The organism is Mucilaginibacter xinganensis (assembly GCF_002257585.1).
Taxonomy (GTDB): Bacteria; Bacteroidota; Bacteroidia; order Sphingobacteriales; family Sphingobacteriaceae; genus Mucilaginibacter; species Mucilaginibacter xinganensis.
In genome coordinates this window covers 2,537,547-2,595,217 of the sequence record NZ_CP022743.1, presented here as the reverse complement: position 1 = coordinate 2,595,217, position 57,671 = coordinate 2,537,547, and the positions used below count along the sequence as shown (strand labels likewise).

Below are 57,671 nucleotides of genomic sequence, written 5' to 3'. Positions count from 1 at the left end.
GGCGGTATAGTCCTTATAATTAGTACCTGATACGGTGACGGCCTTTATGTAAGGGTTAAATTTCAGCGAGGTTAGCAAGGTGCTGTAAGTACGGGTGATTACGATGCTGTAGGTTTTCGTCGTAACCCCATCCGCAGCTGTTACCACAGTATTGATGGTATTCGCGCCCATATTCAATGCTACAGGATCAGACGTAGCACCTGAAGCTACCGTAACGCCGTTAACTTTTATAGTTGAGGTCGGATCCTCTGCTATCGGCATTACCTGAACCGAACTTACCGAGCTGTTTAATGATCCTACGTAATTCTTAAAATAAGGACCTGACACCGGAGTAATAGTTAACGGCGGGCTAAACTTTAACGAACTTAACAGTGCATCACCCTGGCGCGTTACTGTAATACTATAGGTATTTTGGGTAACACCATCCTGTGCAGTTACCACTGTGGTGATAACGTTTGCCCCGATATTAAGTGCTATTGGGGTTGATGAAGTGCCTGAACTTACAGTAGTACCGTTAACTGTTACCGTAGCAGTTGGGTCCTGTGTTACCGGTTTTACGGTAATTGAGCTAACTGAATTGGCAACTGAACTAATGTAATCCCTGTAATCTGGGCCAGATACGGTGACAGCTTTTAGGTACGGATTAAATGTAAGCGAACTTAAAAGCGCATTGATCGAAGGGGCCCGGGTTACGGTAATTGTATAGGTTTTTGTCGTTGCACCGTCCTCTGCTGTTACCAGAACATCAATTGGGTTACTGCCGACGTTTAGTGCCAGTGCTCCGGAAGCGGCGCCGTTGCTTACTGCAGCATAGCTGCCACCGTTTACTCTTACCTGGATAGTTGCAGCTGCATCTGTTGAAGTTGGCGTTACCGTGGTAGTAGTTGTGTTGTTTGGTACAGCAGCTGTATAGCTGGTAGTAGCCGCATCAAATGCTGGTGTAAAGCCGCCGGGGGCTGTTGTACTCAGGTTTGCCAGTGTTGCATCTGCTGATACTACATTGAATGTTCCTGATGGTCCCGCCGCAACGGATATGTTGCCCGGAATGTCAGCAGCGGTACCAGCAGCTATCGATATGCCAAGGGTACCCAGGCCGGTAATATTTGAAACCGTTACCGTGTATGATTGGCCCGAGCCGCTTAAGCTGACCGTGCCTGTAGCCGTACCGGTTGCGTTCAACGTAATGTCGCCGGTTGACAGGGTGCTGTAATTAAAGTTGGCATCACTGTAAGTAACAGCGTAAGTTACCGGGTTTCCGGCGCCGTTACCTGCTATTGCCGGTGTTGGCGCACCTATGTTAATTGCAGGAGGTGTTTTATCAAATATCAGCACCGTGCCAAAATCTGTATTGGAATAATTCCGGATGTTGCCCGCCAGATCGGTAGCGCTAAGCGTCCATGGAACATTGCCTTCCGTATCTCCCGAAGTCTCCGTATACACACCTGTCCAGTTCTTGTTACCGTTCGATGGGGTAACGCTTACCGCGTGGCCGCCTATTGTCATGGTCAGGCTTTGCAAAACTTCATTGTATCCAATGCTCAAAGTAATATTATCGCCTACCTTAGCATACTGCGAGCTGTTGCCGTTATTGCTAAAATAAGAGCCTGAGGTAAGTGTCGCAGGGGTTTTATCAATCGTGTAAACCTCACCGGCGAAAGGCAAACTTGTAGTTATTCCCGGCGATACTCCGGTTGCATTCGCCAGGTTTAATTGAATTGTACCGTCGCCTGTACCTGTACTTACCGGTATGGTCCAGGTTGTTCCTGATCCGGTTACGGTACCTATGCTGGCACCGCTAACACCTGTAGTGGTCAATGAGAAATTGCTGGCAGTTAAACCTGTTATTGATCCTGCAAAAGTAGCCGTGTAAGAAACAGATGATGCATTAGTAGGTGTTGCTCCTGCGCGGGCCAAAGAAGTTATGGCCACCGGCGACTGTGCTGTGAAATTATTAGGATTGTTTGTTCCTGTAGTTTGCAGATAGTTTTCAGCGCCGGCCACCCCGTTATATTCTAACACCATCACCCTATAAGTTTGACCGGCAGTAAGACCAGTAAGATTTACATTGGCAGGAGAACCTGTACCATTATAAATACAATACCAACCAGTGCTAGCAATTTGGGTACCTGAACCAAAGTTTACATTAGCTGTATAAGTAGTACTGTTAACAGGTGCGGGACTACCGGTAGATGCGTTAGCTATGAATGCTACCCTTGAAGTTCCGTTACCGTTAGCTGACCATGTGGCAGTAGCCGTTGTAGCACCTATACTTGAAAAACTAACACCTGTTGCAGCAGTTGATGCAGGCCCAAATAATTGCACCAGGCTACCATCAATACCACCGCCTTCGCTGCCATCGGCAACAAAAATATTATTACTGCTTAATGCCGCAATGCCAAAAGGATAAAAATTACCATCGGTACCAAAATTGGTGTAAAGCGTGAGCGGAGATGCATTTGAGCCGCCCGCATATTCAACAAGTGAATAAGCGCTGCCTGCACTTGTTCCGTTTGTAGCATAAACGTTTCCTGCTGCATCAGTTGCCAAAGCCCTGGTTCTTTTTCCGGTTGTAAAAGTTGAGGGCGTGTAAGTATTTCCCGATTTTGTAAGTTTATAAACATGGCCCCCGTCTGTGGCCGGCGAAGTAATATCAAATGCATCTGCTACATATATGTTTCCGCTAGGGTCAATTGCAAGTCCGGTTATGTTGCTGTAACCGTCAGCTGACGATAAGGCGTTTAAGTATAACTGATTATAAATTACAGTTGCACCGCTGGTTGAAGGAACACCTCCGGAGGCCGGAAATTCAACAACCTCGTATGATCCGCTTGGCCCTGCTGAAGAACTGGCATGATAACGAAGGCAATAAAGATTATCGCTTGCATCTACCGCAAGTGAAGTAAAACCTGCAAGATCCGCAGTGCCGGTAAAGAATGTTGACGCAGCATACGTACCCGAATTATTTGTCAACTTGATGATATTACCATAAAACGCCGGTGTACCTGTATAATTTGTTGTGGTAGTTACATACACATCTCCATTACTGGTTACAGCCAATCCAAAAGCATAATCATCAGTTTGTCCATCAGCATTACTAAAAGGTATAGCATTGCCGGTATATATAGTGGCCGGGCTGCCTGTGCCATTAGTGTATTTTAAAACCTTTGCATAGTCGTTAAATCCATTCTTTGTAATGGCCTCTACAACATATACGTTACCACTTCCGTCTTTGGCGACCGCCGATGACCATACATTAGCAGCTAAAGTTTTAGCAGTGTACTGCGCGTTAACAGAGAGCGTTGCCCCCAAAAAAAGGATAATTACTGCAGCAGCGTAATAAACTTTTGTAAAAATTTTCTTCATAACCTTTTTCTTAGATACACAAATATGGATTTTGCCAGCCGCTTACACTTCCTTCGTGGATGTCTTTAAACGCCTCCGAATCAAATTTCAAACCTTTGCCCTGGCCTATTACTGTTTTATATATTTTATTTATTGATGTTTTAACACTTACAATATCTGTTACCGGAAGGGAAAAGCCCGATGCCGGATAAAAGTTACGTTCGCCCCTGGGTCCTATTATCGACTCCTTTTGCAGCAAATCACAAATTTTACTCCACTCCCTCTTTTGAATTAGCGGTTTAATTTCCCGTAATGCAAGGCCTATTTCGTATCCCAGCAACCCAAACACGTTTGCCATTTGCCCACCCGTTTTTTCGAACCGTTTCACAAATTCAGCATTGCGCACATTTTCGTCGTTCCGGTTCCAGGTACTTGCTGAAAAGAATTCAAGATCTAAACCAGCAGCATCTTCCAACAGGTCATCGTAAGCCATATTTTCCACAACTACCAGCGGGATTTTTTTATGAAACCCCGACTCTTTCCACTTCTGCAAAAAATCGTTCCCAATGCTTCCGGCAAAAATTGCGTGAACATATGGAGGTGGATTTTTTTTGATCTTTTCGAAAAAATCATCAAGATCCAAATTTTTCGGGTTGTTTTTATCATGCGGTATTACGTGCATATTCAACCTGTTTACACCAGCATCTATTGCCCCTTTGTGGAAAGCGTTGCTGATATGATAACCGGCCTCATATAATGTCATTACCATCAATCCGCCGTCACCGTATTCTTTAGCAGCCCAGTTACCTAAGGCATATTGTGTTTGCCAAATTTGCTGTGACGAGTAAAAAACCCTCGGGCTTAGGTAGTTGAACCAGGGAATATATTCACCCATATCAACAAAAAAACCCAGTTTATTGTGGCGTTCTATCACAGGAATGATTTCAGGGATTGACTGATAATTAATTAATCCCGAAATAATATCAACCTGTTCAAAAAATACCAACCGGTTTACGGCTTCAAGTACACTGGCAGGATCGCCCATTTTAGTGTACACCGGTATAAATTGTATTTCATTTTTTTTTGCAGCACCGGGGTATATTCCTAATAGCATGCCTGCCATCAGGTGTTGTCCGTAATAGGGATAAATGCCGGAAAACGGCGTCAATATTCCTATTTTTATAGGTCCTGTCATTGGCAGGATAGTTTATATATTAACATTTAGTTTCTTGGAGGGAAAATTCCGTTCATTGCTATTAAATGAGTTACTGCCAAAAAAGGCTGCATCACAGGTACAGGAATTGAGCCTCCACCGGGGTTGACCCCAACAGCCAGCGGGTTTAAAGTCACATTTGGCACTCCGGGAGTCAAATAGTAGTTCGGCGCTTTTCCGCTAATGCCACCGGCCTTAGGTCCTTCAGCAAAAAAAGCATTAGCCGGTGAATTAGAAGCTGTTGCTACTGTTGATCCGTTAAATGCATTTACCAGGTGAGTGTGCACAGGAATATTACCACTTAATAAAGTAACACTTTCCTCTCCTGCACTTTCACCGATCACATATTCAGTTAGGCCTGGCCCCGGTCCTTGTCCTATCGCGCCGCGTCCCCTAAGGTCTGGCAGGGCAAAGTTTGAAGTTCCGTTGCCACCGTAATAAGTGCCAAGTAGAGAAAACAAAGCTGTATTTTGTGATATAGGTAGTAATTGACCTGAGCAGAACCGAAATCCGCGAATTTCGAAGTTGCCCGCAAAAATGATTACACATCCTAAATATGGATCCATAAGGCTATTGGTTTAATAAAAATTTCTATTCTTTTAATTAATTCTAGTTCAATGCAAGTTATTTAGTTTCTCGACGGAAAAATTCCCTGTAATGCTACACTGTAGTTAAGGGCCAAATAAGGTTGCAGTATTGAAACAGGCTGACTTCCTCCCGCAACAGCAATTGACGTTGCATTCATCGTGGTATTGGCACTGGTTGTATATTCGTTTACGTTTACACCACCTATAACCGGCCCCTGAGCCAGCAGGTTACCTGAGGGTGCTCCGGAATTACCTGCACCTGTATTGGCATTCATCAAGTGATTATGTGACGGCAAATTGCCAGGCAGCAGCGTAGTGCTTTGCGTACCCGATACTTCGCCAAGGACGTAATTGGAAAGCCCGGGGCCCTGGCCAGTATGAAGAGCCACACGGCCGCGTAAATCAGGCAGTGCAAAAGTCTGGACGCCGTTTCCCCCGTAGGTAGTGCCCAAAATAGAGAATAGCGCCTGGTTTTGTTGTATCGACATTAATTGGCCAGCACAAAGCGCCCACCCTTTTGGATTGAAATCGAACCCGAGCAGAATAATTTGACCTAAATATGGTTCCATGATATGAGATTAAGGTTGCTTTTTATTTTTCAGATCAGTTGTCGGGATAATCGCCGAACTCACTGATTATATTTAATTGTTTATTTATTAGCGCCTAATTACGTGACGGGTATATACCGTATAAGGAAATTACATAATTCATTGCTAACACCGGTTGAACTATAGAGAAAGGAATATTGCTTCCGGCCGATGATAAGGTAGAGGCAGCCAATGTAGCGTTAGGAGTAGCGGTGTTGTAAAAATTTTCGGGAGTGGTACCGGAAACTACTGCAGCCATGTATGAACTTGTACTTGCTGTCGACGTTGTACCTGCGCCAGAGTTGGCATTGATAAGATGCGTATGCGAAGGCATCGTATTGGTGGTGAGCGTAACATTTTCAACACCTGACCTTTGGCCGATAACGTACTGGCTTAAACCCGGCCCCTGGCCCTGGCCGACGATCATCCTTCCACGCAAATCAGGCAGCCCGAAGGTCTGTACCCCATCGCCGCCGAAAGTAGTACCTAACAAAGTGTATAAAGTATCATTTTCTGATATTGCGACCAGCTGGCCCTGGCAAAACGAAAAACCGGCAATAGGAAAATTCCCTCCGAAAATGTAAATGGCTCCAATAAAACTTGGGTTCATAAGGTTTAAGTTTAAATTGTATTAAGTTTAGCAGTTCAATATTAAATAGTTTTTTTTACAATACAAAAAAAATAATCAAATAAATTTTGCCGTTAATAATTTATTTGATTTATGAACGTTTATCAATGTATTTTAGGTTCAACACTATTCCTTATATAATTTTTATTAAAAAACTCTTTTACAGAACTTTAATAAAAAAAATCTCAGAAAAAAAGCGAAACACCCAACTACAAACTTCGGTCAGGTTATTTTCTCTAAATTATTTTTTTATTATTATTTGAAAAATACTATATATTTATCGTCTCTAATTAACTTATTAACTACATCACGATGAATAAAACCCGCAGAGTGTTTTTAAACCAAATATCTCTTATGGCCGCAACAGCCGCATTTTGTAAACCGATGGCTTCTGCAGCAGCTGTTAGCAAACAGATTAACACAATCCACTCGTCAAAAAATGCGGTAACTATATATCACACCAATGATCTGTTGGGGAATATCGAAGCTGCTTATAAAAACACAGGCGGACTAAGCCGGATCAAGGCTGAATTGGAGAAACAGGAAATAAGCGGATTACTTTTAGATGCGGGCAGCTTTATAAATAGCGCGACCCCGCTCTCGCAACAAAAACAGGTAATAGCGATGATGAACAGCATGAACTATCATGCTGCAGCAGTTGGAAAACAAGAGCTTTCCCTTGGACAAGACCATTTAGCTTCCCTTGCACCTTTCGTAAAGTTCACCTTATTAAATTGCAATTACGAGTTTGATGATAATTTAAAGAAAATAGTAAAGCCCTATATTATAATAAATAGCGGCGGTTTCAAAGTAGGCGTCACTGCAGTTGGTTCTCGTATAAATAATATAAAATGCAGTGATGCTATTGAAAGCGCAAACACGGTAGCTCATTTATTAAAAAACGATGAAAAATGTGACCTTGTTATTTGTTTGTCGCACCTGCCGTTAATGCTTGAGGGCACAGCGCCTGATAATCATAAACTCGCCGCACAATCTAAAAATATCGATATGATCATCGGCGGTAATAATGACAAACTCCTTATAAACACTAAGATACTTAGTAATAAATCCAAACACGAAGTAATTTTGGCTCAAACAGCGTGGAATGGCATGATAATGGGCCGCACAATAATAAACTTTGACAGCGATAAACAGAAGAACGGAATTAGAGCAAAACATTTTATCCCCGGAACACCTGTTAAATCATTTGCTGGTTCTTTCTCGAGGCTGCAGCTGGCGAAAGACCTTCCATTGCCCGTTTAATTTAATTATTGATTGTGATCTCCCCTGTTATTAATACCATCACGCAGTTTTTACAATTCGCGGGAATAGGATTTGCATTCCGCGATATAGAAACAGAATCCTTTTTACCGGGACTGGAATTGGAGGACGGAAAAATAATCATTGACACGAAAAAATTGTTACACCCGGGTGACATACTCCATGAAGCAGGTCACCTGGCAACTTTACCTTCCGATATACGCTGCTCCGTAAGTGGCCGGCTTCCGGATACAGATATGCACCGTTCAGGTGAGTTGATGGCGCTGGCATGGTCATACGCAGCCTGTTTGTTTACCGGAATAGATCCGCAAATTGTTTTTCATGAGCATGGATACAAAGGTGAAAGTGAAAATATTTTGCAGAACTTTAAAGCCGGACGATATTTGGCTGTGCCTGGCCTTGAATTGCGGGGAATGACATACGGCAAAAAAAAAAGCCGAAGAACTTAACACTCTGCCCTACCCCTATATGTTAGCCTGGGTTCGAAAAACCTAAAAAATATTTTATGATACGCTATGCGAAATTAGGACTAACCTTTGACCTGCAGGCAATGCAAACAGAATTAGCAGTTACCGGCCAGGATTGGCAGCCGCATCTAAACAAGTATCATTACACCGGCTCATGGGACGTGCTTGCTTTGCGGTCTCCCGGAGGCGATCATAAAAACATCGTTCCCGAATTGATGGGAAAACATAGTGAATATAAAGACAATGTTTATATGGAACGGTTCTCTTCTGTAAGGAAACTACTGTCAGAACTGCATTGCCCCATCATGTCGGTAAGATTTTTAAATTTAAAGGCAGGTGCCGTAATTAAAGAACACAGAGATAATGAGCTGGCCTTTGAAAAAGGAGAAGCGCGGCTTCATTTTCCGGTAATTACCAATCGCGAAGTGGCATTTTATTGCGAACAGGATCGGGTATTTTTGCAGGAAGGCGAATGCTGGTATCTGAATGCTAATTTACCACATCGCGTGTCGAACAACAGCAAGGCCGACAGGGTTCACCTGGTGATTGATTGTACCGTTAATGATTGGTTAAAGAATATGATCACCTCATCCGATCAAATAGTTTATAAAAAAGAACAAGTTGATGATAATCTTTTAAACATGATTAAACATTTAAGATTCCAAAATACGGAGGATTCCAATAAACGTGCTGATGATCTGGAAAAAAAGGTAAGAATTTTACTAAGTAACAGTGGAAATATTTAAGCTTACAGCCGGATATGGATCATATTGAAATTGAGAATTGGATCCCTTATAAATTAGCTACATCAGCCGGGCAGTCGCAATGTCATTGGCTACATACCGTTGGCAAGCAATTTACCGAACCTTTTTTTGACGAAACCATTTTGAAATGCCGTTCGGCAAACAACCGTTATTATGAATTCTCTTCGGTTAGTGCACTTGAAATGACGGTTTCCTGGGCCGGCGGCTTAAAAGAGGTGGTACCTGCAGCTTTCATCTTTCATATCTCACGTTGCGGCTCAACCCTGGTTTCGCAACTGCTGTCAACAATGGAACAAAACACTGTATTATCAGAGGTTCCTTTTTTTGACGACATTTTGCGATTACCTTTTAAAGAACCAAATTTTACCGAAGCCGAAATAAATAATTTATTGGTAAGTGCTTTTAAATATTATGCAAGGGAAACCGCAGGCGCAGTAACCCTGCAAAAGAAAGACTTATTTATTAAGGCCGACAGCTGGCATATTTTTTTTTACAGGCAGCTGAGGCTGCTTTATCCCGGGGTTCCTTTTATTTTGCTGTATCGCAGGCCTGATGAAGTGTTTCGGTCACACAGCAAATTACCCGGAATGCAGGCTGTACCGGGCATGATTGAACCCCAGTTATTTGGCTTTAAACCTGAAGAGATCGGTCACGATTCTTCTATTTACCTGGCAAATGTATTAACAAGCTATCTACAAAAGTACCTCGAAATTGCAGCGAACGATGAGCGTTGCATGTTGATTAATTACAATGAAGGCCCTATGGAAATGATAAAAAGGGTAGCTTCTTTTTCAAATATAACCATTAGTGCTCAGGCGCTTGAGTTAATGGAGCAACGCAGCCATTATCATTCAAAAAAGCCTGGTGAGCATTTCAGGAAAGAAGCCATGGCCGATATCCCCGCACATCTTGAAAAAGCAATGGAGCTGTATTATATATTAGATAAAAAAAGAATGGCAATGCTTTAATTTTGCTATTATGCTATACATTTAAATATTACTTTTAAGTGTTTGTTTTTTTGTTTAGCTTAAAAATCAAAAAGTTTATACTAAATCTTACATAATTGAAAATAATTTTACTAACCGGCGGCCTGTATTCCATACCAGTTATTCATTACCTATCGGCGCAAAAACTGTTGCACAGTATTGTTTCGCCAGGAAAAGCCAATAAAAACAATATACCAATTGAACTTAATGCTCAACATTTAAATATTCCTTTTAAACGTTTTTTAAAAGAAGAGCTGAATATAGGCTTTAAGGATTGGCTTACTGAAGCGCAGGTGGATGCCGTATTTGTATTTGGTTGCCCTTATAAAATTTCGCCAACGTTGACAGCCCTGCCCAAATTTGGCTTTTTCAATATCCATTTCAGCTTATTGCCTGCTTACAGGGGTAAGTCGCCTGTTTTTTGGCAAATAAAAAATGGGGCGCAAACCGGTGGTATAACCATACACCAGGTTACAGAAAATTACGACGATGGCCCGATGTTAATGCAGCACGAAATATCCATTGCACAAGGTGAAAGTTTAGGCTTGTACACCAATCGCCTGGCGATGGAGAGCGTACAGGTTATTTCAAAAGGAATTGAAAAACTGAACACTACGGGGAATGACTTGCTTTTCCCTCAAAATGAAAACAACGCCAGTTATTTTGCCGCGCCCGTTATTGATGATCTTAAAATTGATTGGGAAACACAATCGGCAAACGAAATTGAGAACCTCGTGAATGCTACCAACCCTGATTACGGCGGAGCAGTAACGCAATTTAGGGGTTTGCCGTTCAGGATCCTGGAAGTTAATTTAGTCCAGGTAAATAACCCTTCAACATTCATCCCGGGTTCGATTGTACATTCAGATGTTAACTACGGTGTGATTGTTGCCTGTAAAGAAACACAGTTTCTTAGGCTTAACGTAGTTCAATTCACAGAAGGTATATTTTCCGGATTCAAACTCGCCGCACTTGGTATTGCAGCCGGCGAGCACTTCGAAAATGCAGCAAATCTTTCTGGCCTAACTATTAACTCATAAATTAGCTTTAATTTTATACCACTGCTATGTCAGATCTGTTATTAACGCCATTTGAAGAAGCCGGGCAATTGCAAATAATGCATTTGAAAAGATTTTGGCATAAATGCATGCTAAAAAGAAATGGCCAAATAAATTCAGGTGGCCTTGAAAACGAATTCCAGCTTGATAAGACCTTGCTTTTTACACTTGGCCTTGGACTTGAGCAAACTGTTAGATATTTATACGGCACAGCGCCTTCGTTTGAGGAGTTTGAGCAGTGGATACTTGAAACCAGCGGAACGCCATCACCAGAAAAAATTATACGTTTTAATAATGCTATTATAAATAAAAACAATCCCGGCGAGGTTGCAATTCAGAAAATCCTGGACGATGAACAGGTTGATTTTTGGGAACGGAACGGTTATATTGTTTTAAAAAATGCAGTACCAAAAGAGGATTGTGAAAAGACCATTGAAACAATTTGCAGTTTTATTCAAATTGACCGCAATAACCCCGATACCTGGTATAATCAGCACCACGCAAGGCAGGGCATTATGGTTCAGCTTTTTCAACACCCTGTTCTTGAAAAAAACAGAGATTCCCCATTTATACGTGCTGTTTTTGAGCAGCTATGGAACCGTAAAGATATTTGGGTTACCGCAGACAGAGTTGGCTTCAATCCACCGGAAACGGAGAACTGGAAATTTCCGGGGCCGCGACTGCATTGGGACACAAAACTAAATTTACCACTCCCTTTTGGACTACAGGGAATTCTCTACCTTGCCGATACCGAAGCAAACCAGGGAGCCTTTAGCCTGGTACCAGGTTTCCACCACCGGCTTGACAGCTGGGTAGGAAGCCTGGGCCCCGGCGCTGACCCATATAAAGAAAACCTTTACGAGCTGGGGTGTATTCCAATAGCAGCCAATGCGGGTGATTTTATTATCTGGCACCATGCATTACCACATGGCAGCAGCCCAAACACAGCTTCAAAACCGAGATTTGTGCAGTATTTTACTTACGACCCGGCCGGAATTGATTAAGAATATTTATTAGCCAATATGTTGTAATATAAAATCGCAAAGTAACCCGCCACATTGCGCAGTAGATTGCATATGGGTATTGATTAATAAAGCATAATTAACCGGCGTGTCATAGCTATCGTTTATCCCGGTTAAATTATGAAGCTTGTCAGGGTGGTCTTCGGGTAACAGGGCCCGCCGGTAAAGCCCTTTAGTATCCCTAGCTATCAAAACATCAACGTTGCAATTTATCCAAACAGTTTTGATACCATACTTAATTTCCAACTCCTTACGAATGTGCTCAAACGGATTTATTGCAGCAATAATCACAACATCACGGCTACCCGCAAATGAGTGAGCAGCATGGCCCAAACGCCTAATGTTTTCACAGCGGTCTTCCACAGAAAACCCCAGATCACGGCAAAGCGTTTTCCTGTAGGTATCACCATCAATTATTTCAACGGTAAGATGCCGATCTTCGAGCGCCTGCTTTACAAATTGTGAAAGGGTTGTTTTGCCTGAACCCGATAAACCGGTAAGCTGGATAATTAGCATATCCAAAAGTAATAAAACAGGCGAATTTTAAACCCCAATATTACGCTCATTATCTCACAAATAATCAAAGTAATATTGCTGTCACAATTACATTTAATTATTAATAAATGTAAATTAGCGTTATCAATGTCTATGAAAAAAACAATTATATTGCTGCTGAGTGCATTTTTTAGCATTACAGTTAAAGCGCAGTTACCTGATTATAAAACCCGTATTAAATACCTGTACGAGGGAATTAACAAACAACTTACCGACAAAAAGAACGGGCTTTATTATGAAACAACCGACAGCGCAAAAAATGAAAACCCCCACTCCTGGCTGTGGCCGTTATGCGCATTGATACAGGCTACCAATGAAATGGAAGTGTTACAACCAGGCCAAAAATACATGCAGCAAGTAGTAAATGCTATTGATCAATATTATAGTAATAAGCCGCCATTTCCGGGTTACCAGGATTACCCTTTAACAGAAAGAAAAAGTTCACGTTTTTACGACGATAACCAATGGATTGCTATAGCCTATCTTGATGCTTATCATCGTACAAACAATAAAAAATACCTGCATTCATCTGAAATGATCTATCGCTTTATGATGGGCGGGCTTGATACAGCATCCGGGGGCGGCTTGTATTGGAAAGAGGGTGATAAAAACACCAAAAATACCTGTTCAAACGGACCGGGTATCTTGGTGGCACTACAATTATACAAGATCACCAAACAACAACACTATCTTAATACTGCTTTAACCTTATACAAATGGGTTAACAAGTATTTGCAAGCGCCATCGGGCGTATATTATGATAATATTCAAATCCCGTCATTAAAAATCGGTATGGCAACCTACACCTATAATACCGGTACCATGTTGCAATCAAATGTACTGTTATATCGTTTAACACACGATCCGAAATACCTGGCAGAAGCGCAGCGAATTGCAAAAGCCGGAAAAGCTGAATTCTTTAAAAATGGACGGTTACCCGGCAACTATTGGTTCAATGCAGTAATGCTTAGGGGATATATTGATCTGTTTAAAATTGACAGCAATAAAGAATGGATGACGTTTTTTGAGGAGGATGCCGACAATATTTGGAAAACTGAACGTGACACCAGTAACCTATTGGGCCCTAAGCCAGCCAAAAGCCTGATTGACCAGGCAGCGATGATAGAGATATGCGGCAGATTGCAGGAATTGAATGAAATTAAATAACCATCCTTTTTTAATTTATAGATGAAAAAAAGTCTCATAATCGTAGCACTTGTACTTTTAAATAGTATTTTATTTGCCCAAAATAAAGAAATTAACCCTGGTGCTTTTTGGCCCGACAACAACGGCGATCATATCCAGGCACACGGCGGCGGTATTATAAAAATAAAAAACACCTATTACTGGTACGGTGAAGAACGCAGAAACGGCCTGGATACTAATTATAGGTATGTAAGCTGCTATTCTTCAGCCGACTTAATGAACTGGAAATTTATGGGTGATGTTGTTAAAATGCAAGACCCTGAAAATCTGGGTTACCGATGGATATTGGAGCGTCCAAAAGTTTATTACAATAAACCCACAAAAAAATATGTGATGTATTTTCACCTTGATACACGCAACTACAAATATGCCCGGGTAGGTATTGCAATTAGCGATAAACCCGATGGCGACTTTAAGTTTGTAAAAAGCTTCCGTCCGCTGGACCATGAAAGCAGGGATATTGGTCAGTTTGTTGATGATGATGGTACTGCTTACCTCGTTTTTGAAGATCGGGCCTTAGGTTTTCACATCGTAAAGCTTGCTGACGATTACTTGTCAGTGTCGGAAGAGATGAGTCTGGTAAAAGCCCCGCTTGAGGGCGGTGCAATAGTCCATTTTAAAGGGCTTTATTATGCAATAGGTTCGGCATTAACCGGATGGAACCCCAACCCCAACAAGTATGCAACTTCAAAATCATTAAAAGGGCCATGGACAGAATTTAAAGACATTGCACCTCCCCCAACAAATACTTATGGCTCGCAATCTACCATGCTGATTAAGGTAACCGGCACAAAATCAACTACGGTAATTTTCATGGGCGATCAGTGGCGGCCTAAAACACAATGGGACTCGCGTTATTTATGGATTCCTGTTGAAATTGGCGATGGCAAACTGTGGCTTCCTGAGCCGAAACCATTTACTATAAATATAAAAACCGGTGAGTATAAATATTCAAAATAATTAATGGCTTATGCATTAATAAGCTATTCCAAAAATCTTAGCGCCTGAATATTGTCAGGCAGGGTCATTAAGTACGTTTTTATACCAAGCTTTTTTGCTGTTTCCAAATGCTGGGGACTGTCGTCTATAAACAACGTTTCAGCCGGAACTAGGTCGTTTTCATTAAGCACCATCTCGAAAATTTCCGCTTCCGGTTTTCGCCTGCCTGTAAGGTGCGAGTAATACGTCTTTTCGAAAAGGTGATTATTACCATCGAACCCGAAATCGGTTTTAAGATAATCCATTATATAGTCGTAATGAATCGGGTTGATATTACTCAATAAAAAGGTGCGATATTGCGATTTGAGATTTGCCAAAAGTTCATGATTGCCCTTCGGGACCCCAACCAGCATACTGTTCCATGCGTTATTAATCTGCTGATCACTTAATCCGGGATTGCTCAATTTCCCGCGAATGTAAGCTCTGAATTCTTCAGCCCCTATGTCACCGCGTTCGAAACCGTCAAACACTTTATCCTGAGCGCGATGCCCGTAAAACTGACCGGGGTCAACTATCCCCAAATCTTTCCAAGCTTGCTGACCTTTTACAAAATCAAGAGAGAAAATTACATTTCCGTAATCAAATATAATGTTTTTAATACCAGGCATAAGTAATTCTGACTATTTAAGAAGCAAACATACAATAAGTAAAAATTAAATACCAGAGATAAACATTCACAAACTTTTAAATTTTGTGATATTTCATTTTCAAGTAAACAACTTTTTTTTACCTTTGCAACTCACAAAAATAACCGCGCCTATAGCTCAGTCGGTTAGAGTAGAAGACTCATAATCTTTTGGTCCCTGGTTCGAGCCCAGGTGGGCGCACTTTTAGGATATCAACCGATATCAAAAAGCCTGTAAATTAATTGATTTACAGGCTTTTACATTTTTAGCCATATCAAATTTTATCAAACTTTTCCGGGTTTCACGATACCTATTCCGTAACCTGTTTTCAATTTTTACCTTCGAGGTACGATTTAAGGGTTTAATTGATTGTATATCAATTAATTACGATCAATATTTTTTGGTGTTTTTTGCCATTTTTTGACCCTTTTTTAGTGCTAAAAACCGAAGGTTTCAATACCTATTTGAACTAAAATGTATCAAAATTGAAAAAGAAAAGAAGAAAATGAAGACGGTAAACACATTCGGAATCCAGTTTATTATCCGTGGGGATAAGCTAAAAAACGGCAAAGCGCCCATCTATGCACGAATTACAGTCAAAGGCGAGATCATCCATTTTGCTTTAAAACAATGGATTGACCCTGAACAATGGGACCCGCAGAGAGGTGCAGGGAAAAGAAATAAAGAAGCTAACCGTAAAATCAATGACGGGTTAGAACAAGTTAGGATGGCTTTGGGTAATTGCTACCAGCAGTTACAACTGAAAGGGCGTTTAATTACCCCTAATGCAATCAAGGATGCTTTTTTCGGTACCGATAACGAAGAACCTAACACATTAAGCCGCCTGGTAGAATACCATAACGAACAGGCCAAATATGAACTGGAACAGAGTACGCTTAAGCACTATTTCGTAACTCAGCGTTATTTAACCAAATTCATAGAAAATAAGTACCGTAAAAAGAATTTACTGCTACACGAGATCAATTATAAGTTTGTTGCCGACTTTGAAACATTCCTGCGGGCGCATAAAACCTGTAGACCATCAAAAGCCGCTGCAAAATAACGGTATCATGAAACACCTGATCCGTGTAAGGAAAATGACCAACCTGGCGATTAAATTGGAGTGGATGGCTAATGACCCTTTTAAAAATTATAAGATAAGGCACCAAAAAGTTGAAAAGGATTTTCTCACACAGTTTGAATTAGATAAGCTTGAAAAGAAAAGCTTTGATATTGAGCGCCTGACCATTGTTAAAGACCTGTTTGTTTTTTGCTATTACACCGGGCTTGCTTATGTAGATGTGATGAAACTAACCACTGATCATATCGTCAAGGGAATAGATGGCGAAGACTGGATCAAAACCGTTCGGCAAAAAACAAATATCCCCGTGAATACACCAGTACTTCCGCGGGCTAAAAGGATTATGGAAAAATACCTTAATCATTACAGGTCTGCAAAACTAGATACCATTTTCCCGGTTTTCTCCAACCAAAAGGTTAACAGCTACCTTAAAGAGATAGCCGACCAGTGCAGCATTAAAAAAACATTGACCTTTCATATCGCCCGGCATACTTTTGCGACTACAGTAACTTTGTCAAACGGTGTACCCATCGAAACAGTAAGCAAGATGCTCGGCCATACCAAGATTGCGACAACGCAGATTTATGCAAGGGTATTGGAAAAGAAGATCAGCGAGGATATGCTAAACCTTAAACTAAAGTTAACCTAATTGGGTAAAATGTATAATCTTAATTTGCAGATTGTAATTAACGGAATTTAAGACAAATTAATTCTTTTTTTTGATGCCTGGATTGTTCGATGCATTAAATACATATGAAGGCTTTATTTATTTCATTAAATAATAAAAAAATACCGTAAAAATACGGTAACTATTTGTTTTTCAGTATGTATATTTGAGTGTCACAATATTTTCTGCAATAGTTCTATTGTGATAGTCACCCTAAAACCTTTGCGATGTCACATTATCACTTTAAACAGGCTTGTTTCGTTTTTTGCACACTCTGGTTTTTACCTTTAGCGGGCGGGTACACTAAAGGTTTTGATTTTCAGCCCCCAGTTACCCATAAATATGCTTTGCTCGCCGGTATTAACCGCTATTCAAACTTGCTGGACGCTGATCAGCTCCAAGGATGTGTCAATGATATTACGCTGATGCGCGATTTTTTGGTACAGCAAAAGGGCTTTGATACGAAAAATATCATTTTTCTTCCGGATGACCAGGCAAATAAGAGGGGCATTGCCAGGGCATTTCAGAAACTCATCAGCCTGGTGAAACCTGGTGATATGGTAGTTATAGACTTTAGCTGTCACGGCTCCCAGGTGCCGGATGAGACGAACAAAGAATCGGATTATCTGGATGAAACACTGATCCCATCCGATTATGTGAATACCTACGACATGGCCAAGGAGACCTCCATACTCGACAGCGACATGGATGGGTGGCTGAATGCTATTACGAAGGTAACGTCAAACCTGACTGTTATCCTGGATGCCTGTCATTCGGCAGGAGCTACCCGCTTCCTGAGTGTCAAAACCAATAGGCTCAGACCCCGCTTTATTCCCGCGATCCTGTCGCATCAAGACAGCTTGCGAATGACTGGCACCAGACTGTTTGTTAATTCCAGGAGGTCTTTTCCCTATGTGCTGCTTTCCGGGTGCCAATCTGACGAATTATCGCATGAATATATTGATAACGGGACAGTATACGGGGCTTTTACCTTTTTCCTGATTAAAGAACTCAAGAAAGCTGATGGTGCTGTTTTATGGCCGGATGTCATAGAAAATGTCAAAAATGACGTACGGACTCATATCGATGACCAGACGCCCCAGTTATTGGGCGATCACCAAAATTCCCGGATATTCGGGGAAACGGCTCCTTCGGTCCCCTCGTTTGTTTACGTTACGCCACTAAGCGGTCAAATGGTGGAACTTTCTGAGGGACGCGCCACAGGAATGGAAATCGGATCGGTATTTAATGTCTATCCGCCTGGAACGCTGGACCCCGGTGCGGTTAAACCCGTTGCCCAGGTGGAAATTATGTCAACGGAGGCCTTCAAATCAAAGGCAAAGATCCTGAACGGTATGGTCAGCGTCAGAAACTCCAAGGCACGGGAGGTGGAACACGATTACCAAAGTGTAATGAACATTGCTTTCCAGGGAAACTGGAACAGTGCTGTTTTGGCAGGTTTGAAAAAATCCTTGCTGGCGGATAAATCCGTAGAGGAAGGGAGAGATAAGGCAGACCTCATCCTCCTTACGGTCAAAGATAGCGTTCAACTGTATTTACCCGGTAAAGCTGGCAGGGCGTTGTCCGGGTATATCATTACCGATCTTTCAATTCACGATATCCTAAATACCCAGCTGGCGCTTTGGAAAAAATGGGTTGCTGTGCTCAAGATAGAGAACCCGGCCAGCCAGGTCAGGTTTACGGTGGCGATGAGCAAAAGCCGTGATCTGGACCTAAGCAAACGTCTCGGCCATCCGGACTATGAATTTAAAAACGGGGAAAACATCAATTTACTGATCAACAATACTTCGGCAGATACCCTTTATTTTAACCTGTTAGACCTGAAAGACAATGGCGGCATTGACAACTTCAGCCTCGGTATGTTACTGGGGCAAGCGGCAAATGACCCGGTTATGCCGGGAACGTCGGTCAATGTGCCGTTAGCGATGACCGTCCGAGCAGGGCAGCCTTCATCCCTTGACGTGTTGAAAATATATGGGACCACCCGTGACCTCAAACTCAACCTGTTGAATCAGGCGGCACTTTCCGGACCAACGGGCAGCCTTGCTAAATTGATGGACAGAGATGTCGGCAAGGCAGCGAAGGTCCGGCTGGACGACTGGAATGTGTTGTCCCGTATTGTATTAATTACCCGCTGAAACTCCACATAAAAATCTGGAAGATGACGCCACATTTAAGATATCCGTTATTCCTTGTTATCCTGCTGATATTGACCATACAGGCAAAGGCACAGACATGGAATAAATTGAATGATGCGTTTGTCGATGCCTTTCAGTCAGGCCGGTACAAAGAAGCAGAACAGCTCGGCAAAAAGGCCTTGGCAAAATCGGGGCAGGTTTACGGGATGGATCATCTGAATTATGCGACTTCTGCCTATTATCTGGGGCGGGCTGAACGGCAATTGGGAAACAATGACGTCGCAGAGCCCTTATTGATAAAGGCATCGGCCATCCGGTTGAAAAAACTGGGCGTATTGTCAAAGGAATATATTGAGGTTTACAACAGCCTGGGTTTACTGTGCAGGGACGAAGGGCGTTTCCGCGAAGCCGGTGTCATCCTAGTCAAAGTGCTTGCCCTCAATGAAAAGACGCTGACCAGCAATAGTGTGATCACGGCCACTTCGATGGATAATTTGGCGGGCATGTACTTTTCAATAGGTGCGTATGAAAAAGCCGAGCCGCTTTTCGAGTCGGCTGTCAGGGTCAAGATCAACCTGTTGGGAGATAAGGATCCGCATTGTGCGGTTTCTATGAACAACCTAGGCATGTTGTTTTTAGAAAAGGGTGTTTTTGATAAAGCCGAACGTTTGTTCAGGCAGGCGCTGGCCATTTATGACCAGGCTTATGAACCTCCTTGCCCGCCCTGTGCCACCGAATGGAATAATCTTGGCTTATTATATAGCGACCGCGGCAATGATCTCGAAGCAGCCCGTTATTTCGTTAAGGCTTTGCGTATTAAAAAAGAAACCAGCGGGGATTCTACGGTGAGCTACGCCACGACCTTAAATAACCTCGCGGTTGTTTATCAGAAAGAGGGGCTGACCGCCCAGGCCGACAGCTTGTATCAGCGCGCCCTGGCCATCAAACTGGCTAAGCTGGGTCCGCAAAATCCGGAATACGCTACCGGTCTGGATAACCTGGGGGCATTTTACCTATCGATTAAGCAATACGACAAGGCTGCGCCGGATATTGAAAAGGGGCTGGAAATCCGGCAAACTTTATTCAGCGGGAACAATGCGGAGCTTGCGGAGTCACTGAACCACCTGGCCATGGTAGCACATCACCGGGGTGAATTCGAAAAGGCGCGAGCGGATTATCAGCGGGCGATGAGCATCCGGCTAGCTACGCTGGGAGAAAACCATCCTTCCTATATTGCATCTTTAAGTAATATGGCGGCTGTTTGCCTGGCCCTGAAAGATTCTGACCAGGCGGAAGGCTATTTTCGCAAGGCCAATAAAACCCTGATACGGCAGATCAAAACTTATTTCCCGGCCTTAAGTGAGAAGGAAAAGGGGCTCTATTTAGGCACGATAGACTTTCATTTCGATGCTTTTTATTCTTTCGCTGTTGCGCGCAGCCGTGCCCGGCCGGGGCTGCTGGCTGAAATGTATGACCTTCAATTATTACTTAAAGGTTTGCTGTTTAATACAACATCAAGGTTGAGGGTAGATATCTTAGGGAGCAAGAATGCCCTGTTGATCAATAACTTCAGGGAATGGGAATCGCTGCGGGAACAATTGGCTAAAGCCTATATTCTTGGCAAAACATCCCCGAATTATACGGACATGCAGGTCGACCGGCTGCAACAGCGTATCGGGCAACTTGAACAATACCTGCAAAAGAATGCGGCGGAATTTGGAGGCGAGTTCGGTGCCGCTCTTGACTGGTCTGCGATCCCGGCAAAACTATCCGGGAACTCCGCAGCGGTGGAATTGGTGCGTTATACCCGTTATGCCGGAGAGCGTACGGATAGCATTTGTTATGCGGCATTGATTGTTACTTCCGAAACCAAAGACCACCCCCAACTGGTGGCCCTGGACAATGGGGGACAACTGGATGGCCAGGTATTGCAGCGCTACACAAATTCTGTGGAGCGCCAGGGTACAGCTCGTGATATTATACCCGTAAAAGGTATGTTGGTCAGTCAAAAAGACCTGGATATGCTGTACGGGCAGTTCTGGGCCAAATTGCAGGCGGGGCTGAAAGGGATAACGAAGGTTTACTTTTCTCCAGATGGTGCTTATAACCTGATCAATCCTAATACGCTGCGCAACCCTCAAACCGGCAAATTTGTTTTTGACGAATTGGATATCCGTCTGCTGACCAGCAGCGCGGATCTGCTGAAAAGGCCGGGTTCGAGATTGCCCGGCACTCCGGGTAAGGCCATATTGTTCGGTAACCCTGCCTACGGGATGAATGCGTTTAAAGCCGGGGATACGCCACGGGTCGTTATTGAAGATCTGCCGGGGACTCAAACGGAAGTAAGCCATTTAAACGAGATTCTGGTTGCGGCTCACTGGCAGCCTGAAACATTTGTTGCTGAAAAAGCCAGTGAACAAGCGGTCAAGCGGATCCGCCATCCGGGAGTTTTACACCTGGCAACGCATGGTTTTTACCTCGGCGATACCACCCAGGACAAAAGAAGCCGTTATGCCGATAACCCGATGCTCTATACCGGTCTTTTATTCGCCGGAGCTGCCCGTACGCTCAACGCTGGTTCCGATATTGCGGACAGCACCCGGGAAGATGGCGTGCTAACCGGGTTTGAAGCGGAGAACCTGGATTTAAGGCAAACGGCGCTGGTTGTGCTTTCCGCCTGCGAGACGGGTCAGGGCGACCTGATCAGAAATGGCGAGGGAACTTACAGTCTGGAAAGAGCTTTTAAGACCGCGGGCGCGGGAGCTGTTTTATATAGTATGTGGCGGGTCAACGATGATGTCACCCAAAAGCTGATGGCTCATTTTTACACCTACTGGCTTGGCGGCGATGAAATGCATACCGCGTTGCGCCGGGCACAGGCTGACATCCGGTCAGCATTTCCCGACCCTTATTATTGGGGCGCATTTGTTTTGTCAGCCAGTCCGTAACCCTGCCGGGTGACCAGTTTCGCCCATTCACAGATTTACCATGATGATATTTATTTTTAATTAATCCCTTATCGTTATAAAATGAACTATTTAGCTAACAATTGGAACTCTTTCAGGTCGCTGTCAAAATACATTTTCCTGTTATTTGCCATGGTCTGTTACTTTCCCGCTTTTACTGTTGCGAAGCCTAAGCCGTCACAGAAAGTGAAACGGATCATTCGGATCGAGTTTAATGAAAAAGGCCAGATGGTATCCACCCCGCCGTCCTATCTGACCAAAGAAGATCAGATCGATTTTGTCGTTAATACCGGCAAAGACTTTAAGACGAAGCGGGTTATTGAGGTATACCAGCGTTTCGCCCAGACGATCAAGGCGCTGGAAGAGAAAAATGATAAGGGCGATTCCAAGATACTTGCGGCTATCAGTCTCGATCAAAGTGTCGAGGCCAAGCATTTGCTGGGCGTAACGGTTGCTAAACTGGCGGATCAGCTGAATAAATATGTCGTGGCTAATGAAACCTATCTGAAAAATCAGATCACATCCGGAACGATAGAAAAGGATCTGCAGGATAAATCAAAAGCACTGACCGATAAAACCTATACAGATGCGGAGTTGGCGTTGATCCAGGTGCCATCGCTGACCGCGCTGGAATTCCCTTCTTATACGGTAACCGGACGGATCGTTAATGTGAACGGTCTGGATATTATCAGTGAGTGTAAAGAGCCGTTAACGCTTGATCCGCAATCGCAGTGCTGTTGGTATGTATACTGCGGAAGTATGCCTCCTTTTCATTTCAAAGAGGGGCCGGTCCGCTTTGAATTTGAGTTGCGAATGAATAACAATATCCCGGCTCAGCTTATTGACCAGATTAGCAAAAGTGACGCGCTGACCAAAGTCCTTTGGGCCATCAATACCGATAAATTGAAAGCCGAGGTGACCAAGGTACTTTCGGTCGCGACCATGGATGTTCCTGATCCGAAGATCATTGTTAGCAAAAGTGATTTGAAATCGTTGAGCGATGAAATACTCAAAAAAGAACAGGACCCCAAAACGGATATGAAGGCCGATATCGGTGGCCTGTTTCCGGATGACAAAACCAAGTTAGTCTATGATAAGCTATTTAACCTGGCCAGCCAGTTTGACTTTTTGAGCGGCAAAGAACTGATCGCTTGGTATCTGCAGTTCGCCTGGGTATCCGGCGGGCAAAATATATCGGCCAATCCACTGGTCAATGGCAACCTGGTGGGCCTGGGACAGAAGATCAGCGAACAAAATGCCACACTAAAAAAGTTAAAAAAAGATTCGGTGAAGAATGCGGCGGAACTGATATTGGTCGAAAATACGTCCAAAACCAGCAATAGCGCCGGTAATATTACGGCGTTGAATAAAGCTTACGATGACCTGCTGACGGCCAAATCGACCAATGACGCTTTGATCGACGCGGCTAATGCTGCGCTGAAAAGCCTTAAAAAGCAGGGTTCTTCCGATGTGATCAATCAGCTGAACAAACCGGCATTACTCAGCGATTCTCTGCTGTATCAAGGCCTCGTGTATATCAACAATCCCGGGAATTATAATAAAACCTTTTATGCCTTTATGCGTAATCACGATGCGTTGGAGGATTTTCAACTGAAAGGTAAAGAGCCCGCAAAAGGGATCAATGAGACCCAGCGCATGTACATTCTTGTGGATAATTCACCACCAAAGGCTAAGTACATGCTCAAAACAACGATTACACCCATCAACCTGTCGGATGATGTACCGCCTTCCGGTGCCGAGATCGGACAACGCGCCATGAAAGCGGCTAAACCCCTATTTACCAGGGTACCCAAACCGGGTCTTGATGATGTGTTTTCCCTCTATGAAAGTCTGAAGAATCTCTATGCACCGGCGGCTAATGGTATCCTTGCCTTGCCCTTTCACCTGACCCCGGACAATTCACCGGATTACCTGACGAGAATGGTTTCACATGAAAGCCCGTTCAAGGCGCCGAGCACGGTCAGCTACCAGTTACTCGATAGCGCGACCAGCAAAAATTTGAATTCTGAAGGTACGGCTTATACTTACCGTTATAATAAACTATATCGTTTCCGGATCAAAGCAGGCATTGTTTATAGTTTTCTGCAGAATAAAAACTATACGATTAATGCGGCGACGAATACAGCAACCTATACGAATAATTACACCGGGCTGGCACCCTCTGTGGGCCTGCAGATATTTACAACGCGGCTGGATATTCAGAGCCAGCGGTTCTTTCCGCATGGCGCTGCGCCCTATGCCTACGTCGGGTATTTATACACGGGTGCGCCGGCGGCGAATATCCTGTTGGGTACAGGTTGGGAGATATTCAGCGGATTTGCCCTCACTGCAGGCGTCCATTACGGAAAGTCACAGGGGCTGACCGTCGTAAGCGGCTCGCTTCAGGAAAAGGACGATTACCAGCCGGCATTTTTCTTTTCGCTCAATATCGGTTTAGAAGCATTTAATGCCTTGTTCAACACGGCCAAACCAACAGCTAATCCATTTAAATGATGAAAAAGTTTACGAATTATACAATGATAATTGCCGGTTTGCTAACCGTGGTTGTTTTGGCCACCTGTAAAAAAACGGCTTCTGATAAAGTTTTCGGGGGAACAGCCCGGATAAGAGGCGTGGTATTTTATAAAAACATCACCACAAATAACCCTGACACGGCAACCACTGCCCAGCTTACCCTGGAAAAGGGTAATGACCAGTCAACAGACTTTACGCTTAGCCTGACGAATGGCGCATTTGATATTCCTTTGCTGGTCGATGGTGACTATACATTCAATATTACTTATTATCATACGATCCCTGGCTCGTCAAAAAGCATCCTGTACCAGTTAAAGACGCCTTTCTTTCATTTGAATGATGCCCAGTTCAAGGATCGGGACACCTTGTTATTGCTACCTACAGTAACTGCAAGTCCGACATTGCAACTTACAGTTACCGACAACACCAATGCGGTGGTCAATAATGCGCAGGTGTATTTGTTCAGCGATATCAGCACCCTGAACAAATACCGCCGTACGGGAGCCGGCAGTGTCAAAAGCGGGATAACGAATCAATATGGCATGGTGGTCTTTGATAATCTTCAGCCAACAATCAGTTATTATGCGGCGTCTTATATCATACGGGTCGCCGATACCCTATCCAACCACACGACCGATAATAAGGCGCCTGTGATTAGCGCGCTCAGCAGTACGGTGCTGAACACTGCAAGGATTACTATCATTCCGGATTTGCCTGCTGTTGCGTTTTCCCTGCAGGTGGTGCTCACCGACCAGTATGGCGCGTACATACCTGGTGCGAATGTTTGTATCTATTCCGACAAGGCGTTGCTCGCCAAAAACCGGAATACCTGTGCCGGAAGTATTTCAGGTTCGGTTACCGGAACGCAGGGTGCGGTCAACTTCACTGGTTTACAATCGTTGTTTTATTACATTTCAGCCTATAAGGTCGTGGGCAAGGACACGTTGACCAATAAAGCGACGGATCAGACGCCGACCATTGTTTTGCAACCCAATGCTGCTAATACAACGACGGTTATACTGAAATAAAAGGGCCGCGCTAAATTCGGTGTGCGACACTGTGAGCTGATAAGGATATTAATGTCGAGACCGTTAAACTTTTTGTCAACTGATTGAATTTATTGAAGATATCGCTGTTGCTTTGACAAAACATTTCATTATTAGTTAAGTCTTTTATTAATTTAGTACGAAAATCAAATTGTAAGCTTATGTGGCGCTACCTCACCAAAAATACTTTTAAGACGTTATATGTGATTGCCATAATATTCACGGTGTCGTCTTGTACACATACTCCGGAAAAAAAGCCGGCGTTTTCGATAGGAATCGCTACATGGCCCGGTTTCGCACCTGGTTATATAGGAATCAAGAAAGGTTTTTTTAAGGATTTAGACGTAAAGTTTTATATTATCGACGATTTCAACGCCAGGCAGGCGGCGTATGTGTCGGGTAAAACGCAAGCTACTATTGGAACAATAGATAGCTATGCCTTTGATATTGCGCACGGCATATCAGGAAAACTAGCTTTAATAACCGATCAATCAAACGGGGCCGATGGTATTATTGTTAAGCCGTCCATCCAGGCGGTAGCGCAACTTAAAAGCAAAAAAATAGCATTTACAAGAGGCTCGCCGTCCCACTTCTTTCTGCTGACTTTATTAAAGGAAAATGGATTAACCATGAACGATATCACTTCGGTCCAGGTTGATGATCCAGGAAAGGCGGGTGAAGCCTTTCTCTCAGGTAATGTAGACGGCGCAGTCACCTGGGAACCTAATATTACCCAAATTGTTCAATCAGGAAAAGGTAAGATTCTCGTGGATACAAAATCCAAACCTGGCATTCTTGTCGATGCTATAGAATTCAACGATGGTGTACTTGCGAATCGCAAAGGCGATATTCAAGTGTTCATTGCAGGATGGTTAAAGAGTGTGGAGTATATCAAAAGTCATCCCGATGAGTCTTATAAAATCATGGCGGACGCGATGAAAATCCCGAGTAAAGAATTTCCAAATATGGCATCAGAGATTGTTTACGCTGATAAAGCGTTAAACCAAAACTGGTTGTTGGCTGACAGTGGCCGGAAAGCAAAGCAACTTTTTGAAAGTGCTTCAGAAATTTGGTATCGCCAGGGATTGATCAATAAAAAGGTTAGCGGAAGCGGATTGATTATTGGAGACTTTATCAAATAGTAGATGTTGAATCCGGATCTGTTTATTTTAATACTGTCTTCTTTAGCTTTCCTGTGCGTATTCGTTATTCATCTGAGACGTTCGAAAACGCAAAAATTCTTTGTTTTTTTTGACACGCTAAATGCAAGAGACAGGTTATTGCTCGCTATAATGCCCTTTTCAATGCTTTTGATCGTTTGGGAGATTTTGTGTTTTTCCAACATGATTAGTCTAACCTATCTTCCCACACCGTTTGCGAGTTTTAAGCAAATCATTTTATTATGTTCCACTAAAGATTTTATAATCGCCTGCGGTATTTCGTTGCTTAGAATAGTCACTGCCTTCGCATTTGCAAGTATAGTCGGAGTGGCGATAGGTAGTGTTGCCGGTGTTTTTTTGAAATTTCGGGCTGCGATACTTCCACTTAATTCAGCATTCAGGTATATTCCGCCAACCGCATTTATTAGTTTAATTATTATCTGGTTTGGTATTGGCGAGATGGCTAAGATCATATTAATATTTCTGGCTATCCTTTTTTATATTGTTCAGATGGTTGCCGATGTGGTAAAATTGACCCCTACGGTTTATATACAGGCAGCTGAAATGATAGGTCTCAGTAAATTTAAGATTTTCAAAGAGGTTGTTTTGAAATACAGCTATCCCGACATCATATCTGTCTTGCGCGTTAATTTAGGAGCTGCATGGACATTCTTAATTGTTTCAGAGTTAGTAGCTTCACAAAATGGTTTGGGATTTTTAATCGCGACAAGCCAAAGGTTTTTGATGACTGCTAATTTATTTGGTCTGTTAATTATATTGGGATTTCTGGGATTTCTCAGTGATACATTGTTTGAGGTTTATATTAAAAAGGCAGGGCATTGGAGAAAATGACATTAGTAAGTATAAACCGATTAGCCAAGCGATATGGACACCGGGAAGTTATCAGCGATTTCTCCGTAGATATCGAACCAGGAAAAATATATTCTATTGTTGCACCTTCCGGTTGCGGAAAAACAACACTATTGAAAATCATCGCTGGTTTTGATCGGGACTATGCGGGTAGCATCATTTACAATTTTGATAGGAGAACCCATCCTATTGGTTTTATCTTCCAGGAGCAATCCATCTTCCCCTGGCTCACCGTCAGGGAAAACTTAGGTTTCGGAATAGAAAACACTTATAGGAAACATGATAGTTTGTCACATGGAAATATCGAACTGCTGTCAAACCAACTGGGGTTATCCGCATACCTTAATTTCTACCCGCATCAATTATCCGGAGGCTTAAAACAGCGGGTGGTTTTTGGAAGAACGTTAATATTAAATCCCAAAATAATCCTATGCGATGAACCGTTCAACTCGCTGGACGAGAATGCGGCATTTGAAATGCTGGACTTTTTAAAAAGCATTCAAAAGACCTTTCAGATTACAGTTCTCTACGTCACCCACAATGTTGAGGAGGCGGTATACATTGCAGATGAGTTACTCATTTCAAAAAGCGGCATCAATAAAAACACAAATCAAATAACCTTATCAAATTTAAAAAATGACAAATTCGGACCCAACCCAGACCAACTCCACCGGTTATCGGCTGAAATTCGAGACCTTTATCTCAAATAATGTTCGACTTCAACGGGCGCTAAGTTTTCTAGAAAGAGTTTTTGTGCTTAAAAAAATCACCCTGGCTATTCTTATCGCGTTTTGGCTGGGCGTTGTTTATTTTACCTGGAGAACTTCCAGTGGCGGTCATGAATCTGATTATTATGAGATCTGGGCATTCGGCAGTTTAATCTCTATAATTATATTCGGTGCGTTTTTCGTGCTGATCAACACTCCTTATCTGATCCTTAACCTGGCAAAATGCACGCGGACAAGAGGTATTTATTTGTTGATTTTAGTCACCATAGTTGTCGTTTTCATATTGACGATAGTGGCCGTTATCGCCGGGATTGAATTCTATAATATACTGTATACGGAAAACGCTGTTTCCATCGTTCAAAAAAATAAGCCATTCACTATTGGTGTACATTATCTACAATTGATCACTGTTATCATGTTTTTTTTAGCGGATATGACCTGTTTTCTTACCATACCATCTGCGTTGAAGAAAAAATTAGATGGGCAAGTCCTGAATGGCAACGGTAACGAGCAAATCGAGGATCAGATCGCACATGAAGAATTGGTGATAGAGAAAAGTTTGCTGTTCCAAACAATGATTTTTGTTGATTTACCTTCAGTTATTACAATTGTGTTGCTGGTTTGTTATTCGCATTATTTCAGCTCACTGCCGCATTTGGATGTCTTTCTCGGTGGATCGGAAGCATTTGCCCTAATATCGTTTAACATCGTTTACATTATGATACTTTTAAAATTCGGACATAAATTTCATTACTTAAATAAAGCTATAGCCTAAATGGAAACATTACAGATAACACCAGCAGAAGATTTTCTCGCGGAAACAAAGGCAATGATCGATGCCACCCCAGTTTCGTCACATCAATTTCTATCGGCTTTCTTAGAAATGGATCTCTCCAGAGAGCAGTTAAAACGTTTCGCCGTTCAATGGTACAAAACAGCAAGAGATCACAAAATGGCCTTTCCCGCGATTGTTTTGAATACCCCCATAGACGATATTAGGTTCGAACTGATTGAGATCCTGGATGATGAGTATGGCAAAGGGAACAGAGAGAAAATCCATGCCAAACTTTTATACCGGTTTGTAAAGGTTTTTTACGAAACCGATCAGGAGGTCGAGCTTGTACCAAAACTGCCTGCGGTGGGGCGGTTTGGAAAGGACGTCATGGAAATCTGGAAGAACGGGGAGCCTGTTTATGCTTTCGGTTTGCATTTTGCACTTGAATATTTAGCACAGGATTTACATGCACATTTTTCAGATGCTTTGCAGAAATATGACTATTTAGATGAAAATGTTCGTGAGTATTTCTTATATCATAAGATTGCAGAACAACAGCACGCGGACTTTTCCGAATATGGTTTTATTTATTATTCAGCGGAAAACATGGAAAACCGGGAAAGATTAGTTCAGGGCATTCAAAAGGGTGTGCAATTGCTCACAGACTTATGGGATGATTTTTATAAACATATCATCGAATTAAATTAAGAGTCAATTTGATCTGGTTCTCCTTTTTAGGGGTTATTTAACCTAAAAGGAATATTTAGCTATATTTCCAGATAAAGACCTGGAAGAAAGCAAAAGCATGTCCGTTCGTTAACCAGTCGCTATTGCAATTCATAAAATAAATCTATTTTTAAAAACTTAAAATCTAACATCATGGAAAAATTCAAAGCGTTAAAAGAGTTGGTAGAATCAGTAGAGAAAGATGCAATTGCCTTTTATGACAAAGGCAACAAGGCGGCAGGCACTCGTTTGCGTGGTGCTTTACAACAACTTAAAACTTCTGCAACGGAAATCCGAAAAGAGGTAACAGAACTGAAAAACAAATAAAGAATAATCTAACATTGTGCAGCAAAAGCCTGATCAGGAATGGTCAGGCTTTTGCTTTTGAATATGTTTAATAAATTAGTTAGACCATTGATAATACACCTAATGTATTTGTTTACCGGACACTAAATCATCAAAAACTATATTTGCTTTGATTCAAGGCAAACGTACTTTATGATAAACGACGACGACATACAAAAACTTAGCAGAGCCGGTTTGCAAAAACTATTGAACAAAGGGCTATTTTATAAATATATCAACTTCAATGATGGCTTTGAGCATATTTTGAAGAGCAATACGTTGAAATTTAGTGACCCTGAAGCTTTCAACGACCCATTTGATTGCAATGAAAAGCTTATCAATATTTCTATATCAGAGGAATATAAAGAAGAGCTTTATAAAGAATTGGAAAAAAAATATCACATGACTGATAAAATGAGGGAATTGTTTGGAGCAAAAGCAAATGATCCAAACATTTATCGGGATGCATTACTCAGGAAAAAGAAAGAATTTAAGGTGAGTTGTTTTTCAGAAAAATGTAATGAGGTATTAATGTGGTCACATTATGCCGATAAACATACTGGTATTTGTATAGGGTTTGAATTAGAATTTAAGTGTGCGGATTACGTCTTTTACCCTGTAAATTATATTTCCGAAATAGCACCTGTTGATGGCATGACCTTTACTACAAATGTGTTTTACTACTGGTTAACAACAAAATCCTTTAGATGGGAATACGAACAGGAGATACGGGCGATAAATAAAAACGGCAAAGAGATAGTCCCTTTTGAAAAAAAGGCCATAAAAGAAATTCTGTTTGGATGTAAGGTGGCCATCCCGGTCATTGAAAACGTGATTTTTGAAATGGGAAAAATGGGTTATCAGAATGTTGTATTTAGCAAGATGGAGATTGACCCAGATACATTTCTATTAAAAAAAGTTATTATCAATTGACCTTATTATCAAGTCCGCTATTTTTTATTTAATAAATCCGTTAACAGCTATTTATTAATTTTACCAGTGGTATGAATTTCCAGTTTAAAGCTTTCAAGGCTTGTTTTTGCTTCAAAAATCTGAACGTGCGGTAATTTATTATCTATAACATCAATAATAGATTTTCTATCGTTGGCATCCATATTACAACCTAAAATCACTTGCGTTATAGCATTTGCCGGCAGGATAAATGCTTTATTTGCGGCCTCTGCTTTGGTTAAGCGAAACTCGTCCTCATATCCCCAATGAGGCGATTTGGTGTTCAGCATCTGGACTATTGGTTGAACTTCTTCACCTGCTTTACTAAAAAGCGGCATGAAAGGGAAATTCTCGTTATAAATCACAGGGCCGATAGCTCCACCGACTGTTTCGTATAAAATATGACTGTCTATGCCGACACAAAAGCCCTTATGGCAATTTGCATAATGAGCCCACATCAATAAGTTATCATTTTTTGTAGTCAGTGAAAGTAGCCCAAACGTTTTATGTAAAGCCGCCTTGTTTTGGTCATGCATTTCCTTCCAGTAGGCATCGCCCTCAAATTTCCCCGAACGTTGTTCTTCAAAGGCGCGCCTATGCAACTCTTCATCAGATATATCGGGCCAGGCTCTTCTGCCAGTTTCTAATAACTTTCTCGTTATATTTTCCGGTATCATTTCCTTTGGATCATATCTGAAAGGTAATGAAGCATCAAAGGGATCATTCAAATTGGCCGGAGACGCAAAAAAAACCTCATTATTATTTAACAGTCTCTTATGATAATCATCGCTCCAAACTCTGTATTTGTATAACGTATCAGGGATGTTGTCTAAATATTTCATATTTATATCTTTTAGCAAAGATATCCATTAAGAATCCGATGTTGGTTAAAATCCTTTGGTATTAGTGCTTGTTTGAAGTCAAATTAAGGTATTGAATATCAGCAGTTCCAGCCGCTTCGCTGAATTAACTACCGGCTCGTTCCTCGCCCGTACTTTTCTTTTACAGCTTCGCTTATTAATCTCCCAGTTTTAAGTGCTTGCTGGCCTTTTATATACAGCAAATTTCTGATCCGCCGGGACATACAGACAAGGCCAGGCCTCCGGTTTTGTAAAAAAAATCTTCCTCTCATTTTTTTAGCGGGTGCCCTGCGGGCGGGTGTTGGAGAGCGTATTTTTTTTCCAAAAGCCTTGTCTGTATGCCCGGCTCTTTCAGGTGCGGTGCTTAATAAAAAGCCAGCGAGCGCTATGCGAGCTGACTTAAAAAACAAAGCAGATAAATCACAGCAGTATGAAAAACTTAAAAAACAAAGCACCGCCACAGCAGACAGCGCACAGACCGCAGACCTATCGCACGACCAATAATAGAATGATCATAAACATTAAAAAATTACAGACATGGAAACCAAAGTAAAAGATAACAGCAAAGCTGTTAATAATGTTAAAAACGATAAAAAAGAAGCATTTGTAAATAACAACCCTGTTAATAAGGAACTGATAAAGCCACAGCCCGAAGCGAAAAAACCAAAGGAAGAAACAGTGATTAAAGCGGATCAGGAAAAACCACAAGCCGAGCAAACTAAAACGGAAGCACCAAAAGCCGAACAGGTAAATCAGGCAAACGGGCAGCCAAAACAGGAACAGCCCAAAGCCGGGCCACAACCCGAGCCAAAGCCTGCCAAACCTGTTTTGAATTTAGAGGAAACCTTAAAATTAGTGGCAGACCTGAACCGCAAGAAGATACAGCGGGATAAATTGATAGAAACGGTTGAAAATCTGGAAGCCTTTGAAATTGAATTAAAAGAGGATGCAGACGAAACAGACAGCAATATTTATCAGGGATGCGTTTTGACCATCGAAGATGATAACCGCCGGAAATTCACCACAAAAAACCCGGTTATTATTTGGACAGTGGCACAGCAGGTAAACGGTATGTGCGTGAATAAACTGGCAGAGATCGAAGCAGGTATTATACTTCCTGCATGAGTAATTAAATGGAAACGCCCCTTGTATCCAACTACAGGGGGCGTTGTTTAAGACATTTTCTAATCTTAAAATCTAAAGCAATGTTAGAGATTTTCATCGAGTTAACCAACCAAATATTTTGGGAGGGTTATGCACAACAGTTGGCAAAGGAAAACCCCGCAGGTTTTCAGTTTGAGTTTAACGAATTCATTAATTCCTATAACAATTAACATCATGGCACACAATCTCAATTATAATGAACAAACAGGCGCACACAGTTTTTTTAGCGTAAAAGAAAAGGCTTGGCACGGTTTAGGGAAAATCATTACAGACTACCCGACAAGCGAAGAAGCCATTCGTTTTGCAGGATTAGATTACAAAGTGGAAAAACGCCCTTTGTTCACCTACGACAACGAAAATTTCAATGCGAATGAAGAAACGGATATAATCATACCCGAAATAGAAGTACCTGGTTTTTATGCAACGGTAAGAACCGATAGCGATAATGTTTTAGGTGTAGTTGGTAAGGATTACGAAGTGGTACAGAATGTAAACGCTTTTGATTTTTTTGATAGCATCGTTGGCGGCAAGGACGGTATTTTATACGAAACAGCGGGAGCATTGGGAAAAGGTGAACGGATTTTTATTACTGCTAAACTGCCCAACTATATACGGATAGGTAGGGATGATTTAATAGAGCAGTATTTATTTTTGACCACCTCACACGATGGTTACGGCAGTATCACCGCAGCGTTTACACCTATTAGGATTTGTTGCCAAAATACACTTAACGCAGCTTTGCGCAATCATGGCCATTCTATTAAAATACGGCATACCGCCAGCGCTGTTGACCGTTTAAAACAGGCGCACCAATTGTTAGGCGTAACCAATCTGTTAGCCAAGGAGCTGGAAGAAGTGTTTAACAACTGGTCAAGGATACGCATAACAGACAATGCTGTTAAACGCTTGATACAAGTCGCAATGGCGCCCAACAAAGAAGTATTGCAGAACTTGCAAAGCGGCAAGTTAGACGAACTATCTACCAATTATAATAATATGGTAAGTAGCGTAATGGAGTATGCTTTAACTAATCCGACCCAACAGGAGGTAACTACCAAAGGCACTTTGTTTGGGGCTTACAATGCCGTTACGGGCTACTTTCAGAATGTGCGCAATTACAAGGATGATGAAAGTAAGTTTAAATCTATCATGTACGGCACAGGATTGCAAAGAAGCCAAACCGCTTTTGATCTATGTAAGGAGTTTTCAAAACATGGTATCGAGTCATTAAATTAATCATAAAGGGGAGCAATCCTCTTTTTAAACAGAAGATCATGGAAACCGAAAAATGCTTGTATGATAGATGGATGGATGGATGAAGAAAAATTAAATCTTAATAAATTCATCATTACACTGTTTCAGGCGTTTCAGTACGCAGACGGTACTAACCGAAAGAAAATACTGGATAACTGGAACGAATATTTTAGAAATTCACAATACATTTGAAATCACATCATACCTATAGCCCTATGTTTCTCTAACATAGGGCTTTTCCTTTTTATAATTTTGGAAGTGTGAATAAATGGTCATTTCTTGAAAATTATATCCTACATTTAACTTATTAGCCCTAATATTTACCGCATATTTGTATATCCTATTAATTAGGAGAAAACTGTTCAGTTTATTACAAATATGGCATTAGACCTAAAACATATACACTCTGAAATAGAAGATCAATACCTCAATGACGATAATCCACGTCCTTGGATTATTGGATTTTCAGGAGGAAAAGACTCTACAATGCTCCTGCAATTGGTATGGATCGCTTTAAAAAAAATCCCTGCCGAATTACGTCGTCGAAAAATTTATGTTGTTTGTAACGACACCTTAGTGGAAAACCCCAGAATTGTAAAATTCATTCACGAGACACTGGACAAAATCAAACAAGCCGCAGCAGAACAAAGTTTACCAATCACGGTCCATCAAACAACCCCCCGGCTGGAAGATACTTTTTGGGTAAATCTCTTAGGTAAGGGTTATCCTGCACCGAATAACTCATTTAGATGGTGTACCGACCGTTTAAAAATAGAACCTACAACCGAATTTATAAGAAATAAAATAAGTGAAGTTGGCGAAGCTATTATTTTATTAGGCACCAGAAGTGATGAAAGTAATACACGGGCTAAAAGTATCGAAAATAGTAAAATCCACATTGACAGTGAGCGATTAAGAAAGCACGTATTGCCCAATGCATTTGTTTTTGCACCCATAAAAGATGTATTAACAGAGGAAGTTTGGACTTATTTACTGCAAGTCAATCCCCCTTGGGGAGGCAGCCACAGAGATTTAGTTACGCTTTACCGAAACGCCACGGGCGGTGATTGTCCTTTAGTTATTGATACCACAACTCCATCATGCGGACAAAGCCGCTTTGGGTGTTGGGTTTGTACTGTCGTCAAACGTGATAAATCAATGGAAGCGTTAGTCGATAATGGAGAGGAATGGATGGAGCCGCTTGTTGAATTTCGTGATATGTTGGTTGCTAAGCGCAATGATCGAACCTGGCGCCAAACGTGGCGCAGAAGTCAAAATGAAGATGATGCCAGCGAAGACACATGGGGGCCATACTTACCTGAAAAACGCGCTTTCATGCTTGAGGAACTATTGAAAGTTCAAAAACAGGTGCAGGAAGAAGATGCTAATTTAATATTGATCAATTATCAGGAACTGGTAGCTATTCAAGTCATTTGGCACCGTGATTCCATATTTGAGCATGGCGTGGCTGATATATACAATACGGTATATCAAACAGACATGAAAAAAGAAGATTTCTCTGACGGCCAGGTATTTGAAAAAGACCTGTTAAAAGAGGTTTGTGATAGCGAAGCGGACTTCAAATTAATTGGGGAACTGTTAGAAATTCAAAAATCAAAAATTATACTGGTGAATAATTATGGTATTCAGAGTGATTTAGAAAATCATTTAGAAAAAGACTATAGAAGACGGACTGTATGTTAATAGAAAAAATCACACTCCGTAATTTTCGGGTATATCATGGTGAGCATACTGTTTCGCTTTCGATTAACCCGGAGCAAAATGTGTCCATAATCTCCGGACAAAATGGGTTTGGAAAAACAAGCCTGCTCACTTCGTTAGTATGGGGGCTTTATGGCAAACTGATACCGGATGTTGACGATCGTTATCGAAAAGAGATTTATGAAAGCGGCGGGTATAAGAAATATGCATCAAAACTTTTTAACCGTTATGCATTACAACATGCAAATGAAGAATATGAAAAATTAAAGAGGAGACTGATTGATACGACAGATGTATTGGAACGGGAACGGGTTAAACAGAATATTGACGACATCTATTCCTTTAGCATTTCAGTTCAATTTACTAATATTTCCATTCCACATATATCTTGCAACAACCTTGTTATTAAAAGAACCTATAATATCAAATCAGAAACAGAGGATATACAAATATTGATTGATGGCAGGACAAATGAATTAACGAAAACAATTGGACAGGAAATTTTCATCAACGATTTTATCTTGCCTAAAGAGGTCGCCAAATTTTTCTTTTTTGACGCCGAAAAGATTACTGCCTTAGCTGAAATCAGCAACCTGGAGGAGAAACAATATTTCAGTAAGGCATATAACGAAGTATTGGGTATAAAAAAGTATGTAGATCTTAAACATAATCTGGAAAATCTGTTACTAAGAATAAAAAAGCGGTCTGCACAAAAAGGTGATTTACAAAAAATAGATACGCTGCAAAAAAAAGTAACAGAGAATAATGATCTGCTAACTATTTACAAGCAAGATCTAAGCAGAAAAGAGCAGGATCAGATTGTCAAGAAGTCTGATTTTTCACAAATTCAAGAACAATTGGTGAGATTAGGCAGCGCGTTAAGTCATGACGAACTACAAGAATTTAAGCGTATGCGTAGCCAGTTGAAAGATGAGATTGCAAAAAACAAGAACCAATTTAACGACTTACTTGAATTAGCTCCTTTTGCTATGATTGCTGATAAAATCCTTCAAGTCAACAAGCAACTTAAGATAGAGGAAATACAGCAGAATATTGATTTGGTGAATAGTTTGCTTCAAGAAAAATACGTCAGCATAAAAAAAGCATTTGTTGAACTGAAAAACATCGATCTATCTGTTGTTGAAACGATACTTTCTGAAAATTTATTACCAAGTCAAATGTCAGATCAAAAAGTTCTATTTGACTTTACAATAGAACAACGTAATCAATTTAAAGCGGTATTTGATAACTTAAAAAATGCTTACAGCAAAAGTTTTAAAACTTTAGTTGCCAATTCCAAAAGACTTCAAAGCACTTATAATATTTTACAGAAAAAAGTTCAGGATGCAGAAGTTAAAGACAGCGACCCTGTTATAAAGGCATTAAGGCATCGTTTCGAAACACTTAATATTGAAATTCGTGAGTTGGAAGAAAAAATCTTGAATCTTAAAGTAAAAATCACGGTTTTAGAGAAGGATATATCTACGATTAACAGGCAGCTTTCGGAGCAAACTAAAAATATTAGAGTGGAAGCAACTGATCGTCAAAAAGCAGAAACTACGGGTCGCTTGTTAAGCCAGTTAGATAATTTCATCAAGCAACTCAAACAAAAGAAAAGGATTTCTTTACAAAAAAGCATAAAAAATGAGTTGAATCGACTAATGCACAAACATGATTTTGTAAAGCAAGTCAATGTCATTATTGAGGGGGATCTGATTGACATAGACCTTTTGGATATGCAAGACCAAAAAATAAATAAAGATAGCTTATCTAAGGGGGAACAACAGCTTTACGCCACAGCTTTATTAAAAGCATTGGTCAGTGAATCTAACATTCAATTCCCTGTATTTATTGACAGTCCGTTACAAAAGTTCGATAAGTTACATGCGGCTAATATTATTAAGGATTTTTATCCGGTCATTTCCAGCCAGGTTGTTTTGTTTCCATTGTTAGAAAAAGAATTGAATGAAACAGAGTATAATCTTTTACTGCCGAAAGTTGGTAAAGCTTATTTAATTGAGCAAATAGCATCTTATCGGTCAGCCTTTAACGAGGTGGTTCCAAAGGAATTATTCAGTAATTATCAACAGATGTATTCGCGATATGTTTAGTAGCATCAAAACTTCCCGTACAAATAAGGAGTTGGTTACACAGTTAACCAATAAGCTTAATTTGGGTGCAGAAAATGTAATTGCACGCTTAGCCTTCAGCTTTTCGCTAAGCAGAGAGCGAAAACTAAATCTAAGTGACATGAAAGATTCCGGAGGTAAGGAGTATAACAATAAGGTGCTATTCGGCAATTATGCAGATATTTATATGGCCGTCTTATGTGTACATTACAGCTTATACAAATCTGACAAGGACTTGTCAAAATATGTTAAAATGCATATTGACGATGGCCTTGAATTAATTAATCAAGAGATAGCCAATAAGGATTCTATTACAGGAAATGATTTCCTAATTAATGAGATCGAAAAAGGAATACTAAATTCTGAAAAAATATAAGTAAGTGAACGTCACGCCTGATTTAAGAGATTACCAAATAGAAGCAATCAATAACTGGAAAAATAACGGTTATCGGGGATTATTTGCTATGGCCACTGGTACAGGAAAGACGATAACTTCATTAAGCTGCGCAGATTATTTATTTAAGGTTGAAGGGGCTATTCATCTTTATATACTCGTTCCTACACTTGATTTAGCTAACCAGTGGATGGAAGAGACAAAGAAATTTTTAATTAAAAATGTCATTTTAGCTAATAGCGAAAATAAAAATTGGTATACAGAAGCATTGTCCGCTATAAATACTAAAGATAGCAGCTATTGTATTATCGCGACTTATGCGACATTTCTGACGAAAAGATTTGGTGATATTATTTCTAAGGCTACTCCGCAGTCATTTCTTATTGCGGATGAAGCGCATAATTTTGGCACAGAAAAGCATATTGCGGTATATCCTGAAAACATTCAAAGACGCTTGGGCCTGTCAGCCACGCCCGACCGGTATTATGATGAACAAGGGTCACTTGAAATTTACAGGTATTTTGGAGCTGAAAAGGAATTTACCTTCAAGTTTACGATGGAGGAAGCTATAGAGCGTAATTATTTGTGCGAGTATTATTATTATCCGGTAATTGTGCAGCTATCGGAAGAAGAACTTGAGGAATACAAATCAATTTCTATTAAGCTTTCTAAATACTTTAATGGTAGTACAGGAAGCTTTAAAGATAATCCTATCGTTACTGCATTATTACTTAAAAGGAAGCGGATTATACATCAGGCTTCAGGAAAATTCGACGCACTCCGTAAGATATTGGGAGAGTTGAAAAACAAAGGACTGCCAGTGAAATATTTGCTGGTTTATGTACCCGAAGGGAATGACGATAAAATCGATGAAGATGATAAAAAGTTAATTAATACCTACTCCAGAATTATTGCTAAGGAGTTTAACTTATCTCAGCATCAATTTATTGGACTTACTACTAATCGTCAAAGAATTTTAAGCGAATTTTCGACAGGCCATATTGCAGTTTTGACAGCAATGAAATGTTTGGATGAAGGAGTAGATATCAAACGTGCAGAAATAGCGGTATTTTGTTCAAGTACAGGAAATCCAAGACAATTTATTCAAAGGCGAGGAAGGGTTCTCAGAACGCATCCCGATAAAAAATACGCCACTATTTATGACATGGTTGTTGTCCCGTCCATTACAAACCAATATTTTGAATCTACATTACAAATGGAAAAAAGCATTCTTCAAAGTGAACTTAAGAGGGTTCATGAATTTGCCGGGCTATCATTAAATCATTACCAGGCATTGAGTGTTCTTGAGCATGTAGCTAAAGAATTTAATTTAGATATTTACGCTAAAACAGACTATATCGCATGAGTATGACAGGCACTAAAAATAGCAATGTTAACCAGGAAGTAGAAAGGTTATTAGCACCTCTTAAAGAAAAGGATATTGCCCAATATCATATTATTCAAGATCTATTAGATGAGGTTTATAAGGACCCTACTTTAGGAACAGAAAGCACCTCAAAAGAGATAGAGAACAAACTTTATAAAATGGTAGATGACCATTTACGGTTCGCAAATAAAAATTTAAACGAAGGTGATAATAAAATCGATTGAAATAAAAAACTTTCTGTCGTATTATGATACCACAGAATTTAAATTTGATGAAGGAGCTACTTTAATTATTGGTCAGAATAATACCGGTAAGTCTAAGCTATTTGATGCATATAACTGGGTGCTATATGACGAGGCTTATGAAACTGCGGCTGAAGATTGGGTTTCTACCGGGCAATGGAAAGAACAGCTCGTCAACAGGTTTGCAAAACTCAATTGCAACACTAATTCCAAGGTGGAAGTGTCCGTTAGCTTGAATTTTGAAGATGAAAACTCAAATTCATACTTGGTAAACCGTGAGTACAGGGTGCTGAAAATATCAGATTCGGAATGGAGTTGTCCTGGTTCATCTGACATTGCGGTTACTAAAACAAATGCTGTTACATTCAACACTCAAAATTTCATGGGCAATGAAGCTAATGAGTTGTTAAGTGCCTTTTTTCCAAAAAACCTTTCCAGATACTTTCTTTTTCAAGGTGAAGGAATAAGTAAGCTTCTACGCTTAAACCAACGTTCGGATTTTACACGGGCAATTGGTGAACTATCGGGAATCAAGTACTTCGATAAAGCACGAAAATATGCAGATAAAGTCTATTTACGGGCTAAAGATCAATTTGAAAATAAAGAAGAACGTAATGCTGAAGTACAGAAGCAAAAAGTCAAGATCACCAAGGATATTGACGATATTAATGAAAGGGTCACGGACTTAAAAAATAAGCTTGAAAATGAATATCGTGAAAAGGATATCAAAGAAAGAAAATTAGAAGAGAAAGAGGAGGAATTATCTCGTTATGAGGAGTGCGCAAAGTTATTGCAGGAGATAAAATCATTAGAAAAACAGCGCGATGAAAAAGTAGATCAGAAAGGCAAGCTATTTGAATACAATCGTAATGGCTTAATGTCTTTATGGATTTATAACAAATCGGAAGGGCTAATTGATAACTTTTTAAGGCTATATCGGAAAGCGAAAGAAGAAGCAAAGATACCAGAGCCCATTCGGCAGGATTTTATTAAAGAAATGTTGCAGGATCATTTGTGTAAAGTTTGCGGGACAGATGCGCCGGAACATTCTCCGCAGTATCATCAAATATCAAGTTTTATCAACGAGAAATCATTGGATAAAGAAATTGCTGTCATTAACGCGCTAAGTGACACTGCCGATTCTCTAAAATCAAATATTACCCATATCCCAGACAATATAAAGGAGTTTAGAGACGAATTAAATCAGGTGCAGCAAGAACTTGACGGTCTCAGAACGAAAATTGTTTATAAGGAAGATGAACTTAGGATCGTTACAGAGCGAATTGAAGATGAAAAGAAAATAGGTAAAATTCAAAGGGCTGACTTAGAAAAGATTAATCTTTCGCAATTAACCAAGGATCGGGATCAGATTAAAATTGATTTAGATCAGTCTAAGGGAAAAATTGACCAGATATCCGGCAGAAAGGACGAAGCTGATAAGAGCCTGAAAAAACTTGAAGATGAATACAAAGCATTGATTGAACGCTCTGAAAATCAATTTGAAAGGGAAAGAATGTTGCTGGCTCAAAACATTAAAGATGAAGTTTACAAGCTTTATGATAATTTCCTTGGCAACTTAATTGGTGATATTGAAGAAGAAGCCAATACCTACTTTGAAAATATGACGCGGACTAATCCCGCCCTGTCAGGGAAAGTAAGGGTTGATTATGAAAATCGTGAGGTGTACACTGTAGATGAATCTGGTATTCCAATGGCAAATATTAACCAGGCAAATAAAGTTTCACTTCAAATTTCATTTGTTGCCGCCGTACTTTCCGTTTCCAATCGGATTTGGGATAAACATTTTCCTTTTGTGGCTGATGCACCTATTTCTGCTTTAGGAGGAAACAACAAAATTAGTGCTATCAAAACTATTATTGATATTTTCAGGCAGTCAATCGTTATTTTAAAAGATGATGCAGACCTTGAAAATATCGAAGGTTTGAATAATGAGCAAGTTCGACAATTAATAAAAAATAACGGTAAAATACGTAATGCGTATGAATTACGCATGGAAGGCGCAACTATTAATGAACAGAGGACTAAAATTATAAAATTGAAATAATGATTGATGAGGCTCCAATAGATGATAACGCTCTGATGAATATTGAAGTGGATTACTATAATTCTCTTTTTGACGGCAGGCTATGCCCTGGTCAAAAGGATGGTGAAGGTAAAAAACGCAGGGAATATCCTTTTCAGCATATGTGGGAGCTTTTTGTTTATGCGGCTATTTTAGGATTTATGAGAGATCGAAGAAAACCTATAGATAAACAACATAAGCCTTTTAGATGGTTAAATATTGGAAATACCCATCAGAGAAATCTACTGATATTAGCGGTTTCCAAATATGACTCTTTAGAGTTGCTTCAAGACAAAGAGGAACTAAAGAAAATGATTGAGGAATACGCAAATGGTGGTCTTTCCATCATGAACCAGGAAATAAAAAACAACCCCTCCGCTTATGCCGGGTTGGAAGTCTTGACCTACAAGGAGATTTACGACATCGAAAATAAAGTTAAATCGTAAAAATACGCAACGCCATTTTTTTAAGATCGGCTGTTCTTAATTCAATTGCAGCATTATCCCAGTTAGCCGTGTTCGCCACGTCTTCACGATTCATCATAAGTGAGGAATCTTTAAAAATCGGGCGTTTTGTCTCGAAATCATCATTATCTCCCGTGCGGTTATCTGCATTACCTAAGATAGTTAAATTTCCAATTGTGTTTTTTAAAGGCTCTAAAGTCTGGTCAATTACAGCGCCTTGTGCATTGTTAGGATAAATGTGTTCAATTGTTGAATCTCCGAAGTCATATACACGTTCTTTATCCATGCAGGTCGGTTCGCCGTTAGCCCCGTCTTTATACCATCGGAAATAATACTCCATTGTAAGTAAAAAGTACTTAAGCGGCTTATTGCTTTTCCCGCCAGTTTGCTGATACTTAAAGTCATCAAGAAGACGATTGAACATTTCATCATCCGATCTGTCAATTAAAGGCTTCAGGCGAGCGATCAGGTTTTGAGCCGTGTACGCTTGTGGATTATCCCTTAGAACTTTGGCCTCCTCTGTATAAATCATAATTAAATCGCCTATATATTGATTGCAGACAATTAAGTATCTAAACACAAACCGCTCAATGACATGAATAATTTTGTTGAACTCTTTGTGATCTAATAAACTTGCAGAAAGCAAAAAAGGAAGACATGCGGTATGGTCAAAGGCATGTATAAGCAAATGTATCCGGTTTCTGTCCCAATGTTCTATCGGCTGTTTTTGTTCATATGGCCACTGCCCATGATTGATTTTTCGGAGGATAGCGATATCGGTTTCGATATTTTTTACCTTCACTTGGATTTCTTCCGCATTCTTAGGTTCAATAAATTCAAAATCATATTCAGGAATAAAGTGGGTTAAAAACTCATTAAACAGAGAATTGGCACTTGCTTTACTACCCGTGTGTGAACCATAGATCGCGCGCAAAAACCTTTCAGTTAATATGGGCGTGTCAGATAAAATATTATCCCATGCTTCTTCTACAACACCTTGGTTTGCAGGAAATGGCTCCAATATTCTTAAACTTTCTGCCCTCAGCAGGTCGCCTTCCGTTAAATTTTTACCCCTATTATTAAGTACTTGGAATAATTTGAACGCCGCTTTCCGATCCCCTGTAATCATATTCAATATACAGAAATCGTTTTCCAGTATTTGTTCAATAGTTTTAAGATTTCCTAACCGATCCTTCAGATTTGCTGAAAATGTGATCTCGTTAACTTTCTTATGAATCATATCAAAGGCTTGTCTAATTAACCTATGAGATTCCCGTTGTTGTGGCGCTTCAATATTCCGAATAAATGCCCTGAAAAAAACTTTATCGCGGTTTGATAATTCAAGGACATTAATTTCTTCAAAGCTTTCTAAAACTTCCTTTTGAAAAAATAAATATCGCTTGCTTAAATCCTGGATACGTTCATTTAAAATATTTTTTTGGTTTATAAATTCAGCTTCGCCCTGAATTTCAATAATGATAGATTCATAAGTCTTTTTTAATGATAGCACTAACAGAATAAATGTAGCAACCCGTTGTTGCCCATCTACTAATTCAAAATATGATAAATCATAAGTGCCCTGGAGTTTCTCTTCAATACATACAATCTGGCCAAAAAAGTGAACTACAGCTTTATCGTATTTTCTTTTATTGTAACAATTTTCCAGATCTCTGATAAAGTCCTCTATTTCCAATTGCTCCCAGGAATAGCTCCTCTGGTAAGCAGGAACTCTATAAACAGGCTGATACTTAAAAAGTTCTCCTACTGGATGGTACAGAGGTCTTACGTCCATAGATAAATGATGGTTTATAAGCTCTAAATATCATCAGTTATTTTAACATAAAAAAATGCATCTTCATTAATGGTTATTGAAATACTCATAGCCTAATCAATTATTTATAATAAAATTCAACTAAAGTATCGGTAAAGAGTCAATTAATATCTTGTATACTTAGATCCATCTAAATTCGCTGCCAAAATGTTCAATTAAAGTTATTTGTAAATAATGCTATATTTACAAATAAACCTCACACAATTATGCCAAAAAATACTATTAACGAAGCAATCTCAGAAGCGTTAAAACGTGAGGGGCAACCATTGCGTGTAGGTGATATCTATAAAAGAATAGTCGAAGACGATTTATATCGTTTTAACGCTATAAATCCTGAACATATCGTCAGGACCCAATTAAGGCGCCATAGTGAAAATCTGAACTTTCCTACTGCACATAAATCAAAACATTTTGTTTTTCTGAATGACGGGCATTATTGGATCAAAGGTGTTGCCCACCAAAAAGCGATAACGCCGGATGTGAAAGATGAAAAAGTAATTCGTGAGTCTAATTTTGAACAAATCAAAACTTTACACGAAAAATATATCCAGGAATTTAAGGATTCAACGCTTGATCAATTAATAGCGCTCAATCCATTTTCCTTTGAAGAGTTTTGTAAACGGCTTTTGCTGGTTTATGGGTTTAAAAATCTAAAGGTAACTAATAAAACAAAAGACGGAGGGATTGACGGTCACGGCGAACTTAAAATAGGTTTGGTTTACATGAAAGTTGCATTCGAATGCAAACGATGGACGAAAACTTCAGTAGGGAGGCCTAAGATTAATCAATTCAGAGGTGATATTCAGGGTAAATATCAGCAGGGAATCTTTTTTACAACTTCGAAATTTACAAACGACGCAAAAAGCTCATCGTTCCAAATCGGAGCAGTGCCTATTGTATTAATTGATGGCAAAGCGATAGTTGATATTATGATCGAAAAAGGTTTCGGCATTGAGAAAGAAGTCCTGCCAATCTATACGAACGCAATTGATCTCGTTCTACAAGATGCCGAAGAATAAGATAAGTATACCAATCAATTTTTTGTAAAATTTGGCGGACCAGGCACTATGAAACAATTATTGAAAGATATTGAGGCGTTACCATCTAAAAGAATATACCTTTCCATCATTGCAGATTATCATATCAAAACAGCGCTTTGCGAATTGATTGACAATTCAATTGATAGCTGGATACACAGAGGCAAACAACATCCGCTTGAGGTTTCAATCGAATTAGACTATCAAAGGCAAGTTATTCAGGTTATTGATAATAGCGGCGGCGTACCTGAAGCTGATATTAACTTAATTGTTAGCCCAGGTCATAGTAGAAATACGGCTGAGGATGCGACAATTGGAATTTTCGGTGTAGGGTCGAAAAGAGCGGTAGTGGCATTAGCGGAAGAAATCAGGATTTTTACGAGATACAAGGATGAGAAAACAATTTTGGTTGAAATAGATGACGCTTGGATTAAAGATGACAGCACCTGGGATCTCCACATTTATGAAGTCGACCCGATTCCGGAAAATACTACTAAAATTGAGCTTATCAAGCTTAGGGACCCTATAAAACCTGAAAACGAAGCTGATTTGAAAAACCATTTGGGTGTAACCTATGGACTGTTTTTGGCTGATGTCAATTTTCAACTTAAATTTAATGGTAACGATATAACTCCGATCTATTTCGATAAATGGTCTTATCCTCCTGACTTTGAACCAAAGGAATTTACGGGAGATATAGACTTCGGTGCTGATGGTAAAATAAAACTGGATATTTTGGGGGGCCTTACGAAGTCGGGGGAGCCATCAGGAGGCGAGTACGGCGCTTATTTTTATTGTAATAATAGGTTAATTACCAAAGCATACAAAGGCCCCGAAGTTGGATATAAGCCGTTGAGGATAGGCAATCCGCACCCTTCTGTTTCATTAGCCCGTGTAATCGTTAAGCTAACCGGCCCTGCCAAACTCATGCCGTGGAACAGCAGCAAATCCGACATCAACCCCAAGCATCCTTCCTTTAGAGAGATTCAGGAACATATTGATAGAGTGTTGACTCATTATTCTACGCTTTCAAAGAAATGGAGTTCGGCAGGTGGATGGGAAGAAAATATTTTTAAGTATGATGATGGTATCATCAACGAAGAAGTGCTTACAAACATTTCGTCGCAGGTCAGGCTTTATTTGCCACCGATACCCAGGCCATCCAAACGAAAATATGGCGATATTATTAAAATCAATAATAGGGCTTTAGCTAAGAATAAACCGTGGGTAACAGGACTTTATGAAACTGTTATAGCTGTAGAAGAAATAGGAAAATTAAAACTGGAGCAGAAAAATAGAATATCCATGTTGACATTGGACAGTATGCTTGAAATAGCTTTTAAAGAATACTTGATAAATGATTCAGGCACCAGTTATAGCGCCACCCGATTAGAAAACATCATGAAAAATCGAACTGATGTTCATGCGGAGGTCAAAAACACCGTTTCATTTACACAAACACAGTGGAAAAAAATAGAATATTATTATAAGCTTAGGAGTGAATTGGTCCATAAAAGAGCGACTGTTACCGTTTCTGATAGTGAATTAGCGACATTCAGGAAAGTTGTGGAAGTTGTACTGAAGAAATTGTTTGGCCTGAATTTTAAAACAGATAATTGATATTCACGTATTTCCATGGCTATTACTCATGCATCGAAATTAACTCTCCGATTAAAATCCGGAAAAATTCAAACTTCGGTCAGATTACAAGTGGGCCTCCGGTTTGCCCTGCATACCAAGTTCAACTAAATGAGCGATGAATTGTACAAAAGGAGTAATATCTTGTTCCGCGCTTGCTTTCTCTAATGCCTCCATATAGGTATTTCGCTTTTCAACCGGGATCACAGTCCAGGGATAACCACCAGAAGCCAGCATTGCATTCATCAGGAACCTACCTATCCGGCCATTGCCATCCATATAAGGGTGAATGAATACAAAGATAAAATGCCCCAACACAGCCCGGACGGAAGCTTCCGGTTCTGCTTCCAGCAGTTCAAAGAACACCGGCATAACATCCCGCATAGCCTCCACACTGAGGGGTACATGCTTGGAACCGCCGATATAAACCTGGCTACTGCGGTAACCAGCCAGATCCACAGGGCGTAAAATCCCTGCAGCAACACTCGGGTCGAATAATTCGAGGTACCACTTACTATGATCTCGACTGAGCTGGGTTCCGGGATTTGCCCCATTTAATATGGCATTAATAGACGATTTAACTTCTTGAAAAGCCTGCCAGTAACCTCTTGCTGCCATTGCATCCTTTTGTTTTTTATCCGCCTGGTTGTCCCCTTTATTCCATTCGCCACTGCGCACCCTTTCGATCAGTTCTGGCGTTACCCTGTATCGCTCAATTGAAAGGGAATGATAAGCATCCGTTACATAAATTTCATCAACCTTTTTCAAATAGCCCTCTATGTCTTTCGGCATACCTGGCGATTTTGGGAAATTATTAAAGACCACCTTCCGCATTTCATTCCATAACAATTTGATCCTGTTAACCTGCGGGGAACGCTCACGCGGGGAAAGATCAATATCCAGTCTGTAAGCGAACGGATCAGATTCCCGTGTGTCAAATCCCGCTGCCTTCATAGTTTCAACGATGTCCGTAGCGATCTTTTCACGGCCTATATTCCTGAAAGCCCCCGCTAAACGGCCAGCTATACGCGTATGCCCGTTTTCCAACAACATTGGTAATAATTCAGAAGCGTCCCGTATCATGGATAGGCCGGTCCTGGTATCTATTGGATTACTCGTAAAAATAGCCGGCGAACTATAGATTAAAGCCGCCTGTTCCTGGTACATCCGTATTCCGTTTATAATTGTTGTCGTATTCGCAGGTATTTCGGCTTTAAGGTTAAACAAAGAACTCTGATGCGGCAAAGACATCGGCGTATTGTTAGCTTTAGGCGACCTGACTATCAATTGAGGTGGAACAGACCAGTTTCCTGCATGTATCAATAAAGACTGTTCCGGTGAAATGCACCAGTTATTCCCGTATTTATGTTTTAAAAATTTGGCGCAAAAATCCCAATATGCACTATACCAGGCTGTGCTGTCGCCCGGATTTTCCAAGGGGTCAGATGGGATATACCACCCCTTTGAAACTTCTTTCAGAAACGCCCTTTTTATTAATAGCGTTCTTTGATCGCCCGGCAATTCTCCTGTATGTATCGCTACCTCTCCATTGTCCTGTAATGCTTTTAACAGGCTCAATGCTTCTGCCAATTTTTCTCCAGGTGTCGCCATAATAATTGAATTATATTGAATATTCGTTTATTCCTTTTGACAAATGCCATGATATATAATCGTTCAATCACAATTACACACATTCGTGCAAATACAATTATATTCAAATGTACAAATACAATTATATTAAACAAAGCATAACTATAAAGACTAATTTTCAAATTATATTTTATATACTAAATGTTACGCAAAAGGTCACAATTCAGATATAAGATATAACTTATTGGCATTCTGAAAAATGTGACGAAAATTGGTATCGCTGGTTAAATGAATAAACCAAAAGCCCCTGTATTGCCTCGTTTTGTTACAAAATTGAACTATCAAAACAAGGTTTCATGCCAGCCATTATCCATTGGTTATCACCGATGATGCTCTAAATGATGCTGTAAAAGATGCTGCAAATGATGCTGTAAATATTCTGGTGTGGGATAGATTAATAGAAGAATTAAAATGGACTCGGAAGCATTGTGGTGTAACAATCAACTGTGGTAAAATTATAATAACGAAACGGGGTATTTATATAATAATCGATTGAGGTACATACCGGGAGAATCTAAATTACTTACCCCCTTATACATAATCAAACTACAATACAAACCACTGACTAATAGTTGATTACGATTCATGTTTTAAATTTATTACATTGCATAATTAATCGTTTTTTATTACCTTAGCCATACGATTTCAGGTTACAATACCTATTCCGTAACCCGGCGTTGTTTGATAGAAAAAGATAATTGATAATCAATTAGTTAAAGATATAGGTTCGAGCCCAGGTGGGCGCACAAAAAGCAGTTTTTCAACAACTGTAAACCCTTTAAATCAGTGATTTAGAGGGTTTTTTATTTTATTCAGATCCTTTACAAAATCCCGGGCTGATCCATTTTCAGACCGATCCGAAATACCGGCAGACAAAAAAGGCCTGTAAAAGCGAAAACGGAAGCGTCCTCTTGCGATTCTTCTTCCGTTTCCAAACCTTATGTTCAGCCGTAGCTGCACATAAAGCACCAAGTTTTGTGTATTTTAACCGACCTGCTCTTCTACTGTTCTTGCGAACATTGATGCTTTCAGTTCATTGATGGCTTTCGCTCTTCTCCGTAAAGAATACCGATCCTTTCAATACCTTTTTAATTAGCCTTCATTTTTCGCGACTCGCGTCGTATCATTTTCGGGTAATTACAGTGACTTCTGTGATCTTTAGCTCTCCCGAAGGTTCGCCAGATTCATTTTAGTTTCCTGCAAAGTTGTCAAAGTACGTCGTTCTTGATGATTCTAAGATAGCGGCATCGATAACATTTTGCAAGACTTTTTTTTGATTTTTATTAACAAGTTTTTAACAATTTTATACCACCCGACTAACACTTGATATACAGGTACTTATTTTATATTACATACGATATAAGACAGTTATCAACATCCAACATATTCCCAGAAACACATAATATTATTATTTTCATAGACGAGCAACATGCTTAAAATATCTGTTATCAAATTTTTTTCTTTCGAAACCGCTCAAAATATTTTCTGAAACCGGCATCAGCTCATATATATATATGCATAACAAATTCACTACAAACTTTTTAAATTGTTTTTTATAACTTGTGAATACTAAAGATTTACCCTAAATATGTAAGTCAATCAATCCTAACCAGCCATAAAATAAAATTCATGAAGCGCAACTATTACATCGTAACGCTTATAATGCTTACGTTTTTTGTTATTTCTTTTATAACCAATATTATTGGCCCCCTCTCACCTGAATTTATTAAGGATTTTAAATTAAGCGACCTGCTAGCCGGGGTTTTACCTTTTGCTTTTTTTATTGCCTACGGGGTAATGTCAATCCCGTCGAGCATGCTGGTGCAAAAGTATAATGAGAAAACAATTATGGTTACCGCTTTTGTGGTCGCATTTTTTGGCTCACTGCTGCTGGCTGTTTCTCCGGGCTATTTATCCGCGTTACTTTCCCTCTTCCTGATAGGTTGCGGGATGGCGATGCTGCAGGTTGTTATTAATCCATTATTGCGTACAGCAGGCGGCGAAGAAAACTATGCCTTCACTTCAGTGCTGGCCCAATTGATCTTTGGCGCGGCTTCATTTCTCAGCCCCTTAGTGATGACAATAATGATCTCCGAACTGGATAAAAAAAAACATTCCGGGGTATTTGGTATTTTGGGAGGACTGGTTCCCGGGGGAATGTCATGGATCTCGCTTTACTGGATCTTTGCCGTGATTTGCCTGCTGATGTTTATTATCCTGCTGCTTTCAAAGTTCCCTAAAGTGGAGCTGACCAGCGAAGAAAAAGCCGGGCCATGGAAAACACACCTCCAGTTATTTAAACGGCCGGTAGTGATAGCCTTTTTTATTGGCCTGTTTTGTTATGTTGGAACGGAGCAGGGGGTTTCTTACTGGATGTCGGAGTTCCTAAGCCGCTATCATCATTATGATCCGCAGGTACAGGGTGCACGTGCTGTTGCATGGTTTTGGGGATTAATGACAGCCGGAGGAATATTAGGCTTATTCCTGCTGAAAATAATGGATAGCCGCCGATTACTGGTAATTTTTTCAATACTTGCAATTATCTCCCTTACAGCGGCTCTTTTCGGCAGCGCCGAAGTTTCGCTGTACGCATTTTCAATTGTGGGTTTTTTCATGTCGGTGATGTATCCTATCATATTTTCACTGGCACTCAGTTCAATTGATGAGCATCACGGATCTTTTGCGGGCATACTGGTTACCGGCATCATTGGCGGCGCTATAGTACAAATCCTTATCGGCGGATTGGGTAACCTGCTGGGATTAAGAGCCGGTATGATGTTCCTGTATATCACTTTTGGATATATGCTAAGTATCGGCTTTTGGGCAAAACCACTGATCACCAACAAAACTATTTTTGATTCAAAAGACTAAGCTTTTAAATGAAATACATAAAAATTATCGGCATCGATTTAGGTGCCACCAACGTTCGCGGTGCGGTAGTTAATGATCACACCATTTCTGAAATTATCTCGCGCCGGATAAACACCAAAGGCACAGAAGAACAGGTTTTGGAAGATGTTTATTTTATAATAGATAAGCTGATTGGCAAGGATATTAAGGCGATAGGCATTGGCGTGCCAAGCGTAGTTGATATTGAACTGGGAATTGTTTATGACGTAGTGCATATCCCTTCGTGGAAAGAGGTGCATTTAAAGCAAATCCTTGAGAATAAATACCAGGTGCCGGTGTTGGTTAATAATGATGCCAACTGCTTTGCCCTTGGCGAGTATTACTTTGGAAAGGGAAAAGGTGGAAAAAATATGGTAGGACTCACCATCGGTACGGGTTTGGGCGCTGGTATTATCATCAATAACCAACTATACGCCGGCCCAAATTGTGGCGCGGGCGAATTTGGCTGTGTTGACTACATGGATAACAACTATGAATTTTACTGCAGCGGGTCATTCTTCAATAATGTATATGGCCTGAACGGGGAAGATGTGTTCAGGGACGCACAAAAAGGCGATCAGCAGGCGTTAAAACTATATGCCGAAATGGGTACACACTTGGGCAATGCCATTAAATTGGTGATGTACACTTATGATCCGGCGCTGATCATTTTAGGCGGATCGGTGCAGCTGGCTTATAATTTCTTTGAAAAAACGATGTGGGAACGCATCCGCACGCTGGTTTATCCTAAAAGTGTTGAACGCCTTCGTATAGAAAGATCGGCATTGGAAAACAGTGGGATCTTGGGAGCTGCAGGCTTGTACTTCGATTCCTTATAAACTTTAAACTCACGAAGTTTTGAAAACTTCGTGAGTTTAAAGTATCCGAGGTTTAAAGCCGCAAACCGTTCTTAACTAATCTCTACCTCGTATAGTTAGGCGCTTCCTTGGTAATGGTTATATCATGCGGATGGCTTTCGCGCATACCCGCTGCAGTAATCCGTACAAATTTGGCTTTTTGAAGTTCCTCAATTTTTGCAGCACCGCAATAATGCATTCCGGCGCGTAAACCTCCAATATACTGGTAAATAACTTCGGCAAGGTTTCCTTTAAAAGGCACACGACCAACAATTCCTTCCGGAACAAGTTTGGTAACCACATCTGTTTCATCCTGGAAGTAACGGTCTTTTGACCCCTTGTCCATCGCTTCAACAGAACCCATCCCGCGGTATGATTTAAATTTACGGCCTTCGTATATGATAGTTTCACCCGGCGACTCTTCAACGCCTGCAAATAATGATCCTGCCATTATAGAGCTCGCTCCGGCTGCAATAGCCTTAACTATATCGCCCGTTTGCTTGATGCCGCCATCAGCAATCACAGGAACTCCCCTGCCCTCTAATGCTTTTGCACATTCGTAAACAGCAAATAATTGTGGAACGCCAACACCGGCAACAATCCTGGTGGTACAAATTGACCCCGGGCCAATGCCAACTTTAACCGCATCAGCTCCAGCATCAGCAAGGGCAAGGGCAGCCTCACCGGTAGCAATGTTACCAGCTATAACCTGCAGGTCGGGAAACAACGCCTTAACGCTCTTAACCATATCTATAACCCCTTTTGAGTGACCATGAGCAGTATCAACAGTAATAACGTCAACACCAGCTGTTACAAGCGCCTTAACACGGTCTATATTATCAGCAGCTACTCCAACAGCTGCACCAACGCGCAATCGGCCGAATTCGTCTTTACAGGCGCTAGGGAAGTTTTTAAATTTCTGGATATCTTTAAAAGTGATCAGGCCGCGTAATATCCCGTCCTTATCAACCACCGGCAATTTTTCAATTTTATGATTTTGAAGAATTTCTTCGGCCTGTAAAAGGTTAGTTCCCTGTGGCGCAGTAATCAGGTTTCCTTTGGTCATCACCTCGCTCACCGGGCGGTCCATTTCTTTTTGAAAACGAAGATCGCGGTTGGTGATTATTCCTTTAAGTTTATGTTCCCCATCAATAATCGGGATCCCGCCTATCCTGTATTCCCGCATAATTTTTACAGCATCTGCAACAGTTGATGCTTCATGTAATGTTACCGGATCCTGGATCATGCCACTTTCAGATCGCTTTACCTTGCGAACTTCATCAGCCTGGGCCTGTACACTCATATTTTTGTGCAGAATACCTATTCCGCCCGCCTGTGCAATCGCAATTGCCAATGACGATTCGGTAACTGTATCCATGGCAGCAGAAAGAATTGGAATATTAAGCCTTATCTTTTTTGTAAGCCAGGTGCTGGTATCAACGTCGCGCGGTAAAACTTCGGAGTAAGCCGGGAGGAGTAAAACGTCATCGTAAGTTAATCCTTCGGCGACAAATTTTTGGGGATCTAATTGCATAGCAAATAATGTGTTTGGAGTTATTATTTGCCGGGCAAAGCTACTGTTTTATTTCGGATTTTGGAAGGGTGATTTCGGAATTATTGGATCATACCTCTATATGCAACAAAAATTGCCTTATAATGATAAAGCAATTTTTGTTGGCGGTTAAAAAGTCTTACTTCAACCATACAAATAGTCTTCAAATTCAGAATTGGACATCCGAAATCCTTTAGTACTTCCCTACTATTACTTTATAAAAACTGTCAAAATTTAAATACTGATTGGCCATTTCTTTTAAACGTTCAGCGGTAATTGTTTTTACCACCTGCACATACCGGTCATAATAATCGTAATCAAGCCCGGCAAAATACAGGTTCTTAAATTTATCAGCATGCGAAAAAACATTTTCCAGGCTGCCTAATAAAGAGCCCAGCATGTAATTGCGCACCAGCGATAATTCCTCGTCCGGGATCAGGTCGCTTTTTAACAGGTTTACTTCTTTTTCAATTTCGGCTACTGCTGCTTTGCAAACGTCAGCGCCAACCTCGGTTGCTATGAACATAGCCCCTGCATGTTTCAATGAGCTCATGCCTGATCCGATGCCGTAGGTGTAGCCTTTATCCTCCCTGATATTCGCCATCAGCCGCGATCCGAAATAGCCTCCGAGCACCGTATTCAACACCTGTAAAGCCGGAAAATCGGGGTGATTACGGTTGATAACCGGCAGACCCATCCGGATAGCAGATTGCAGCGCATCGGGTTTTTCAATAAAGTAAAAATGCGCTGCGGCCGGGGTTACAGCAGGCTGGCCCGTATCCGGTTTAACATCCGGGTTTGTCCAATCCTTATCAAAAGTATCGGTAATGAGTTCCAGTATGCCGGGTTCAATTTTTCCGGAGATAATAATGGTACAATTGGAAGGCTGGTACATTTGTTTGAAATGGGCCAGCATATCATCACGGTGCAGCGTTGTATAAGTTTCAGCATCAGCGCCCAGGCCATAAAGCGTATCGCCATAAAGCGCTTTGTTAAATTCACGGCGTGCCACGTAATCATTCTTCTGCATGCTTACCTGCAGCTTTTGCTGTTGGTTGCGGATGTAGGTTTCCAGTTCCTTTTCCGGAAAAACGGAATCAGTAAGAATATCTTTTATCACCGGCAGGGTGTGTTGTAAGTGCTTATTTAAGCTATACAGCGTTACCAGCGAATTGTCATACCCGTAATCAACCTGCAGGAACGCGCCATAAAAATCAACTTTATCCGAAATCTGCGCCTGGGTTAACGTACCGGTGCCCTCAGTAAGCATTGAATTTACGGCGATGTTCAGCAAAGGTTTTTTTGGATCGAAGCGTTGGTTCCCGAAGATCCATTCAATCCTTACCAGGTCCTGATCGCCGGAGTTAAAGCAGTATATGTTACACCCGTTGGAAAGCGACTGGTGATCGGGCCTTAATAGTTTTATATTATCTATTGGCCTGAATTCAGGCGCTTGTTTTCTTTGTAATGTCATGTTTCGTGTTGTAAAGGTTGTATCAGTTGTAGTTGTGATAAAGGTTAAGCAGCGCAACCATCATCACACTTACAACCTTTATTAACTTTTTTCAGCCAAATAAATAAGCGTTGATGAATTATCTCTTCTAAACAGGTTATTGGCTAATTCTTTTATCTGCCCGGCGGTTACCTGCAGATATTTTGCGGTTTCATGGTTTAGCAGCTCCGCATCGCCCAATAGCTCAAATGAAGCCAGGTTCATCGCCTTATCCAGTAATGACATTTCAGAAAATATCATCGTTGATTCGGTCTTGTTTTGAACCTTGGTCAACTCATCCGCAGGTATCGCTATCGTTTTTATTTTTTCCAGTTCATCCCAAATGGCAGCCTCGGCAGTTTCAATGCTGATATTTTCAAGGGGTTTGCCCTCAAAAACAAACATCCCTTTATCCAGGCTGCCTGTCATATACGCATGCACCTCGCTGAAGATCTGCTTTTCTTTCACCAGGCTACGGTACAAACGCGATGAATTACCCCGCGACAGGATATCTGAAAGCAGTTCGGCCGCATAATAAGTTTCATCTAAACGACTGCCCATCTGAAAGGCTATATAAACATCATTCAGCGGCACTTTGGCGGTAACCGTTGCCCTGCGCTCATCATGCTGCTCCGGTTCCTGCGGCAGGTTGCGAAGGTATTTTTCTCCCGCCGGGATCGGGCCAAACCATTTATCAGACAGTTGTTTTACCTGCGCTAAAGTAAGATCTCCGCCAACAACCATAATGGCATTTTGCGGGTTATAATGCTTTTTAAAAAAAGCTTTTACATCCTCTATTTTTGCATCTTCAATATGCTTAAGTTCCTTGCCTATGGTTGCCCATTGGTAAGGGTGTTTTTTATAAACCATTGGGCGCAGCTTTAACCAAACATCGCCGTAGGGCTGGTTTAAATAGCGTTGTTTAAACTCCTCTATCACTACGTTTCGTTGCACTTCAAGGCTTTTCTCGCTAAAGGCAAGGCTAAGCATCCGGTCACTTTCCAGCCAAAAAGCTGTTTCAATATTTGCCGATGGCAGCGTAATGTAATAATTGGTAATATCGTTACTGGTGAAAGCGTTGTTTTCGCCGCCTACACGCTGCAAAGGCTCATCGTAGCTGGGAATGTTTACCGAGCCGCCAAACATCAGGTGTTCAAATAAGTGCGCAAAGCCGGTTTGTTCGGGGTCTTCGTCGCGGGCGCCAACATCATAAAGGATGTTAAGCACAGCCATTGGAGTGGTATGGTCTTCATGCACAAGAACGCGCAAACCATTATCTAAAGTAAATCGGTTGAATTTAACCATTTGTAAATTTTCAATTAACGGATAGCAAATGTAGAGTTTTTGTTGATTGACAGTATAATTTGAAAATTTGTTTTATTTGATGATTTGAAAATTACAAACCAATTAATTTCATCAACTTTCAATTGGACAAACCTTCAAATTTTCAAATCAATAAATGACCTCAAAAGAGGACCCGGTAAAGCAAATTACAAATTCACGGGAAAAACCTGAAGCGTTCCATTTTTGTACACGGAACACCCGGAACAAAGTGAAACATACTGATTATCAATTACTTAAGTATCAATCAAGGATTAAATAGATATAAGTTCCTTATAATCAGCATGTTCCACCTTTGGGTTGATTATCATTACTCCACAGTACTAGTGTTAAAGCAACAGGCTTAAGTCAAAAT

The 57,671-nt window shown here is 40.7% G+C and carries 49 protein-coding genes and 1 tRNA gene (1 of these 50 only partly in view); 37 read left to right on the top strand and 13 right to left on the bottom strand.

The window, feature by feature from the left end:
* The 5 genes from MuYL_RS11200 to MuYL_RS11180 form a co-directional block, all read right to left on the bottom strand.
* A protein-coding gene (locus MuYL_RS11200; protein ID WP_094570656.1) for a beta strand repeat-containing protein crosses the window boundary here: on the bottom strand, window positions 1-3,363 show its 5' portion. Its footprint begins 852 nt before the window's first position; the window shows 3,363 of its 4,215 coding nt (coding positions 1-3,363); it begins with the start codon at window positions 3,361-3,363; the stop codon falls past the left edge of the window.
* A gap of 10 nt (window positions 3,364-3,373) precedes the next feature.
* On the bottom strand, window positions 3,374-4,537 hold the full coding sequence (locus tag MuYL_RS11195) for an ABC transporter substrate-binding protein (RefSeq protein WP_094570655.1): 1,164 nt from the start codon (window positions 4,535-4,537) through the stop codon (window positions 3,374-3,376).
* A 26-nt stretch (window positions 4,538-4,563) separates the two neighbouring features.
* Complete coding sequence (locus MuYL_RS11190) at window positions 4,564-5,121, bottom strand: phage tail protein (RefSeq protein WP_094570654.1); 558 nt, start codon at window positions 5,119-5,121, stop codon at window positions 4,564-4,566.
* 62 nt (window positions 5,122-5,183) lie between these two features.
* Window positions 5,184-5,711, bottom strand: coding sequence for a phage tail protein (locus MuYL_RS11185; protein ID WP_094570653.1), 528 nt, complete (start codon window positions 5,709-5,711; stop codon window positions 5,184-5,186).
* Between the two features lie 94 nt (window positions 5,712-5,805).
* On the bottom strand, window positions 5,806-6,339 hold the full coding sequence (locus MuYL_RS11180) for a phage tail protein (RefSeq protein WP_094570652.1): 534 nt from the start codon (window positions 6,337-6,339) through the stop codon (window positions 5,806-5,808).
* Between the two features lie 330 nt (window positions 6,340-6,669).
* Here MuYL_RS11180 and MuYL_RS11175 point away from each other — a divergent pair, with 330 nt between their 5' ends.
* From MuYL_RS11175 to MuYL_RS11150, 6 genes are all read left to right on the top strand, one after another.
* Window positions 6,670-7,620, top strand: a complete 951-nt coding sequence (locus MuYL_RS11175; RefSeq protein ID WP_094570651.1) for a bifunctional UDP-sugar hydrolase/5'-nucleotidase — start codon at window positions 6,670-6,672, stop codon at window positions 7,618-7,620.
* A gap of 14 nt (window positions 7,621-7,634) precedes the next feature.
* Window positions 7,635-8,087: a hypothetical protein gene (locus MuYL_RS11170; protein WP_157740770.1), complete on the top strand. Its 453-nt coding sequence runs from the start codon at window positions 7,635-7,637 to the stop codon at window positions 8,085-8,087.
* A 56-nt stretch (window positions 8,088-8,143) separates the two neighbouring features.
* On the top strand, window positions 8,144-8,851 hold the full coding sequence (locus MuYL_RS11165) for an aspartyl/asparaginyl beta-hydroxylase domain-containing protein (protein WP_094570649.1): 708 nt from the start codon (window positions 8,144-8,146) through the stop codon (window positions 8,849-8,851).
* 14 nt (window positions 8,852-8,865) lie between these two features.
* Complete coding sequence (locus MuYL_RS11160; RefSeq protein ID WP_094570648.1) at window positions 8,866-9,837, top strand: sulfotransferase family protein; 972 nt, start codon at window positions 8,866-8,868, stop codon at window positions 9,835-9,837.
* A gap of 95 nt (window positions 9,838-9,932) precedes the next feature.
* Window positions 9,933-10,895, top strand: coding sequence for a methionyl-tRNA formyltransferase (locus tag MuYL_RS11155; RefSeq protein ID WP_094570647.1), 963 nt, complete (start codon window positions 9,933-9,935; stop codon window positions 10,893-10,895).
* 26 nt (window positions 10,896-10,921) lie between these two features.
* Window positions 10,922-11,917 carry a phytanoyl-CoA dioxygenase family protein gene (locus MuYL_RS11150; RefSeq protein ID WP_094570646.1) on the top strand — a complete coding sequence of 332 codons (996 nt, stop codon included), beginning with the start codon at window positions 10,922-10,924 and terminating at the stop codon, window positions 11,915-11,917.
* Between the two features lie 9 nt (window positions 11,918-11,926).
* Here MuYL_RS11150 and MuYL_RS11145 read toward each other — a convergent pair whose 3' ends face one another.
* Window positions 11,927-12,451, bottom strand: a complete 525-nt coding sequence (locus MuYL_RS11145; protein ID WP_094570645.1) for an adenylyl-sulfate kinase — start codon at window positions 12,449-12,451, stop codon at window positions 11,927-11,929.
* A 132-nt stretch (window positions 12,452-12,583) separates the two neighbouring features.
* On the opposite strand from MuYL_RS11145, the gene MuYL_RS11140 reads away from it, so the two are divergent.
* A complete protein-coding gene (locus tag MuYL_RS11140; protein ID WP_094570644.1) occupies window positions 12,584-13,657 on the top strand; it encodes a glycoside hydrolase family 76 protein in 1,074 nt (357 codons plus the stop codon).
* Window positions 13,658-13,678: 21 nt separating this feature from the next.
* A complete protein-coding gene (locus tag MuYL_RS11135) occupies window positions 13,679-14,656 on the top strand; it encodes a family 43 glycosylhydrolase (RefSeq protein ID WP_094570643.1) in 978 nt (325 codons plus the stop codon).
* Window positions 14,657-14,679: 23 nt separating this feature from the next.
* Here the strand turns inward: MuYL_RS11135 and MuYL_RS11130 are convergent, their stop codons facing one another.
* Complete coding sequence (locus MuYL_RS11130) at window positions 14,680-15,303, bottom strand: HAD family hydrolase (protein ID WP_094570642.1); 624 nt, start codon at window positions 15,301-15,303, stop codon at window positions 14,680-14,682.
* 145 nt (window positions 15,304-15,448) lie between these two features.
* On the opposite strand from MuYL_RS11130, the gene MuYL_RS11125 reads away from it, so the two are divergent.
* The 14 genes from MuYL_RS11125 (at window position 15,449) to MuYL_RS11065 (ending at window position 31,312) form a co-directional block, all read left to right on the top strand.
* Window positions 15,449-15,522: transfer RNA gene (locus tag MuYL_RS11125), tRNA-Ile, on the top strand.
* A 304-nt stretch (window positions 15,523-15,826) separates the two neighbouring features.
* Window positions 15,827-16,384 (top strand): phage integrase SAM-like domain-containing protein, encoded by a 558-nt coding sequence (locus MuYL_RS23635; protein WP_245845838.1) that lies wholly within the window; start codon window positions 15,827-15,829, stop codon window positions 16,382-16,384.
* A gap of 7 nt (window positions 16,385-16,391) precedes the next feature.
* Window positions 16,392-17,051 carry a site-specific integrase gene (locus tag MuYL_RS23630; RefSeq protein WP_245845836.1) on the top strand — a complete coding sequence of 220 codons (660 nt, stop codon included), beginning with the start codon at window positions 16,392-16,394 and terminating at the stop codon, window positions 17,049-17,051.
* 245 nt (window positions 17,052-17,296) lie between these two features.
* Window positions 17,297-19,228, top strand: a complete 1,932-nt coding sequence (locus MuYL_RS11115) for a caspase family protein (protein WP_094570641.1) — start codon at window positions 17,297-17,299, stop codon at window positions 19,226-19,228.
* A 23-nt stretch (window positions 19,229-19,251) separates the two neighbouring features.
* Window positions 19,252-22,176 (top strand): CHAT domain-containing tetratricopeptide repeat protein, encoded by a 2,925-nt coding sequence (locus MuYL_RS11110; protein ID WP_094570640.1) that lies wholly within the window; start codon window positions 19,252-19,254, stop codon window positions 22,174-22,176.
* Window positions 22,177-22,257: 81 nt separating this feature from the next.
* On the top strand, window positions 22,258-24,708 hold the full coding sequence (locus MuYL_RS11105; RefSeq protein WP_094570639.1) for a hypothetical protein: 2,451 nt from the start codon (window positions 22,258-22,260) through the stop codon (window positions 24,706-24,708).
* Entirely contained in the window at window positions 24,708-25,757 is a 1,050-nt protein-coding gene (locus MuYL_RS11100; protein ID WP_094570638.1) for a hypothetical protein, read from the top strand. The genes MuYL_RS11105 and MuYL_RS11100 overlap by 1 nt, the downstream gene beginning before the upstream one ends.
* Window positions 25,758-25,936: 179 nt before the next feature.
* Complete coding sequence (locus tag MuYL_RS11095) at window positions 25,937-26,917, top strand: ABC transporter substrate-binding protein (RefSeq protein ID WP_094570637.1); 981 nt, start codon at window positions 25,937-25,939, stop codon at window positions 26,915-26,917.
* Window positions 26,918-27,118: 201 nt separating this feature from the next.
* Entirely contained in the window at window positions 27,119-27,787 is a 669-nt protein-coding gene (locus MuYL_RS11090) for an ABC transporter permease (RefSeq protein ID WP_157740768.1), read from the top strand.
* A complete protein-coding gene (locus MuYL_RS11085; RefSeq protein ID WP_094570635.1) occupies window positions 27,784-28,515 on the top strand; it encodes an ABC transporter ATP-binding protein in 732 nt (243 codons plus the stop codon). Before MuYL_RS11090 ends, MuYL_RS11085 begins: the two co-directional genes overlap by 4 nt.
* Window positions 28,442-29,308, top strand: coding sequence for a hypothetical protein (locus MuYL_RS11080; RefSeq protein WP_157740763.1), 867 nt, complete (start codon window positions 28,442-28,444; stop codon window positions 29,306-29,308). Before MuYL_RS11085 ends, MuYL_RS11080 begins: the two co-directional genes overlap by 74 nt.
* A complete protein-coding gene (locus MuYL_RS11075; protein WP_094570633.1) occupies window positions 29,309-30,016 on the top strand; it encodes an iron-containing redox enzyme family protein in 708 nt (235 codons plus the stop codon).
* Window positions 30,017-30,187: 171 nt separating this feature from the next.
* Window positions 30,188-30,361 carry a histone H1 gene (locus MuYL_RS11070; RefSeq protein WP_094570632.1) on the top strand — a complete coding sequence of 58 codons (174 nt, stop codon included), beginning with the start codon at window positions 30,188-30,190 and terminating at the stop codon, window positions 30,359-30,361.
* 171 nt (window positions 30,362-30,532) lie between these two features.
* The gene (locus MuYL_RS11065) at window positions 30,533-31,312 is read left to right on the top strand and encodes a DUF2971 domain-containing protein (protein WP_094570631.1); all 780 of its coding nucleotides are present in this window, start codon (window positions 30,533-30,535) and stop codon (window positions 31,310-31,312) included.
* 47 nt (window positions 31,313-31,359) lie between these two features.
* Here MuYL_RS11065 and MuYL_RS11060 read toward each other — a convergent pair whose 3' ends face one another.
* The gene (locus MuYL_RS11060) at window positions 31,360-32,172 is read right to left on the bottom strand and encodes a DUF2971 domain-containing protein (protein ID WP_094570630.1); all 813 of its coding nucleotides are present in this window, start codon (window positions 32,170-32,172) and stop codon (window positions 31,360-31,362) included.
* A 555-nt stretch (window positions 32,173-32,727) separates the two neighbouring features.
* Between MuYL_RS11060 and MuYL_RS11055 the strand changes: the two genes are divergently transcribed.
* From MuYL_RS11055 to MuYL_RS11015, 11 genes are all read left to right on the top strand, one after another.
* The gene (locus tag MuYL_RS11055; protein WP_094570629.1) at window positions 32,728-33,315 is read left to right on the top strand and encodes a hypothetical protein; all 588 of its coding nucleotides are present in this window, start codon (window positions 32,728-32,730) and stop codon (window positions 33,313-33,315) included.
* An 80-nt stretch (window positions 33,316-33,395) separates the two neighbouring features.
* A complete protein-coding gene (locus MuYL_RS23750; protein WP_262493682.1) occupies window positions 33,396-33,524 on the top strand; it encodes a hypothetical protein in 129 nt (42 codons plus the stop codon).
* Window positions 33,525-33,528: 4 nt separating this feature from the next.
* On the top strand, window positions 33,529-34,590 hold the full coding sequence (locus MuYL_RS11050; protein WP_094570628.1) for a DUF932 domain-containing protein: 1,062 nt from the start codon (window positions 33,529-33,531) through the stop codon (window positions 34,588-34,590).
* Between the two features lie 60 nt (window positions 34,591-34,650).
* Complete coding sequence (locus MuYL_RS23180; RefSeq protein WP_157740761.1) at window positions 34,651-34,800, top strand: hypothetical protein; 150 nt, start codon at window positions 34,651-34,653, stop codon at window positions 34,798-34,800.
* A 186-nt stretch (window positions 34,801-34,986) separates the two neighbouring features.
* Window positions 34,987-36,312, top strand: a complete 1,326-nt coding sequence (gene dndC / locus MuYL_RS11045; RefSeq protein ID WP_094570627.1) for a DNA phosphorothioation system sulfurtransferase DndC — start codon at window positions 34,987-34,989, stop codon at window positions 36,310-36,312.
* Complete coding sequence (locus MuYL_RS11040; RefSeq protein WP_094570626.1) at window positions 36,306-38,441, top strand: AAA family ATPase; 2,136 nt, start codon at window positions 36,306-36,308, stop codon at window positions 38,439-38,441. The genes dndC and MuYL_RS11040 overlap by 7 nt, the downstream gene beginning before the upstream one ends.
* Window positions 38,434-38,835: a DndE family protein gene (locus tag MuYL_RS11035; RefSeq protein WP_094570625.1), complete on the top strand. Its 402-nt coding sequence runs from the start codon at window positions 38,434-38,436 to the stop codon at window positions 38,833-38,835. The genes MuYL_RS11040 and MuYL_RS11035 overlap by 8 nt, the downstream gene beginning before the upstream one ends.
* A 4-nt stretch (window positions 38,836-38,839) precedes the next feature.
* A complete protein-coding gene (locus tag MuYL_RS11030; RefSeq protein WP_094570624.1) occupies window positions 38,840-40,219 on the top strand; it encodes a DEAD/DEAH box helicase family protein in 1,380 nt (459 codons plus the stop codon).
* Entirely contained in the window at window positions 40,216-40,464 is a 249-nt protein-coding gene (locus MuYL_RS11025) for a hypothetical protein (protein ID WP_170309744.1), read from the top strand. The genes MuYL_RS11030 and MuYL_RS11025 overlap by 4 nt, the downstream gene beginning before the upstream one ends.
* Window positions 40,445-42,547, top strand: coding sequence for an AAA family ATPase (locus MuYL_RS11020; protein ID WP_094570622.1), 2,103 nt, complete (start codon window positions 40,445-40,447; stop codon window positions 42,545-42,547). Before MuYL_RS11025 ends, MuYL_RS11020 begins: the two co-directional genes overlap by 20 nt.
* Window positions 42,547-43,011, top strand: a complete 465-nt coding sequence (locus MuYL_RS11015) for a hypothetical protein (RefSeq protein WP_094570621.1) — start codon at window positions 42,547-42,549, stop codon at window positions 43,009-43,011. The genes MuYL_RS11020 and MuYL_RS11015 overlap by 1 nt, the downstream gene beginning before the upstream one ends.
* Here the strand turns inward: MuYL_RS11015 and MuYL_RS11010 are convergent.
* The gene (locus MuYL_RS11010) at window positions 43,001-44,821 is read right to left on the bottom strand and encodes a DUF262 domain-containing protein (protein WP_094570620.1); all 1,821 of its coding nucleotides are present in this window, start codon (window positions 44,819-44,821) and stop codon (window positions 43,001-43,003) included. The genes MuYL_RS11015 and MuYL_RS11010 overlap by 11 nt on opposite strands.
* Before the next feature lie 245 nt (window positions 44,822-45,066).
* On the opposite strand from MuYL_RS11010, the gene MuYL_RS11005 reads away from it, so the two are divergent.
* Together MuYL_RS11005 and MuYL_RS11000 are read left to right on the top strand one after the other, a co-directional pair.
* Window positions 45,067-45,879, top strand: a complete 813-nt coding sequence (locus MuYL_RS11005) for a restriction endonuclease (protein ID WP_094570619.1) — start codon at window positions 45,067-45,069, stop codon at window positions 45,877-45,879.
* A 48-nt stretch (window positions 45,880-45,927) separates the two neighbouring features.
* Complete coding sequence (locus MuYL_RS11000) at window positions 45,928-47,517, top strand: ATP-binding protein (protein WP_094570618.1); 1,590 nt, start codon at window positions 45,928-45,930, stop codon at window positions 47,515-47,517.
* 84 nt (window positions 47,518-47,601) lie between these two features.
* Here the strand turns inward: MuYL_RS11000 and MuYL_RS10995 are convergent, their stop codons facing one another.
* Entirely contained in the window at window positions 47,602-49,146 is a 1,545-nt protein-coding gene (locus tag MuYL_RS10995; RefSeq protein WP_094570617.1) for a Fic family protein, read from the bottom strand.
* A gap of 1,668 nt (window positions 49,147-50,814) precedes the next feature.
* Between MuYL_RS10995 and MuYL_RS10985 the strand changes: the two genes are divergently transcribed.
* Together MuYL_RS10985 and MuYL_RS10980 are read left to right on the top strand one after the other, a co-directional pair.
* Window positions 50,815-52,056 (top strand): MFS transporter, encoded by a 1,242-nt coding sequence (locus MuYL_RS10985; protein WP_094570615.1) that lies wholly within the window; start codon window positions 50,815-50,817, stop codon window positions 52,054-52,056.
* A gap of 8 nt (window positions 52,057-52,064) precedes the next feature.
* Window positions 52,065-52,913, top strand: coding sequence for an ROK family protein (locus tag MuYL_RS10980; protein ID WP_094570614.1), 849 nt, complete (start codon window positions 52,065-52,067; stop codon window positions 52,911-52,913).
* A gap of 82 nt (window positions 52,914-52,995) precedes the next feature.
* Here MuYL_RS10980 and guaB read toward each other — a convergent pair whose 3' ends face one another.
* From guaB to MuYL_RS10965, 3 genes are all read right to left on the bottom strand, one after another.
* Window positions 52,996-54,465 carry an IMP dehydrogenase gene (gene guaB, locus MuYL_RS10975; protein ID WP_094570613.1) on the bottom strand — a complete coding sequence of 490 codons (1,470 nt, stop codon included), beginning with the start codon at window positions 54,463-54,465 and terminating at the stop codon, window positions 52,996-52,998.
* Between the two features lie 211 nt (window positions 54,466-54,676).
* Window positions 54,677-55,957: a M16 family metallopeptidase gene (locus MuYL_RS10970; protein ID WP_094570612.1), complete on the bottom strand. Its 1,281-nt coding sequence runs from the start codon at window positions 55,955-55,957 to the stop codon at window positions 54,677-54,679.
* An 81-nt stretch (window positions 55,958-56,038) separates the two neighbouring features.
* Entirely contained in the window at window positions 56,039-57,280 is a 1,242-nt protein-coding gene (locus MuYL_RS10965) for a M16 family metallopeptidase (RefSeq protein WP_094570611.1), read from the bottom strand.
* Window positions 57,281-57,671: the final 391 nt, after the last annotated feature.

What these genes read in the sequence shown, in the direction of transcription:
- MuYL_RS11195 (WP_094570655.1), bottom strand. Translation starts at nt 4,537, where the DNA reads ATGACAGGACCTATAAAAATAGGAATATTGACGCCGTTTTCCGGCATT.
- MuYL_RS11190 (WP_094570654.1), bottom strand. Translation starts at nt 5,121, where the DNA reads ATGGATCCATATTTAGGATGTGTAATCATTTTTGCGGGCAACTTCGAA.
- MuYL_RS11185 (WP_094570653.1), bottom strand. Translation starts at nt 5,711, where the DNA reads ATGGAACCATATTTAGGTCAAATTATTCTGCTCGGGTTCGATTTCAAT.
- MuYL_RS11180 (WP_094570652.1), bottom strand. Translation starts at nt 6,339, where the DNA reads ATGAACCCAAGTTTTATTGGAGCCATTTACATTTTCGGAGGGAATTTT.
- MuYL_RS11175 (WP_094570651.1), top strand. Translation starts at nt 6,670, where the DNA reads ATGAATAAAACCCGCAGAGTGTTTTTAAACCAAATATCTCTTATGGCC.
- MuYL_RS11165 (WP_094570649.1), top strand. Translation starts at nt 8,144, where the DNA reads ATGATACGCTATGCGAAATTAGGACTAACCTTTGACCTGCAGGCAATG.
- MuYL_RS11160 (WP_094570648.1), top strand. Translation starts at nt 8,866, where the DNA reads ATGGATCATATTGAAATTGAGAATTGGATCCCTTATAAATTAGCTACA.
- MuYL_RS11150 (WP_094570646.1), top strand. Translation starts at nt 10,922, where the DNA reads ATGTCAGATCTGTTATTAACGCCATTTGAAGAAGCCGGGCAATTGCAA.
- MuYL_RS11145 (WP_094570645.1), bottom strand. Translation starts at nt 12,451, where the DNA reads ATGCTAATTATCCAGCTTACCGGTTTATCGGGTTCAGGCAAAACAACC.
- MuYL_RS11140 (WP_094570644.1), top strand. Translation starts at nt 12,584, where the DNA reads ATGAAAAAAACAATTATATTGCTGCTGAGTGCATTTTTTAGCATTACA.
- MuYL_RS11135 (WP_094570643.1), top strand. Translation starts at nt 13,679, where the DNA reads ATGAAAAAAAGTCTCATAATCGTAGCACTTGTACTTTTAAATAGTATT.
- MuYL_RS11130 (WP_094570642.1), bottom strand. Translation starts at nt 15,303, where the DNA reads ATGCCTGGTATTAAAAACATTATATTTGATTACGGAAATGTAATTTTC.
- MuYL_RS23635 (WP_245845838.1), top strand. Translation starts at nt 15,827, where the DNA reads ATGAAGACGGTAAACACATTCGGAATCCAGTTTATTATCCGTGGGGAT.
- MuYL_RS23630 (WP_245845836.1), top strand. Translation starts at nt 16,392, where the DNA reads ATGAAACACCTGATCCGTGTAAGGAAAATGACCAACCTGGCGATTAAA.
- MuYL_RS11115 (WP_094570641.1), top strand. Translation starts at nt 17,297, where the DNA reads ATGTCACATTATCACTTTAAACAGGCTTGTTTCGTTTTTTGCACACTC.
- MuYL_RS11110 (WP_094570640.1), top strand. Translation starts at nt 19,252, where the DNA reads ATGACGCCACATTTAAGATATCCGTTATTCCTTGTTATCCTGCTGATA.
- MuYL_RS11105 (WP_094570639.1), top strand. Translation starts at nt 22,258, where the DNA reads ATGAACTATTTAGCTAACAATTGGAACTCTTTCAGGTCGCTGTCAAAA.
- MuYL_RS11100 (WP_094570638.1), top strand. Translation starts at nt 24,708, where the DNA reads ATGAAAAAGTTTACGAATTATACAATGATAATTGCCGGTTTGCTAACC.
- MuYL_RS11095 (WP_094570637.1), top strand. Translation starts at nt 25,937, where the DNA reads ATGTGGCGCTACCTCACCAAAAATACTTTTAAGACGTTATATGTGATT.
- MuYL_RS11090 (WP_157740768.1), top strand. Translation starts at nt 27,119, where the DNA reads ATGATTAGTCTAACCTATCTTCCCACACCGTTTGCGAGTTTTAAGCAA.
- MuYL_RS11085 (WP_094570635.1), top strand. Translation starts at nt 27,784, where the DNA reads ATGACATTAGTAAGTATAAACCGATTAGCCAAGCGATATGGACACCGG.
- MuYL_RS11080 (WP_157740763.1), top strand. Translation starts at nt 28,442, where the DNA reads ATGACAAATTCGGACCCAACCCAGACCAACTCCACCGGTTATCGGCTG.
- MuYL_RS11075 (WP_094570633.1), top strand. Translation starts at nt 29,309, where the DNA reads ATGGAAACATTACAGATAACACCAGCAGAAGATTTTCTCGCGGAAACA.
- MuYL_RS11070 (WP_094570632.1), top strand. Translation starts at nt 30,188, where the DNA reads ATGGAAAAATTCAAAGCGTTAAAAGAGTTGGTAGAATCAGTAGAGAAA.
- MuYL_RS11065 (WP_094570631.1), top strand. Translation starts at nt 30,533, where the DNA reads ATGATAAACGACGACGACATACAAAAACTTAGCAGAGCCGGTTTGCAA.
- MuYL_RS11060 (WP_094570630.1), bottom strand. Translation starts at nt 32,172, where the DNA reads ATGAAATATTTAGACAACATCCCTGATACGTTATACAAATACAGAGTT.
- MuYL_RS11055 (WP_094570629.1), top strand. Translation starts at nt 32,728, where the DNA reads ATGGAAACCAAAGTAAAAGATAACAGCAAAGCTGTTAATAATGTTAAA.
- MuYL_RS23750 (WP_262493682.1), top strand. Translation starts at nt 33,396, where the DNA reads ATGTTAGAGATTTTCATCGAGTTAACCAACCAAATATTTTGGGAGGGT.
- MuYL_RS11050 (WP_094570628.1), top strand. Translation starts at nt 33,529, where the DNA reads ATGGCACACAATCTCAATTATAATGAACAAACAGGCGCACACAGTTTT.
- MuYL_RS23180 (WP_157740761.1), top strand. Translation starts at nt 34,651, where the DNA reads ATGATAGATGGATGGATGGATGAAGAAAAATTAAATCTTAATAAATTC.
- dndC (WP_094570627.1), top strand. Translation starts at nt 34,987, where the DNA reads ATGGCATTAGACCTAAAACATATACACTCTGAAATAGAAGATCAATAC.
- MuYL_RS11040 (WP_094570626.1), top strand. Translation starts at nt 36,306, where the DNA reads ATGTTAATAGAAAAAATCACACTCCGTAATTTTCGGGTATATCATGGT.
- MuYL_RS11035 (WP_094570625.1), top strand. Translation starts at nt 38,434, where the DNA reads ATGTTTAGTAGCATCAAAACTTCCCGTACAAATAAGGAGTTGGTTACA.
- MuYL_RS11025 (WP_170309744.1), top strand. Translation starts at nt 40,216, where the DNA reads ATGAGTATGACAGGCACTAAAAATAGCAATGTTAACCAGGAAGTAGAA.
- MuYL_RS11015 (WP_094570621.1), top strand. Translation starts at nt 42,547, where the DNA reads ATGATTGATGAGGCTCCAATAGATGATAACGCTCTGATGAATATTGAA.
- MuYL_RS11010 (WP_094570620.1), bottom strand. Translation starts at nt 44,821, where the DNA reads ATGGACGTAAGACCTCTGTACCATCCAGTAGGAGAACTTTTTAAGTAT.
- MuYL_RS11005 (WP_094570619.1), top strand. Translation starts at nt 45,067, where the DNA reads ATGCCAAAAAATACTATTAACGAAGCAATCTCAGAAGCGTTAAAACGT.
- MuYL_RS11000 (WP_094570618.1), top strand. Translation starts at nt 45,928, where the DNA reads ATGAAACAATTATTGAAAGATATTGAGGCGTTACCATCTAAAAGAATA.
- MuYL_RS10995 (WP_094570617.1), bottom strand. Translation starts at nt 49,146, where the DNA reads ATGGCGACACCTGGAGAAAAATTGGCAGAAGCATTGAGCCTGTTAAAA.
- MuYL_RS10985 (WP_094570615.1), top strand. Translation starts at nt 50,815, where the DNA reads ATGAAGCGCAACTATTACATCGTAACGCTTATAATGCTTACGTTTTTT.
- MuYL_RS10980 (WP_094570614.1), top strand. Translation starts at nt 52,065, where the DNA reads ATGAAATACATAAAAATTATCGGCATCGATTTAGGTGCCACCAACGTT.
- guaB (WP_094570613.1), bottom strand. Translation starts at nt 54,465, where the DNA reads ATGCAATTAGATCCCCAAAAATTTGTCGCCGAAGGATTAACTTACGAT.
- MuYL_RS10970 (WP_094570612.1), bottom strand. Translation starts at nt 55,957, where the DNA reads ATGACATTACAAAGAAAACAAGCGCCTGAATTCAGGCCAATAGATAAT.
- MuYL_RS10965 (WP_094570611.1), bottom strand. Translation starts at nt 57,280, where the DNA reads ATGGTTAAATTCAACCGATTTACTTTAGATAATGGTTTGCGCGTTCTT.